A 51,753-nucleotide genomic window follows, 5' to 3' on the forward strand; every position below is an offset into this window, starting at 1 on the left:
GGCTCGGTGCGCAGGGCGGCGGGGTGGGCGCGGGTTACGGGAGTTTCACGAAGGGCGCCAGGAAGGCGCGGGCGCCCGGGGTGTCCAGGCGGTACGTCACGTTCGTCGCGTAGCACGGGGTGTCGCCGGTGATCGTGGTGGCGGCCAGGACGTTCCTGCCGCCGATCACCGCGAAGTTGGGGCCGCCCGAGTCGCCGTAGCAGGCACCGCCGTTGCCCTGCGGCGCGGTCATCGCCAGGCGTACCCAGGAGTCGTTGAGGGCGTCGAAGGTGACGGGCGCCTTCATCCGGACGCCACCGCCGGGGTGGGTCTGGCCACCGGGCCCGTTGACGGCCTCCTGGGTGCCGTATCCGGCGACGAACCAGTCGGTGGCGTTCAGGCCCTGGGGGCCGAGCGCGCCGAGCTGGTTCGCGGTGGGCAGGGTGGCCGGGGTGAAGGTCCAGCGGGCCTTGACCTTCGTCGCGGGCAGTTCGATCACCGAGATGTCGTGGGTGTCGGAGGCGGGCCCGGGGTAGTCGGGGTGGCTGTGGGCGGTGCCCTGGACGGCGACGGCCCTCGCCTGGGCGGCCGGGTCGCCGGGATACTTCTTGGCGGCGGCGTCGAGGCCGGCCTGCACGTCCTGGTCCAGCGACACGTAGAACTTCACGTTGTCGGGCCAGTCGGTGGTGCAGTGCGCGGCGGTCAGGAAGGTGTCCGCGTCGACCATGGTGCCGGAGCAGACCCAGTCGACCCGGTCCGGGGTCGCGGGATCGCCGTCGTTGTCCCAGGTGGCCACGAGCGCGCCGACCTCGGTGCGTTCGGGGGCGGGCGTCGCGTTGTACGAGTTGATGGCCGAGGACGGCAGCGCCGTGGCGAGCACGGCCGCACAGGCCGCCGCGGTGACGGCGGTGGCGCGTATCGCTGACAAAAGAACAGACCCTTCTGCAGGTGAGCTTGGGTGTTCTCCTGTGGGGGTGCGCCCAGTGAAACGCCTGGTGGCGGCCGCGACAAGAGGGGGCCCTGTGCTGAAGGGTTTTCCCTGTGTGTGCGGCGCCTTCGGGTCCGGGTTCAGGACTCGGTGAAGGCCTGGCGCACGATGTCGAGGTTGTACGCGTCGATCTCCACGCAGGTCAGCTCGGACCGGCCGAGCCACCGGGCGTCCTGATCCGGCTCGGGGAGGGTGATGCTCTCGGACAACGGCCTGACCAGGAAGTTCTCCTGCCAGTTCTTGATCTCGTGCCCCCGGTAGACACTGACGAAGGACGACTCGCCGACCTTGCGGACGACCTCGCCGAGCAGCCCGGTCTCTTCCTTCAGCTCGCGCAGGGCCCCGTCCTCAGGACTCTCCTCCGGCTCCAGCTTCCCGCAGGGAACGCCCCACACCCGCGGCAGGAACCGCTCCTTCTCGCTGCGGCGCACCAGAAGCACCCGCTGCTGATCGTCCATCACGACGGCGGCCGCCAGTCGCCTGTCGCCGGGGATGTCCATGGCCATGGTTCCTCGGTCCCTCGCCGGTGATGAGTCCAAAGGGTTTGATACCCGCGAAAGTGTCAACGGTAACAGGAACCCGCGGTCCGTCGCTGTGAGTCGGGTCGCCCCGCGGCCGTCACCGGCGGCTGAGCGCGTCCACTTCGCCGTACGACGGTGTGGGGCCCCGGGGAGCCCGGCCCGCCCTGATCTCCGCGACCGCCTCCAGGGCCGCGCCCAGCGCCCGCCGGTACGGCAGCGAACCGAGGCTCACGCGGAGCACGCCGAGGTCGGCGAGGTGGGGGAGGCTGGGGCCGGACGGCGAGTAGAGCACGTTGAGCGGTACGTCGAGGTGCTGGACCAGCGCGGCGATGTCCCCGGGGGCGGTGAGTCCGGGGACGAACACGCCGTCGGCGCCCGCCTGCCGGTAGGCGTCGATCCGGGCCGTCGTCTCCTCGCGGTCGCCGTCGCCCAGCCAGTAGGTGTCCGTCCGGGCATTGACGAAGAGGCCCGGGGCCGCCGCCTTGACCGCTGCGATCTTCGCGGCGTGCAGGCCGACGGGCCCCAGCCGGTCCTCCAGATTGATGCCGACGGCTCCGACCGCCGCGAGTTCCCGGGCGAACTCGCCCACCTCGTCCGGGTCCTCGCTGTAGCCGTCCTCCGCGTCGACGGAGAGCAGGTAGGGCTCCGAGCCGAGCATGAGGGCGAGCCGTAGCGTCTCGTCGCGGGTGGCCGCGGTCCCGTCGGGCAGGCCGGCGGCCGCGGCGACACCGAGACTCGTCGTGCCGATCGCGCGGAAACCCTGGGCCGCGAGGGCGGTGGCGGAGGCGTGGTCCCAGGCGTTGGGGAGGAGGAGGGGCTGGTCGGTGTGGTGCAGTTCGGTGAAGGGGCTCTCGGTCACACCGGCACGGTACGGCCGGGTCGCTTCGGTGCCGGCCGAAGTGTGCGGACCGAATTGTTCCGGTCGAAGTGTGCCGGCCGAAGTGTGCGGGCCGGTCACATGGGGCGGACCAGGGCCGCGACCAAAGCGGCGACCCCGCCCTGCACCGCGGACAGAACGGCGTCCTTCGCACCACCGGCGACAGCCCTGGCGAGTGCCTGGAACCGGCCCGGCTGAGCGTTGACGGCGGCCACGACCGCACCGGGGTCGGTCACGCTGCCATCCGCGGCGACCAGGCCGTTGCGTGTCAACTCGGCCACGAAGGAGCGAAGTTCGGCGACTGCGGCTTCCACTTCGGCACGGGACGGTCCGCCCGACTGCGTCACCGTCATGTTGTTGTGGTCGCCGACCTGCTTGTTCTGGTTCCCGTACACGAAGTCCGACATTGCGGCGTCCTCTCGAGGTACTCAGGTGTACATGCGATTTCCGCTTCCGACCTGCTTGCGCTGGTCACCCATCACGACATCCCCGTGCACTTGTACGGATGTCGCCTGGTCGGGCGGGTTCTCGATGGCTCCGACGATGACATTTCTGATGCGGTGGATCTCCGCGTAATCCGAGCCGGACAGCGCGGTGTATTGCGTGCCCGCCGTCTCGATCACCAGGGCGTAGTGGCGGCGCCTGATGAAGAGCCGGTAGAGGAGCACGACGAGCCAGTAGGCCACCACCACTCCCGCCACAGCGGAAAGAAGGGTGGCGAACCGACGCGCCATTTCCTCGATATCGGGATCGACGCCCGACGGGAGCCGCGGCGGAACCAGCACGGCCGCACCGACGACCACCCCGACGACGACCACGATGGCGGAGATCTGCCGCAGCGGATAGAGCGTCGCGTACTTGCCGCCCCACCTGACCCGCAGCGTCTGCACCCGGGAGATATTGGCCAGTGGATAGACCTCATGCCCGATCTGGACGACCCGCTTGCTGATGACGATGTGACCGACCCGCTCTTTCGCCATATCCGCACTCACTTTCCCGTGCGTATGCCGGCGAACGCACAAGGCCACCCACGCCTGTTGCTGGGCAGCATGAAGTTCCCCCGTCTACTGGAACAGCCGCCGGCGCACTCGACCGGCTGCTGCCCGGAATTCGATGGGCAGCAGTGTGCTCCCCTGATATCGGGCCAACAAGCCTTTTGGAAAAGGTCGGTGAGGGAGGGGCGCCAGGGGTGAAAAACGATTCCTGTATGTGATGCGCGGGCGTTGCCCGGCCGTCGCCTTCCTCAGGAACCGCGCCTCCCGATCAGCTCGGCCATCCCGTGCACGACCTCTGCGGGCAGCGCCGGATTCCGGGCGGCCCTCTCGGCGGTGGCCGGGTCGCGCAGCAGCCGGGCCAGGATCCGGACCGGCAGCCGGGGATGCCTGGTGGCGGCACTGCGCACGTCGTCGTGCGGGTCCTCGGTCAGCCGTGCCGCTGCCGCCGCCGACAGGCGCGGGTCGGTGGCGGCCCGGTGGCGCACCTCGCTGCTCGGGTCCCGGCTGAGCCGCTCCACCAGCTCGGGCGTGGACTCGGGGTCGTCCAGGGCGAGCCGGCGCATGCGCGGGTTCGGGTCGCCGGTGTGACGCAGCAGGTCCCGGCGGGGGAAGTTCGGGTGGCTGCGCGGCCGGTCGGGGCTGCTCAGGCTGCCGTCCCACCACTGCCACACCCGCATGAGCATGTCGGCGGGAGCGTCGTCGCAGGACTCGGCGAGGAAGAGCTGGACGACGCGGTCCTCATCCCGGGCGAGGCGGGCCACGACGTCCGGCGGCAGATGCCGGGCGCGGGCCACGCTTCTGCGGACCAGGGGGTGGGAGGAGACGGCGAGCCGACGCATGGCGTCGTGGTCGTCGTGGAGCGCGACGACCCAGTCGAGCTCGCGGTAGTGGATGCGGGGGTTGAAATCGATACGGATGCCCGCGCGTTGATCCTCCGTGAGGTCGGCGCGCTTGGACACCTCGAAGCGCACGCCGTCGTCGGGGTCGTCGCCGAGGAGGGCGACGAGGTCCGTGTCGAGGCGGGGGTTGCGGGCGAGGGCGCGTCGCTCGTCGAGCTCCCCGTGACCTGCCAGGTGTGCGGCGAGGTTCCGCTCCAGCCGGCAGCTCTCCAGCGCACGGGACTTGTGGTCCAGGCGCTCGTAGACCGAGCGGGGCATCGGGTGCTCACGGTGATGGAGCAGCAGGGCCGCCGTCCGCACCTTGCCGTCGGCGTCGGTCAGCAGCGCCTGGCGTGCCGGGGCGTCGAGATCCGGCCAGGCGGCGTGGCAGGCCGCGTACCGCACCCCGCTGTCGGGGTCGGCGGCCAGTGCGACCGCCGCGGAGACGGGCAGGCCCGTCAGGTGAGCGGCCTCGGCGCGGATGCGCGGGGACACGTCGGCGGCGAGCCGGCGGCAGGTGTCCTCGTCGAGGTCGGCCCGGCGTTCCGCGGCCAGCAGGGTGAAGATCCAGCGGCGGTGCTCGTCGTCCTGCTCGCCCAGGATCAGGCGGGTCCATTGTTCGCGGGTGATGTCCGGCTGGTACTCCGCCGCCATCGCCCGCAGTTTCCAGTCCGGGTGGGACAGCATCGCGTCAACGACCGGCGAAGGCAGAGGGCGGTACAGGGCGTGTCGGGACCTCTCCAGCAGCACAGGAAGCAGGTCCTGCGGGAGGGCCGGGTTGAGCGAGAGGCCGAGCACCCAGGCGTTCAGCAGCTTCTCCGTGGGCCGCGGCCCCTCGAACAGCGCCTTCCAGGCGGCCGTCTGTTCCTCGGGTGTCTCGTCGGCAGCCGCCCTCGCGGCCTCCTCCTGTCGCTCCCGCAGCCGGTCGACGGCGACGAGCCAGACCTCGTACTCCTCCGTCGTGGCCCCCACCAGGACGTCGCCGGCCGGCGACAGCGTGACGAACTCCGGCTGTCCGGGCCGCTCCCCCAGCACTCCGGCGAGGTCCCAGCCGTCGGTGAGCCGGACCCTGAACCAGCGCCCGGTGCGGTTGCCGGAGAAGTCGATGAGGAACGCCCCGTCCTCGTCGAAGATCCCCGCCGCACTGGCCAGCCGGTGCCACTGGGCGTTGACCTCGGTGACGAGGTCGGCCCGGTCCGCCGCCACGGCCACCGTCGGCCGGGTCTCCCACGCGACGACACGGCGCCGTGCGACGGCAGGCGGCGGCACCTCCTCGACCCGTCGGTCCCCCACGACGTCCAGCCCGGCCCGCCCCAGCAGTGCGATCAGCTCGTCTCTCCCACCCATGATCCTCATACTGCCCGAGACGGCTCAGCCCCCGGTGACGATCTCCACTCCGAAGTCGCCCAGCCGGGCCTCGACTTCGCGCCCGTCGCTCCAGCGCACGAGAAGCCCGCCCTTGTCGGTCGCCCGCACGGTCACGGACTCACCGAGCGGTGCGGGGTCCTGGTCGGCGGTGAGCCGGGCGAGAGCGACGAACAGCGTGTCGTCGTCGCCGGTGACGCCGGAGAGTTCGCGGTCCAGCCCGGCGACGGGTCGGATCTCGGCGCGCACTCCGTCCCGGCAGGCCCACCCGGTGACCCGCACCGGCGTCCCGGGCTCCGCGTCCGCGACCAGATGCGCCCGCACCTCCACGGCCCCGTGGGCGAGCACGAGGCTCGTCACCCGGGCGCCCCCGCCGGCCGTGTGCCGCGAGGCCGCCCAGCCGTCGCCCACGCCCAGCGGTTCGATGCCGGTGCGGCTCGGATCGCCGCCGACGATCACGCTGTTGTCGTACGACGGTGAAGGCTCCGTCGCCGTCGAGTAGGCGAGGCGGGTGTAGTAGGGGTCGTAGCGGACGTCCTCGCTGCCGTGGTTGTGGAGGCGGACCAGGCCGTCCGAACGCGTGGACTGCACAAGCCAGTTGGGGGCGGCGATCGGCGTGGTCGCGTCGGCGCGCTCGGCCGGCCCGGGTTCCTCCGTCGCCGTCCAGACCTCGTGCTCCGCCGGCAGGAGCAGCCCGAGGAAGCCCTTGCTCGCCCAGTACGGGGACGCCGGGCCCGAATAGCCCTGCAGGACCGCCTCGTCGGGGCCGTGCCAGCCGAGGGTCAGCAGACCCTTCGCGTCCACCGCGCCCCGCTCCAGGAAGTACTTCAGCGCGCCGGAGGCCAGCCGCCGCGTCTCCCCCGGCGCGAGCGGCGTACGGCCCGTCAGGGCGCCCAGCCACAGCGGTGCCGTCGTCGCGAACCGGTACGTCAGGGAGCGGCCCTGATGCATCGGGGCGCCGTCGCCGCCGAACAGGCGGGCGTAGTCGTCGAGATGCTGCTGGAGCCGACCCCCGTACAGCTCCAGCAGCCTCTCGTCCTGGGCCAGCCACGCGTGCAGCACCGGATACAGGTGCATGGCCCAGCCGTTGTAGTAGTCGAACTTCCGGCCGTCGCCGTCCGTGTACCAGCCGCCGCCGACGTACCAGTCCTCGATCCGCTCCAGGCCTCGGTCGATCGCTGTGCGGGACGCCTCGGTCTCGTACCCGGTCTCCTGGAGGAAGCCGCCCACCGTCACCGGGAACAGCTCCCAGTTGCAGGGCCAGGCCTCGGCGGTCAGGGCGTCCGCCAGCCAGGCCGCCGCCCGCTGCCGCACCGGGTCGTCCAGCCGGTCCCACAGCAGCGGCCGCGTCAGCCGCAGCGCGAGCGCGATCGACGCCGCCTCGACCAGCGGCTGGCTGCGGTCCTCGATGCGGGGCCAGACGCCCGCGACTCCGGCCGCGAGTCCGTCGGCGTACCGCTGAAGCGCCGTCGCGTCGCGGCGGAAGGCGGCCAGGAGCAGCGTACGGGCGTAGCCCTCCAGGCCGTCGGAGAGGCGGCCCGACCAGCTCGCACGGTCGCCGGGGAAGTGGTAGAGGGCACGGTCCTCGGTGGCGTACGGCTCGACCGCCGCGAGCAGGGCGTCGGCGGCCGCCTCCCAGTGGGCACGGGTGTAGCCGGTGTGCGGGCTGAGGGTGCGGTCGTCGGGGGGCAGTTGCATGGATGTCTTTCCTGCTCGCAATGGTTCTTTCCGGCTCGCGACGGTCGGGCCCGCCCGACCGGGAGGTCAGGCCTGGGGCGCCCCGGTTCCGGTCGGGGCGCCCCAGGGGCTCATGCGGTACTCATCCCACCCGAACCAGACCCTCCGGCACCAGATGCAGGGCGACGAATTCGTCGCGGACCAGCCCCGCGTACAGCGTCGCGCCGTGTACCGAGGTGTGGGTGTTGTCCCGCTTCTCGTTGTAGAGGTACAGCGTCTTGGAGGCCTCGACGCCCAGGGACTCCACCAGTTCCTTGGTCCTGGCCGTCAGGTCGATCAGGGGGACGCCCCGGTCGGCGGCGACCGAGCGGATCACCGCCGGGTGGTCCACGCCGAGTCCGTTCACGAGCAGGGCCGTGTTGTTGTCGAGCGTGCCGTCGGAGTTGAACCAGCGGCGCACGACGGGGGTCACCAGAACGGGCTTCCCGCCCTTCTCCCGCACGCCCGCGACCAGCGCCTCCAGATTCGCCCGGTACGTGGCCCCATCGGTCGTCTTGTCGTTGTGGGCGAGCTGGATCAGGACCAGGTCGCCGGGGCGGATCTGCGGCTGGACGGTCGCCCACAGGCGGGAGTCGGCGAGGTAGGTGACCGTGCTCTCGCCGGAGTCCGCGTAGTTGGCGACGGACAGGCCCTTGCAGAGGTACTGCGGGAGCTGCTGGCCCCAGCCGGAGTACGGGTCGCCCGGCTGGTCGCAGACCGTGGAGTCGCCGACCAGGAAGATCTGGCGGGCGTGCCGGGCCGGGGTGACCTCGATGCCGGCGAGCGCGGGGGCCGAACCGCCGAGGCGCAGGTCCAGGCCGGGGGTGCCGTCGGGGCCGGTGGGTTCGCCCTCGCGGGTGCGGACGTTCACGGTGAAGCTGCGGGCGACGCGCTCCCCCGCGGGGGCGGACGTCTCGGGGAGCAGGGAGCGCCGGGTCTCACCGCTGACGCTCGTGCTGGACGCGGCCTCGCCGCCGAGGAGGACCTTCACGTCGTACGTGCCGGGCGGGACGTCGAAGTGGCAGGCGGTGGCGGTGCAGTTCTCGATACCGAGGGGACGCCGACCGGCGTACGACTCGGACGCCTCGGACGCCTGGGCCGGTGCGGCGGCCAGGCCGGTACTCAGCGTCACCGCCGCCAGGACGGCGAGGTTGAAACGTCTCATGCGTCGGCTCCTCCACAGGACGACAAGGCCTGGCGCTGGACCGTACCGCGCCGGGCAAGCGCTTTCTAGTCCCTGTGCCGATTTCACAACGCTGCCAACTTCCTCGCGGCGAAAGCCCTTTCGCGAAATCGATTCAACTGTCACTCTCACTCACACCGCAACCCCACACGCCCCGAAGGAGGCACCCCCCATGTCCGGATCCGCGAACAGACCGGTCCGACGCCGCACCTTCGTCCTCGGCACCGCGGCCGCGGCGGGCACCGCGGCCCTGAGCGGCACGGCCTGCGCCGCGGCCTTCGGCTGGAGCGACGACGGGTCGAACTACGCCGTCGACACCGGCGCGGGCCTCGTCTTCAAGGTCAGCAAGACCAACGGCGACCTGACCTCACTGGTCTACCGCGGCACGGAGTACCAGGGCTACGGCGGCAAGAACTCGCACATCGAGTCCGGCCTCGGCACCTCCACCGTGTCCGTCAGGCAGTCGGGATCCACGATCCTGATCTCGGTCGCGTACGGCACACTGCGGCACTACTACGCGGCCCGCAGCGGCGAGAACAACATCTACCTGTGGACCAACAAGGCCGACGACTCGGTCTCGGCGACCCGCTACATCCTGCGCGTGAAGAAGGGCCTGTTCCTCAACGACGAGCCCGACTCCTACACCTACGCGCCCACCACCATCGAGGCCTCGGACGTCTTCCGGAAGTCCGACGGCCAGACCCGCTCGAAGCACTACTCCAGGCGCCGGGTGATGGACTACGACTACATCGGCTGGACGACCGGCGGCGTCGGCCTTTGGATCGTGCGCAGCAACCACGAGAAGGCCTCCGGCGGCCCCTTCTACCGCTCCCTCCTGCGCCACCAGAGCGCGGACGGCGGCGGCCTGTACGAGATCCTGTACTACGGCCAGAACCAGACCGAGGCCCAGCGCTTCGGCCTCCAGGGCCCGTACGTCATCGCCCTGACCGACGGTGGGGCGCCCTCCTCGTCGCTGTTCCCGGGCACGCTCACCACCTCGTGGGCGGACTCGCTCGGCATCTCCGGGTACGTCGGCGCGAGCGGGCGCGGACGGGTCGCCGGGGTCGGCATCTCCGGGCGGAACACGGCGTACCCGTACACCGTCGGGCTCGCCAACTCGGCTGCGCAGTACTGGGGTTCGGCGCGGTCGTCGGACGGCTGGTTCTCGATCGGGGGTGTGCTGCCGGGGACGTACACCCTCACCGTCTTCAAGGGCGAACTCGCCGTGTACACGGGGTCGGTGACGGTCACGGCCGGCGGTACGACCACCCTCAACACGATCGCGATCCCGTCCTCGAACGACCCCGGCAACGCCACCGCCATCTGGCGGATCGGCGACTGGAACGGCACGCCGAGCGGCTTCAAGAACGCCGACCTGATGACGTACGCGCACCCGTCCGACGTCCGGGCCGCCTCCTGGACCGGCAACGTCGTCATCGGCAACAACGAGACGGCGTCCTTCCCCTGCTACCTCTGGAAGGACGTCAACAGCGGGATCCTCGTGTACTTCAGGCTGACGGCGGCCCAGGCCGCGGCCGCGCACACCCTGCGGATCGGCGTGACGACGGCGTACGCCAACGGCCGCCCCCAGGTCACGGTCAACGACGCCTGGACGTCCGCGATCCCCTCCCCGCCCACCCAGCCGAACACCCGGTCGCTGACCAACGGTTCGTACCGGGGCAACAACCACACGTTCACGTACAGCGTGCCGGCGTCCGCCTGGAAGACGGACACCAGCCAGTACAACGTGCTCAGGATCGACGTGGTGAGCGGCTCGGGGACGACGGACTATCTCAGCGCGGGCACGGCGATCGACGCGATCGACCTGCTCGCCTGAGACACGGGCCGACACCGCGTCAGGTCCCGCGCGTCCACTGCTGGTTGGTTCCTCCGTTGCAGGTGTACGTGATGATCGCGGCGGAGTCGGCGGTGGACGCGCCGTTCACGTCCAGGCACTCACCGGTGGCGCGGGACTTGACGTTCACGTAGGAGCCGGTGGTGGTGAGCGACCACTGCTGGCCGGTCGCGGAGGTGTCGCAGTTCTCCTGGGTGACCGTGCTCGCGTTCTCCTGGACGCACAGGGAGCTGTGCCGGGTGACCAGCTGGTAGTAGCCGCTGCCGACGGACTTGAACCAGTACTTCTGGTTGGTGCCGCCGTTGCAGTCGTACTGCTTGATCTGGGCGCCCTGCCACTGCGACTGGCTGGTGACGTCGGCGCACTTGGCGGAGTGCCGTGCGACGAGAGTGTGGTACGTGGCGCTCGTTCCGCTGACCGTCCCGGTGGCCGTGTCGATGGTGACCTCCGGCGTCCAGGACATGGACATCGAGGTCGAGGAGGGGAAGGTGAGCGGCAGCCAGACGTAGCGGGAGTCGTTGACGGTGCCGCCGAAGGAGTTGCCCCAGCGGTCGCCCAGGTAGAGGTACGAGGTGGTCGACGTGCCCTGCACCGGGAGGACGTACGCGGTCTGCGAGCCGTACGCCGTGGAGTCGCCGATGTTCGTCATGGCCGTCCAGGGACCGGCGATGCTGGTGGCGGTGGCGTACTGCTGCTGGTTGGGGTTCCAGCCGGTCGCGCCCGAAGTCAGCATGAAGTAGACACCGCCCCGCTTGAACAGGGCCGGCGCCTCGCGGTGGCCGCCGTGCCAGGGGTCCGCGACCAGGGCGGCGATGCCGGTGTAGTCGCCGGTCAGGCGGTAGATGTGCAGGTCGTAGTTCTCACGGGCGGCGGAGGCCATGTAGCCGGTGCCGTCGGTGTCGACGAAGACCGTGATGTCGCGGGACATGTGCTGGCCGAGCGGGCGGAAACTGCCCTGCCAGGTGTAGGTGCCGTCCACGGTGTCGGAGACGGCGACGGCTGCGCGGGCCTCGCTGTAGTCGGTGCCGTTCTCCTTGTGCATCCACATGACGAACTTGCCGGTGGAGGCGTTGTACATGACCTTCGGGCGCTCGATGTTGGCGGTGGCCAGCTCGGCGGCCGACGACTGGGTCAGGACGTGGTTCCTGAACTCCCAGTTCTTCAGGTCGGTGGAGCGGTAGGCGTCCACGTACCGGAAGGTGTTGTCGGCGTTGCGGTGCTCGCCGAACCAGTAGTAGTAGGAGCCGACCTTGATGACGCCGCCGCCGTGGGCGTGGACGGGGTTGCCCGCGGTGTCGGTGAACTGGGTGCCGTTGGTGATGGTCCGGGGTGCGGCCATGGCGGGGCCGGCGGTGGCCAGGGCGCCGGCGACGGCCAGACAGAGGGCGAGCAGCACCGCGTACGCACGTCTCATCTCAGACACTCCCCTGCACGGTCGCTGCGGCCGTGTCGGCCACGGGTATGCCGAAGTCCGGGGTGCCGTCGGGGTTCCAGCCGAGCCTCTGGACGCGGGTGTGGCGGTTGGGGTCGTTCAGCGGGTCGCCGACGATCTCCTTGTACTGGCGGGCGTGATAGACGAGGACGTCGCTGCGGCCGTCCTCGGCGACGGTGAAGCAGTTGTGGCCGGGGCCGTACTGCCGGGTGGTGTCGTTGCTGGTGAAGACCGGGGTCGGGGACTTGGACCAGTTGGCCGGATCCATGAGGTTGGCGTCGGCGTCGACGGTCAGCATGCCGACGCAGTAGTGGTAGTCGGTGGCGGAGGCCGAGTACGTGAGGAAGATCCGGCCGTTGCGCTTGAGGGCGTACGGGCCCTCGTTGACCTTGAAGCCGACGCACTCCCAGTCGTACTCGGGTGTGGACAGCCGCACCTGCGGGCCCGTCAGGGTCCACGGGTTCTCCATCTCGGACAGGAACAGGCCGGTGTTGTTGTCCATGCCGGGCTCGTGCTGCGCCCAGCACAGATAGCGGGTGCCGCGGTGGGTGAAGGTGGTGGCGTCCAGGGAGAAGGTCTCCCAGGCCGTCTTGACCTGGCCCTTCTCCACCCAGGTGCCCTTGAAGGGGTCGGGGTGGGCGTTCTCCAGGACCCAGATGCGGATCCGCCACACGTCCTCGGTGGGCGCGGCGGCGAAGTAGATGTACCACTTGCCGCCGATGCGATGGAGTTCCGGAGCCCAGATGTGCGCGCCCATGTCGCCGGTCGAGTGGGCCCGCCAGACGACCGACTCGGGGGCCGTGGACAGGCCGTTCAGGGTGCGGGAGCGGCGCAGGATGATGCGGTCGTACTCGGGGGCGGTGGCCGTGAAGTAGTAGTGGCCGTCGATGTGACGGTGGATGTGGGGGTCGGCGCGCTGCTTCACGAGGGGGTTCACGTAGGGGGCTGCCTTCGGCGGGGCGGCGTGGGCGGCACCGGGGAGAGCGGGGACGGCGGCCAGGGCGCCGGCGGCTGCGGCACCCTTCAGCAGCAGCCTGCGGCTGGGGACTTCGGGCAGGTCGTCTTCGCGGCTCATACGGACTGCCTCTCGGGTTCTCAGAGGGGGGAAGTGTTCGACATCACGAACGTGATCTGCCATTACGAACGCCGAAAAGGTAAGGGTGTGCACTCTGGAGGTCAACGGGTTCGACGTGACGGGAGAGAGCGCTTTCCAAAGGACCGCGGTTTTCTGTTATCGGCGCCCTTCCCACCCGTCTCCGATGACGTGCACAGCCTTACCCACAAGACAGCAGCGGCCGCCGGCGCCCTCGCGGCGGTCGCCGCCCTCGCCGTCGCCGCTCCCCCCGCGGCCGCGGCCTCCCGCGATGTCACCGCCGACGTACTCGCGGACCGGGACGTGACACTGACCGGCGACGCGGTGATCGAGGTGCCTCCCGGTACGACGACGTACGACGGCGTCTTCCGCGGCGAGGGGACCCTCACCGTGCGCGGCAGCGGGACCCTGGTCCTGACCAAGGACAGCGACTTCACGCTGCCGAAGTCCCGGCAGCGGCAGAAGGTGAGCGTCCTCGGCGGCAACCACCCCTACGTCACCACGACCGACGCGGACCCGCCCGCGATCACGGTCGAGCGCGGGGCGACCCTGCAGTACGGCAACGGCGGTACCACCGGGCTGATCGGGCACTTCCCGTACAACACCCCGGCGTTCCGGCTGAACCAGGACAACATCCGGGTCGACGGCACCTTGCGGCTGTCGCTGACGAGCGCCTACAACCTGGGCACGATCAGCGGCTCGGGCCTGATCACGCAGCCGCGCTTCCTCTGGGGCAGCTGGGCCCTGTCGGGCACCCACTCCTTCTCCGGGGTGATCGACAACGGCACGCAGCTCAACGCCGGCGCGCCGGAGTTCGCCACCTCGCTGCCGAACATGCGCAAGGTCCTCAACCAGGGCACCTGGACCGTGGACACGCCTCTCGGCCAGACCGTCACCATGGGCATGGACTTCTACCAGCGCGAGTACGGCAGCGACATCAACGTCCAGTCCCGGCCGGGCAGCAAGGTCGTCCTCACGGGGCAGTACAGCTGGTCGGACCAGGGCGGCGACAGGAACCCCTCGCTCAGCGACCCGGCCCTCAACTGGACCCCGGCGCGCAAGAACGTCAACAAGCGCGGCACCAACATCAAGGGTGCCAACGTCCAGTGGGGCAACGGCACGACGAACAAGATCTTCATGCCCGGGACCGCCGAGACCGTCTACATCAACCTGCTGGCGGCACGGTCCCGTTCGCTGCTCACCTTCGACTACAACGGCCCGGTGACGCTGGGCGCCCCCATCGGCGGCGGGGTGTTCCACGACACCCTGTCCGCGCCCGGCGCCGGGGACATCGTCATCAAGGGGACGAAGGGCAATGACGTCACCTTCGCCGCCGTCCAGTACTACGACGGCTCGACGACCGTCGAGAAGGGCGCCGTGCTGCGGCTGGGCAGCGGCAGACCGGGGGGCGACGGCGGGCTGTACACCAAGGGCGGCCTGTGCAGGGTGGTCAACAACGGCTCCCTGGTGCTGAACAACGCGGGCAAGGCCCTGTCGCTGTCCCGGATCAGCGGCAGCGGGTCGCTCACTCAGGCGGGGGCGGCCACGGCGACCCTGACCGGGAGCGGGGTGACGTACACCGGCCCGACGACGGTAAAGGAGGGCACCCTCGCCCTGCGGGCCGGCGCGACGCTCGCCCGGAGCAAGGCGATCCGGCTCACCTCGGCGAAGTCGCGACTGGAGGTGGGCGCGTCGGGGCTGCGCGTGGGCGCGGGGAAGACGCTGACGGGCAAGGGCACCGTGCAGGGCGCGGTGACGAACGAAGGCGTGGTCGCGGGCGGGCTGACCGTCTCCGGCGACTACACGCAGGCGGCGAAGGGCGCACTGGTCCTGCGCGACGGCCCGTTGAAGGTGACGGGCGGGGTCCGCCTGGCCGGGGACCTGGATCTCGCGGCCGCCGCTGCCGCGACGAAGCCCGCCCGGAAGATCACCGTCCTGGACCACCGGGGGCGGGCGAGGACGACCGGCGCCTTCACCGGCTTGAAGGAGGGCGAGAAGCTTCAACTGGGCGACACCACGTACCGGATCAGCTACCGCGGCGGCGACGGCAACGACGTGGTCCTCACCACCGTCACCGCCACTCCCTCCCCTGACTCCGCCGGCCCCCGCACGGCAGCCGGCCCGGCCGCCGCACCGGGCACCCGCACCGCGAGCGGCGGCCTCGGCTGGTGGCCGTACGTGCTGGCCGCCGGGCTGCTCCTCGGGCTCGTGGTGCCGGCGAGGCGGCTCGGGCGGGGGCACGGGCGGCGACGGGCAGGGCGGCACGCGGCGCAGGGGTAGTCGGCGACCGCTCGGCGGCTGGGGGAAGCCGAGGCCGCCCAGCGGCCGGTGGCCTCCCTGGTGCGGGTGAGCACTTTCAGGACGGCGCTTCGGGTTGTGCGTGAGGGGTTCGAGGGTGGCCTGCCCGACCCCCAGGACGGCACGGGCCTCGTCATCCACGAGAGCGGTCTCAGGCATGCGGACCATCTGGATCCCGCCCACCTCTCCCGGCTGTCCCATATGCCGGACACCCGCCCGGCCTCGACTACCGTCGTCACCATGACCAGCACCATCACCCTCGCCGAAGCCCTCGCCGCCGGGACCGTCGTGCTCGACGGCGGCATGTCCAACCAGCTCGAGTCCGCCGGGCACGACCTGAGCGACGAGCTGTGGTCGGCGCGGCTGCTCGCCGAGCGGCCCGAGGCGATCACCGAGGCGCATCTCGCCTACTTCGAGGCCGGGGCGGACGTGGCGATCACGTCCAGCTACCAGGCCACGTTCGAGGGCTTCGCCAAGCGCGGGATCGGTCAGGAGCGGGCGGCCGAACTGCTCGCGCTGAGCGTGGAGTCGGCGCGCGAGGCGGCGCGGCGGGCACAGGCCGGGGGCGTCACGCGGCCCCTGTGGGTCGCCGCGTCGGTCGGGCCGTACGGGGCGATGCTGGCCGACGGCTCCGAGTACCGGGGGCGGTACGGGCTCAGCGTGGCGGAGCTGGAGCGCTTCCATCGGCCCCGCCTGGAGGTGCTCGCCGGGGCCCGGCCCGACGTGCTGGCGCTGGAGACCGTCCCGGACGCCGACGAGGCCGAGGCGCTGCTGCGGGCGGTGCGCGGGCTCGGTGTTCCGGCCTGGCTGTCGTACTCCGTCGCCGGTGACCGCACCCGCGCCGGGCAGCCGCTTCAGGAGGCGTTCGCCCTGGCCGCCGACGCCGACGAGGTGATCGCGGTCGGCGTCAACTGCTGCGCGCCGGAGGACGTCGAGGGCGCCATCGAGATCGCCGCGCGCGTCACGGGCAAGCCCGTCGTCGTCTACCCCAACAGCGGCGAGGCCTGGAACGCCGAGGCCCGTGCCTGGGAGGGACGTTCCACCTTCGCCGCCGACCAGGTGCGGGGGTGGCGGGAGTCCGGGGCACGGCTGATCGGGGGGTGCTGCCGGGTGGGGCCGGAGGCCATCGGCTCCATCGCGCGTGCGGTGGCGCAGGCGCGGTAGCCGCGGAAGCGGTGCCGGGCACGTCGGTTTCCGGTCACCGCCGGTAACGCTCGCCGCCGTACTCGAACGGTGATCGGTTACGCTGACCGCGCCGCCGCGTGGCGATCGCCGGCCGGCCCCTGGGGGTGCCGCGGATCGCCCGGCGAGAATCACCAGCACCTGCGTCAGGCAACGCGACGTGCCCGTCCGCCCGTCCTGTAGGACGCATGTGTCGCGAGCGCACGAAGGAGACAACGATGGCGGACCAAGCAGCGGACACCGGCGTCCTCGACCAGGACGACCCGCCGACGGATCCCTCCGGCGCAGCGCACGAGTCGGTTCCGGACCCGGACGAGGAGACCAGCAACGGCCGCCCGTCCGGGGAACCGACGTCGGAAACGGGACCGCCGGGGCCGGGGGAAGCGGCGGAAGCGCCGGAATCGGCGGAGCCGGCGGCCGAACGGGGCGAGCAGGCCGAGCCGGAGGCGTCGGACGAGCGGGACGAGCAAGCCGAACCGGACGCGCCGGAGACACCCCAGGAGCAGGGCCAGCAAGCCGAACCGGAAGAGCCGGAGGCATCGAACGAGTCCGACGACCAGGCCGAGCCGGAAGGGCTGGAGGCTTCGGACAAGCGGGACGACCAGGCCGAGCCGGAGGGGTCTGGAACACCGCAGGACCCAGACAACCAAGCCGAACCCGACGCGCCGGAGACACCGCAAGAGCAGGGCGAGCAAGCCGAGTCGGAAGAGCCGGAGGCGTCGGACGAGCCCGACGACCAGGCTGAGGCGAACGGGTCTGGAACACCGCAGGACCCAGACAACCAAGCCGAACCCGACGCGCCGGAGACACCGCAAGAACGGGACGAGCAAGCCGAGTCAGAACAGCCGGAGGCGTCGCAGGAGCGGGACGACCAGCCCGAGACCGAAGCCCCGGAGGCACCGGAAGCGCGGGACGCGGAAACCGAGTCCGACAGGCGGGAGACGCCGGAGGAGGCGCAGGAGCCGGGTCGGTCCGAGGGCGCGGGCGAGGAACCCGCTGAGAAACCAGGCGCGTTGAAGGACGCCGCCGACGGTGGGTCGGCTGAGGGGGCGGACGAGGCCGACGCGGGTGCCGATCGTGACGAAGCGCCGGCTCAGGACGCCGAGCCCCTCTCTGAGGAAGACCCTGACGAGGACGCCGAGGCGGCCCCGGAAGGTGACGGCGCGGCACCCGACAAGAACGCCGAAGCGGCTCCCGAAGACGACGAGGACGACGGCGCCGCAGCCGACGGGACGGCGGCGGCCTCCGAGGCGGCCGCCCCTGAGGCGTCCGAGAGCACCCGTACGGTCGCCTTGCGGACCTTGGAGGACGCGGCCGCCGGAGTCGACAAGACCATGGCGATCGACGTCGCCGACCTGCCGGCTGTCGAACCGTCCGCCCCCTCTCCGCTCGACCTCCTCGCGCAGCTCACCAACACCCCGCCGCCACCGGCAACTCCGGCCCGCACGATCCTCCGCAGGGTCAAGATCTGGTCCCCCCTCGTGGCGCTGCTCGCGCTGGTCGTGCTCGTCGTCCAACTGGTCCGTCCGCTGCCCGAACCGGTCCTCGCCCTCGACGCGGGCGCGTCGTCCTTCACCATCGGCGGCGGCACCTTCACCATGCCGTGGCCCGAGGAGGGGCAGGCCGCGGTGATGATCGCGGGCTCGGGCACCATCGGGACGTTCGGGAAGCAGAAGCCGGTCCCGACGGCCAGCGTCGCCAAGATCATGACGGCGTACGTCATCCTGCGGGACCACCCCATCGAGCGGGACGAGCCGGGCCCGAGCGTCACCGTCGACGCCCGGACCGTGGAGGAGGGCAAGGCCAAGGACGAGTCACGCATCGAGGGGCTGAAGGCCGGTCAGACGTTCAGCCTGCAGGACATGCTGAAGATGCTGATGATCCCGTCGGGCAACAACGTGGCCCGGCTGCTGGCCCGGTGGGACACGAAGACGGACGACGAGACCGCGTTCGTCCGGAAGATGAACGCGGCGGCGAAGTCGCTCGGTATGAAGAACACGACGTACACCGACCCCAGCGGTCTCGACAAGGGAACCGTCAGCACGGCCGTGGACCAGCTCAAACTGGCCGAGGCGGTCATGAAGTTCGAGTCGTTCCGCGCGGTCGTCGCGCTGCCCGACGCCGAGATCCCCGGGGCCACGCGCATCTTCAACAACAACAGCCTGCTGGGCGTGGCCGGGCTGAGCGTCAGGGGCATCAAGACCGGCTCCAACACCCCGGCCGGGGGAACGCTGTCCTGGGCCGCGTACAAGACGGTGGACGGGGAGGACCGGCTGGTCCTGGGCACGATGATGGACCAGCACGTCACGGGCCCGGACCCCAACGGCTCCAACAGCCTCCAGCTGGTGCTGGACAACAGCGAGAAGGTCATCAAGGCGGTCCGGGACGCGCTCACCTCGGCCACGGCGGTGAAGAAGGGGCAGGTCGTCGGGCACATCGACGACGGGCTCGGCGGCCGTACGCCGGTGGTGGCGACGAAGGACGTGCAGGTGGTCGGGGTGCCGGGGCAGAGGCTGAAGCTCACCTTCCGTGACGGGGACGCGTCCCTGGCCGGTGGGGCGAAGGCCGGGACCGTGGTCGGTGAGCTGACGGTGGGCAGTGGTGCGGGGGCACGGCACGTGCCGTTGGCGCTGCGGTCGGACCTTCGGGAGCCGTCGGTCGGGGCGAAGCTGACGCGGATCGGGTGAGGCGACCGGAGCCGGCGGCCTTCCGGTCAGGTCAGCGCGGCGGCGATCTGTTCCGTGGCCTCGGCGATCAGGGACTCGCTGGGGCGGGCCCCGCGTGAGGAGCGCTCGGACATGACGGCCATCACGAGGGGGGCGGAGCGGGGTGGCCACACGAGGGCGATGTCGTTGGCCCGGCCGTAGGTGCCGGTTCCGGTCTTGTCGGCGACCCGCCAGCCCTTGGGGAGACCGGCCCGGATGCGGTTGCCGCCGGTCGTGTTGCGCTCGAGGAGGTCGGTGAGCAGGGCCCGCTTGTCGGTGGCGAGCGCGTCGCCGAGGACAAGTGTGCGGTAGTCGGCGGCGATCGCCCGGGGCGTGGTGGTGTCGTCCGGGTCGCCTGGGCGGGACCGGTGGAGTTCGGGCTCGTAGTGGTCGAGGCGGCTGACGGTGTCGCCGAGGTCGCGCAGGTAGGCGGTCAGCCGCTGGGGGCCGCCGAGGTCGCGCAGCAGCAGGTTGGCGGCCGTGCCGTCGCTGTGCCGGATGGCGGCGTCGCAGAGCTGGCGGATCGTCATGCCCTTGGCCACGTTCTTCCGGGTGACCGGTGAGATGGAGTTGATGTCGCTCCACGCGTAGGTGACGCGCTCGTCCAGGTGCCGCAGCGGGTTGCGGTCGAGGACGGCGGCTACGGCGACCGTCTTGAACGTGGAGCAGAACGCGAAGCGTTCGTCCGCCCGGTGGGCGATCGTCGTGCCGGTACCGGTGTGCAGGGCGTACACGCCGAGCCGGGCGTCGTGTCTGCGTTCGAGCGCCCGGAGCGACGGCAGGTCCAGGGGCTTCGCGGCGGCGGAGGGCGAGGTGGACGAGCGAGCCGGTGCCCGGGACGCCAGGGCGGCCGAGCGGTCCTGTGAGCCACCGCACCCCGTCAGGGGCAGCAGGACGGCCGCGGTGAGGAGGGCGCGGCGGGACAGGCCGGTTTGCTCTGGGGTCATGCGGTTGTACCTGCTTTCGGAAGCCGAGTCCGTACCCTGCCGCGGCCGGTGCACAAGACGAGGGGGGTCGTCGCTGTTCTACGCGCCGGGGTCGGTGCAGTTCAACTCGGCCATCCTGCCGTGTGATTGACTCGCGCACCTGTGCGGGTGGGGCGGTCCGCGGAGCGGCTCAGTCCTGGGAGGGTACGGGCCGGGAGCTGCCGGCCGGTGTGCCGGCGGTCCGCTGGGCGTCCCGGGTCCGCGTCAGCAGGGACAGGCCCGCCAGGGCGGCGCCCGACATCAGGACGAGGTAGACGAGCCCGTGCCGGTAGCCGGTGGCGATGCCCGCCGGGTCCAGCGGTGTCCGGCGGGCGGCGACGCCGTGGAACACGATGCCGACGACGGAGAGCCCGACGGCGCCGGCCACCTGCTGGGCCGTGGCCAGCAGACCGCTGGCGGCGCCCGCCTGAGCGGGTTTCAGGTCGTCGAGGACCAGCGTGAGGAGAGGGGCCATCACCGCTCCCGTGCAGGCACCGTTGATGGCGAGCAGGACGGTCAGCACCGGGATGTTGACGGCAGTGGCCGCCGCGAGCACCAGGGGGAACTGGGCGGCGAAACCGGCCGTCCGGATCCACATCGCGGCCTTGAGCGGCCGTGTGGCGCCCCAGCGAGCCGTCAGGGCGGAGGAGGCCAGGCTCGCCGCGCAGAAGCCGACCATCAGCGGGCTGGACACCAGCCCGGACTCCAGGGGGCTGAGACCGCGCCCCTGCTGGAGCAGCAGGGCCAGGATGTACAGCGCCGAGGACATGGTGGCGTAGAAGGCGCACACGGTCAGCAGGCCGGTGCGCAGGGTGCCGGTGCGGAGCAGGCTGGGGGGCAGCAGCGTGTCGCGCCCGAGGGCCTCGGTGCGGCGTTCCCAGAGCCAGAATCCCGGCAGCAGCACCGCCGCCCCCAGGAGCATGAACAGGGTCCATCCCGGCCAGCCGGCCGAGCGGCCGACCGTCAGGGGAACCACCAGCAGCACCATGGCCACGGCGAACAGCAGGACCCCCGTGCGGTCGATCCGCAGGCCTCCTTGCCCGCCGGTCGCCGGCAGCAGGCGCGGGGCGAGGATCAGCGTCAGCACGCCGATCGGAAGGTTGACGAGGAAGGCCCACCGCCAGGACAGGCCCAGCCAGTCCAGGCTGATCAGCAGTCCGCCGATGAGCTGTCCCGTGGCCATCGCGCCGCCCGTCGCCAGGCCGTAGAGACGCATCGCCCGGGGGCGCACGGCCGGCGGGTAGTGGAGCTGGATCAGCGCCAGCACCTGCGGGAACAGGACGACGGCGGCGCCTCCCTGCAGCGCCCGTGCGCAGATCAGCCACCATACGTCCGGTGCGCTGCCGCACATCGCCGACGTCGCGGTGAACAGGGCGATCCCCACCACGAACGTCTTCTTGCGTCCCCAGTGGTCGCCGAGCCTGCCGCCGAGCACGACCAGACTGGCGTAGACGATGGCGTAGACGGCCACGACGAGTTCGATCTCGCCGCTGGTCGCGCGCAGGTCCTCGGTCATGGACGGGACGGCGACGTTGACGATGAAGAAGTCCAGGGTGGGCATGAAAGCGCCCACAAGCAGTACGGCGAGCACCGGCCGGCCCGCTATCCGAGGGTCAGGCGCAGGTGCGGCTCGACCAGGTGGGGCGCGAGCATGAAGCCGTAGTGTCCGAGGTCCGTCTCCATGATGTGCGCCTGGGCTCCGCGGATGCCGGCCGCCAACTCGCGCTGTGTCTCGGGGGGATACGCGCGGTCGGTGGAGAAGCCGACGACGTGCGTGTCGGCGGTGATCCTGGCGAGCGCGTCGTCGATGCTCCCCCTGCCCCGCGCGACCGTGGCGCGCAGAGCCGTCTCGGAGAGGACGACGTTGCAGTTCGCGTCGAAGCGTTCCCACACCTTGTCGCCCTGCGCGAGCACGTACTCGCGGAACTTCTCGTGGCAGCCGTCCGAGTCGTGGTACCAGGACTGTCCGCCGAACCGGTCCTGCCAGTAGCTCTCCGTGCCGTAGCGGATGTGGGCGAAGCTGCGGGCGAGGGAGACGCCGGTCCGGGGGCCGCAGCCCTCGGGCAGGTGGTAGAACTCGCCGCCGTGGAAGTGCGGGTCCCGCCGGATCAGCTCCAGTTCCACGTGCGTGTGGCCGGCCTGTTCGACGCGGGTGGCCGCCGCCACGGCGATGAGCAGGAGCCGGCCCACCCGGTCGGGGCGGGAGACCGCCCACTCCAGGGCCCGCGCGCCGCCGATGGACATGCCGATGACGGCGTGCCAGCGCTCGATGCCCAGCGCGTCGGCCAGTGCGGCCTCTGCGTTGACCTGGTCGATCACATCGAGCGCCGGGAACCGGGAGGCCCAGGGCCTGCCCTGCGCATCGAGGCTCGCGGGGCCGGTGCTGCCGTCGCAGCCGCCGAGGTTGTTGGCGACGATCACATGGAAACGGTCGGTGTCGACCGCCTTGCCGGGCCCTATCAGGGAGTCCCACCAGCCCTCCGCGGGGTGCCCCGGCCCCGCGGGTCCCGCCGCGTGGCTGGTCATGCTCAGCGGCGGCAGGATGAGCACCGCGTTGCCGCGGTCCGCGCCGAGGGTGCCCCAGGCCTCGTACGCCATGGTCACCGGCCCCAGGGTCTGTCCGGAGAGCAGCGCCAGCGGTTCCCCGGCCGGGTGGGTGGTGACGAACCGCCGGTTTCCCGGGGGGTCACCGGGCTGCCAGGCTCCGGTGTTGTTCAGACGCATGCGCGTTCCCTCCGTGGCTGGGCCCAGGGCATGGATGTGCGTGGGTCAGTGGTCGGCGTAGCGGCTGCGCAGCAGCTTCTTGTCGAACTTGTTGGTGGCGGTCTTCGTGATCTCGGGGACGAACTCGAAGCGGTCCGGCACCCACCACTTCGGCAGCCGGTCACGCAGGAAGGACCGCAGTTCCCCGGCGGTCGCGGTGGCGCCGGAGCGGGCCACCACCACGGCCAGCGGCCGTTCCTGCCACCTCGGGTCCGGCACGGCGACGACCGCGGCCTCCAGGACGCCGGGGTGGTCCATGAGCGCCGACTCGACCGCGATGGAGCTGATCCACTCACCGCCCGACTTGATCAGGTCCTTGCTGCGGTCGGTGATGCGGACATAGCCGTCCGGGTCGATGGTCGCGATGTCGCCGCTGCGCAGCCAGCCGTCGTGGAACTTCTCGGCGTTGGCTTCGTCGCCGGCGTTCTCGTAGCTCGTCGCTCCCCACAGGGATCTGACTTCGAGCTCTCCCTGGGTGACCCCGTCGTGCGGCAGCAGCCGGTCCTCGTCGTCGACCAGCCGTACCTCGACCCCGGGTACGGCCAGGCCCTGCGTGTGGTGCAGTTCCAGTTGCTTCTCGGGGGGCAGGGAGGTGAGGCCGCTGCGGATGTTCGTCAGGGCGACCGTCGCCATGTTCTCCGTCATGCCGAGCCCTTGTTGCATGGTCACGCCGCGGTCGGCGTACCGGTGCACCAGGCCCTGCGGAATCGCCGAGCCCCCGCAGACGATGCGTTCCAGGGAGGCGAAGACCTTGCTGGGCGGGTCCATCTCGTCCAGGGCGAGCCAGAAGGTGGGCACGCCGGCCGAGAGGGTGACCTGCTCCCGCTCCAGGGTCCGGGCGATGGCCTCGGGTTCCAGGTGCGGTCCGGTGAACACCAGGCCCGCTCCCGCCAGGGCGGCCGCGTAGGGCAGCCCCCAGGCGGTGGCGTGGAACAGCGGCGTCAGCGGGAAGATGACGTCGCGTTCGCGGACCGCGAAGGCGTCGGCCGCGCACATCGCGAGGGAGTGCAGGACGAGGGACCGGTGCGAGTGGGCGACGGCCTTGGGGTGGCCCGTGGTGCCGCCGGTGTAGCACAGGCAGGCGGTACGGTTCTCCGCCACGTCGCGCGGTTCGACGGGATCGGCCTCGGCCAGCAGCCGCTCGTAGGAGAGCGCGTCGGCGAACGCCGGGTGCACCTCGCCCCCGTCGGGGATCACGACGAAGTCGCGCACCGACCCGAGCCGGGGCAGCAACCGGGCCAGCTGCCCGGTGAGCGAGGCGTCGACGACCATCACGCGGGACTTCGCGTGGCTCACGACCCAGGCGATCTGCTCGTCGGAGAAGCGGACGTTGACCGGCACCAGCACGGCGCCCGCCATGGGTACGCCGAAGAACCACTCGAGGTGCCGGGTGCTGTTCCAGGCGAAGGTCGTCACCGCGGAGCCCTGGCCGACGCCGAGCCGTCCCAGGGCGTCGGCCAGCCGTCGGACGCGTTCCTGCAGTGCCGCCCAGGACGTGCCGCGGGGCTCTCCGGCGAGGTCGACCTCGCGGATCTCCTTGGCGGGTGCCACGGTGGCCGCCCGCCGCAGCAGCATGCCCACCGAGAGCCCGATTCCGCCCTGCCCGGTCATGACGCAAGCTGGACGAGGGTCATGCCGTCGTGGACGGTGAGCAGGGCGGCCCGCACCCTGGGGTCGTCGACGACGTGCTTGTTGAACTTGACGACGTCGTGCGCCCAGTTGGCGAACATGCGCTCCACCCATTCCTCGCCCGTCGCGGCGTCGTCGGCGGGCGGCAGCGAGCGCGGGTTGAGGACCTCGCCGCCCCACAGGGTGTTGTCGACGACCAGGAGACCGCGGGGCCGCAGCAGGCCGCGGGCGAGGATGGTCTCGAAGTAGGAGATGTAGTTCGGCTTGTCCGCGTCGAGGAAGATGAGGTCGAAGTCGCCGTCGACGTTCTGGAGAACGGTGAGGGCCTCGTCCAGTACGGGCTTGATCTTGTGGCCGTGCGGGCTGCGTTCGAACGCCCGGACGGCGACGTCCTGGGCCCGCTTGTCCGCGACGTAGCTGTCGATGGTGACGACCTCGCCGTCGTCCGGCAGGGCCGCGGCGATGGCGACGGTGCCGTGGCCGGTGAAAGTGCCCACCTCCAGCACCCGGTTCATACCGCCCGTGGTGATCAGCATCTGGAGGAAGGACGTCTGGATGTGCGCGGTCGATATGTCCGCCCACTCCGGGGTGGCCTGTGCGGTCTCTGCGGCGATGTCCCGCAGCTCGGAGGAGACGGGGGAGGAAAGGCGCTCCGCGTACTCGCGGATTCCGTCCCGGAAGATGGTGGGCTTCTTGAAGACGGCGTCGGTCCTGTGTTCCATGGCTTGTTCTCTCCTACGACGTGGGGGTGGCGTGCATCGTGACGTAGTTGGTCCCGATCCAGTCCCCGAACGTCGCGGTCTCGCCGTCGAGGGTGTCGACCTCGAGGCCGTAGCCGCGGGCCTTGGGGACGGAGAAGCTGAAGTCGGTGGAGGGGCGCAGGAAGAACACGCTGGAGGTGCGGGCGCTGCCCTCGCGCATGCCGGCTTCCGGGGACCTGACGTGGTGGCGGGGAGCGGGGACGGCGCCCTGGGTGACCAGGGGCGCGATGGCGCCGCACAGCACGACCACCGTGTTCGGGATGTGCGGCAGGTCCACCAGTTCCCCGCCGATCTCGGCCTGGAGGCTGACGAACCCGTTGGCGCACGGCGTCTGGTGGATCAGCGTGATGATGGACAGGTCGTAGTGCGGAGCCATGCGCCGCGGCTCGTGCTCGGCGGCGCGGTGCTCGGGGACCTCGGGGAAGTACCGCAGCCGCAGCACGGGGTCGCAGTCCAGCAGCGTGTCGATGTCCCGGCCGTCCGAGCCGTCGTACGTCCCGGTGGCCTCCAGGACGACCTGGGCGGTCTCCCGGGCGGCGGCGTAGAGGCCGACGAAGTAGTCCGTCCAGATCTCCTCGAAGCGCTGCGAGGGGAAGAGGTTGTCGGAGATCCCCATCGAGTACACCATCGAGTAATCGGTGTAGGTGCCCGTCTTGGTCACCTGGGCCGTGCTCTCGGCCTCCAGCGCGGAGTATCCCCGGCGCAGGGTCGGTATCTTCGTCGTCACGGCCGCCTTCTCCTCGGGCGTGCCGTGGGCGAAGAAGTCCATCGCCGTGTCGGTGGCGAGTTTGTGGTCCTCCTCGCCCACTCCGCAGTCGGTGAGGTAGAAGAAGCCCGCCTCGGTGACGCACCTGCGGAACTCTTCCTGGTCATCGCCTTTCTTCAGCGCGGTGAGGCTGAAAAGGGGCACTCGGGGCACCGCGGTGTCCGTCATGGTGGCCCGCTCCTTCCCGGATCAGTCGTAGAAAAGTACGGCGCGCATTTCCAGAGACGTTCGTAGATGTCCGATGCCGGGTCCCTTCTCGTCGTAGAACGCCGTGTGCGGGCACAGGCCGGCCACGTCGGTGAGTCCGGGGCGCTCGGTGCCGTCCGCGGCGAGCGCGAGGCTGCGGCTCGCGCTGTCGTAGATCTTGAACAGGAGGGCCTCGTCGGGTGTGAGCGAGCGCCAGTAGTGCCAGCGGTGGCGGGGGTTGTGCTTCACGGAGTAGTTCTCGCGGTCCTTGAGCCACTCCGGGAACTCCAGCCGGGTCGCGACGAGGTCGGCGGAGAGGTCCAGTGACCGGTAGTCGCACAGGGCGAGGGGGTAGTTGCGGACGGGCTCCAGCAGGGGCCGCCAGACGTTGACGATCTGGAACCTGCGGAAGCGGCGGCCCTCCACGCCGTGCCGGGCGGCGCGGGCCCGGGCGCCGTTCGGGCTCTGGTCGACGTGGACGCGCCGGTGCGGCGCCTGATGGGGCGTCGCGCCGGAGGGGGTGGCGTCCTGGCGTCGCACGGTGGCGTCGAAGAACTCCACCTTGGTGGCCCCGGTGACGGACGTCAGCAGCTCCGCCGTCTCCCGCCGGTACTGTTCGAGGGCCGGCGCGGACTTCTCCGCCAGGGCGCGCTGGTCGGCCCGTGTGGGAGCCGCGGCCCTCTCGAACCCCATGGTGTCGAGGGTCGGCCGTACGGCGCTGTCGCGCAGGTCCGTGACGGTCGTCTCGTGCGGGACCATACGGAAGTTGAGGACCACCTCGGGCGGCCGGGACAGGGCGTCGATGCACCAGTCGTCGTCCGGGGCGTCCGGGGTCAGCGGTGCGGCGTAGTGCAGGACGGTCGACACGGCGGACACGGCGGCGGGCTAGCCCTTCGCCGCCGTGCGGCGGAAGACGCCCCGGTCCAGCTGCGGGCTGGCGTTGGCGTACACCATGTCCATGGTCAGCACCTCGCGGAAGGACGCCAGGTACTGCTCCAGCAGGGCCGGGCTGTAGCGGTGCCAGTAGGGGATCATGTCCTCGATGACGAAGTAGTCGCCCTCGTGGAGCAGATGGTCGACCGCCCACCGCATCACGTTGAACGTGTCGGCGTGCGCGTCGTCGATGAACAGCAGCGGGTGGGCGACGTCGCCGAGCAGCTTCTCCAGCGTCCCGAGATCGGTGCAGTCGGCCTCGTGGAGGGCGATGTCCGTCATCTCGGTGGGGGGAATCTGGCAGCGGGAGAGGTCCTTGTCGATCCCGATGACCCGGCAGTCGATGCCCATGAGCCGGGTCAGGTCGCGGAACCAGACCAGGGAACCGCCGCTGTAGACGCCCAGTTCGACGACGGTGCGGGGGCGGAACTCCCACAGCAGGTCGTGCAGGGCCGCCTGGGCCTCGGGGTCCTTGAGCAGGCGCAGGCCGCGCCACTGATAGCGGGCGAAGTCCGGGTAACCCAGGTCGCGCGGCGCCTGCGCCCACCGGTCGAGCGGCCAGTCACGCGGCCGGTCGGTCAGGACCGGGGGGCGGTAGGCCGGGTCGTCGCCCAGGCCTCGGAATGCGTTCAGATCCAGGAAGTTCTCGCGAGAGTAGTCGTTCAATGAGCTCTCCCCTGAGTTTGCGCCGCATTTCGGCTCCGCAAGGCTAACCAGCTCTACTCTTGGCCTTCTCTTGGGGCTCTCTCGGGGGCCTCTCCGCAGAATTCCAATGAGGCTCGAAAAGGGCTGGCAGAAAACGCGTCAGGAAATGGAAGATATCTACTGTCGGGTGTTTTCCCAGCGGAGAAGGGAACGATGACCATTGGACGTGATAGGCGCCGGATATGGCCGCACCGGTACGTTGTCGATGCAGGCGGCACTCCAGAGGCTCGGGTTCGACCCCTGTCACCACATGACCGAGGTGATAACGAACCCCCGGCAGATGCCGCTGTGGCAGGAGGCGCTCGCCGGTGACCCGGTGGATGTACGGCGGGTGTTCGAGGGGTACCGGGCGACGGTGGACTTCCCCGGCTGCGTCTTCTGGCGCGAACTGATGGAGGCGTGGCCCGAGGCGAAGGTGGTGCTGACGGTGCGGGATCCGCACCGCTGGTACGCGAGCGCCCGGAAGACCATCTTCTCCCGGCACATGCAGCAGCCGACGGACCCCGATCCGGACGCCGCCGCGTTCGGCCGTTTCATGACCGAGGAGCTGCGCCCGCGCATGCTCGACGTGGGCGGCGACCGGCCGTTGAACGAGATGGACGAGCAGGAGGCCGTCGCCGCCTTCAACCGGCACATCGCCGAGGTGAAGGCCACCGTGCCGGCCGACCGGCTGCTGGTCTTCCAGGTGAGCGAGGGCTGGGAGCCGCTCTGCCAGTTCCTCGGAGTGCCGGTCCCCGACGAGGAGTTCCCGCACGTCAACGAGGCCGACGGCTTCCACGAGCGGGCCAGGGAGCTCTTCGAGGAGCGGCGGCGGGCGCTCGCCGCGTCGGGCAGCTGACAGGGCGTGGGGCCCCCGCCCCCCCCGGGGCGGGGGGGCCCCCCCCGCGGGGGCCGGGGGGGGCGCGGGGGGGGGGGGGGGGGGGGGGCCCCCCCGGGGGGGGGGGGCCGGGGTTGGTGTGCGGGGGGTGGGGGGGGCCCGCCCGGCGGGCCGCCCCCCCCCGCGCGGCGCCCCCCCCCCCCCCCCCCGCTTCGGTCTCAGGTCTGGCCGTTCTTCGCGATCAGCGCGTGGAAGCCCTGCTGGAGGTAGTCGCCGTACTTGATCGGCGGGTTGAGTTCCTTTCCGGTGTCCTCCGGACTGAACGGCTCCATCACCGTCGTGTGCCCGGCGTGCAGGAAGAACGGCAGGGACAGGCGCTCCGCGTTGATGAACTTCACGCGGTGGTTCGGCGCGGGGAAGTAGTCGTTGGTGAGGTACCCCATGTACGTACCGCAGTTCACCAGGAAGTTGTCCCCGGACGTCGGCAGGTCCTGCCAGCCGTTCACCGTCTCGACCTGGAGGTTCTGCACCTCGGTCTGGAACAGGACGGTGATCATCGACACGTCCAGGTGGTCCTCGAAGCTCAGCTCGGTGCCGTCCGGGCCCGTCTTGACCGGCGGATAGTCCTCCAGGTACGGGTAGCGGATCATCGATACGGCGGACAGCGTGTCGTCCTCCGCCAGCGGGGCGTCGAAGAAGTCCTCCGGCTTGCCCAGGGCCAGCGCGAAGCCCCGCATCAGCACCTTGGAGAGCCGGAACATGTCCCGGTAGTACTGCTCGCAGAACGGCCGGAACCGCTCGTGCCGCTTCTCGTCCGGCCAGATGTTCACCTCGTGCATCGGCGTCCCCGACTTGATCATCGGGTGGTCCTCGCTGAACGACGGGTTCAGATAGCACCAGGACTCCACCGCCTTCTTGCCCTTGACGGCCATGTAATAGCCGTTGCGGACATGCGGGTTGGCCTTGTTGTACGCGTTGATCGCGAGGTCGTACTTCTCCTCGTCGGTCATGGTCCGGTGGAACTCGTTGACCACGTCCTGGAGCAGCTGGACGTCGATGCCGTGGTGGGAGGCGTAGAAGAACCCCGACCCCCGGCAGGCCTTGTTGATCTCCTGCGCGACGCGCGTCTTGTCGTCCGCTTCGCCGCCGAAGAGCGGCGAGATGTCGATCGTCGGCACGTGCGCCGACGGCATCAGGATGGGCATGGCAATCCTCCGTTTCGTCAGGCGTCCCGCAGCGACGCCGAGATCCGCTCGCACATGTCGGTGACCAGGCGCTCGTTGCGTACCCACGAGTGATGGGTCTCGCCGCGCAGCGGACGGACCTCGATCGACTCGGCCGGCAGGAGGGTGTCCAGAGCGTTGTACGGGGTCCCGCGGTAGTACTCGAACAGCCGGTGCTGCTGCTCGTCGCGGACGATCTCGTTCGGCTGCTCCGCCTTGAACATCACCAGTCTGCCGAGCCGGTCGGCCAGCCGGTCGAGGTCCTCGCGGCTCGGCGTGTAGTGGTAGTTGATGGGATCGAGGAGGTCCTCGACCCCGGGGAGGCCGATCTCGGCCGTCGCATGACGCATGTTGAAGTACGAGTCGATGACGAACAGGTTGTCGATCTTCTCCCCCGCGCGGGCCAGCTGCGCCGCCGTCTCCAGGGCCACGATCCCGCCGAAGCTCCAGCCGAGCAGGCTGTACGGTCCGGCCGGCTGCACCGTGCGTATGTGGTCGAGGTAGTAGCGGGCGACGGCCTCGAAGGACTCCATGGGTGTGTGCAGGTGCACGTTGTTGAACAGCACCAGCCGGTGTCCGGGCAGCCGTTGCGCGAGGTTGCTCAGGTAGCTCTCGGCCCCGCCCTCGCCGGGCGGGAACACGAAGAGGGTGTGCTCGGCGTGCTCGTCGTCGACGAGGATGTACGGCTCGAAGGCGTCGCCGGTGACCACGGGCCGACCGGGCTGCGCGCGGCCCGCCCCGGAGCGGGTGACGGTCGCCGTGTGGGCGGCCAGCCGCTCCAGCCAGGTGCGCAGTTCACCGGCGAACCGCCGGGTGGTGGCCTCGTCCAGCCGGCTGTCGACGACGGTGACCAGACGGTCGCCGGCGCACCGCATGGTCACGTCGACGCCGAACTGGTCCGCTCCCCGGTTGCGGTCGGAGAGGTGGCTGCCCGACATGGCCGAGTCGAGCTGCCAGCCCGTCCGCCGGTCCGGCGCCTGCTCTCCCCCGTCGGTGAACCGGCCGAGGTAGTTGAAGCTGACCGGGGCGAGCGGCGCGCGCTCGCTGCCGTACCGGCCGAAGAGGGCCCCGTAGCCGATGCCGTGGTGCGGCACCCGGCGGCAGGCCTCCTTGGCTCCGAGCACGCTGCGCCCCAGGTCCTCGGGGTCGGCCTCCAGGGCCAGCGGGTACATCGTCGTGAACCAGCCGACCGTGTCCCGCACGTCGGGCGCGCCCGCGAACCGTTCGCGGCCGTGGCCCTCGACCGTGACATGGTTGGTGGCCCGGCCGGTGACCGCCCTCAGGGCCAGCCCCGTCGCCGTCAGCAGCAGCTCGTGCAGGGTGGTGTCGTACGCCCAGTGGCTCTCGGTGAGCAGGGTCCGGGTGTCCGGCACGCTCAGCGCGAACTCCTCACGCAGCGTGGGCGCGCCCGCCACGGCCGACAGCTCGCCCCGCGCCGCGGCCAGTCCGTCCTGGACGTGTTCCCACAGGCGGCGCTCGTCCTCCTCGGGGACGTAGCGGCGCAGCGCCTCGCCCCACTGGCGGTAGCTGCTGGTCTTCTTCTCCAACTCGCCGCCGTGGTAAAGGATCTCCAGGTCCTGGGCGAGGATGTGCCAGCTGACGGAGTCGACGATCAGGTGGTGCAGGGCGAACCAGACGCGTGCGGTGCCGTCCTCGAACCCGTGCAGGTAGGCGGCGCAGGCGGTCGGGCCGTGCGCCAGGTCGAAGCCGCTCTGCAGTCGGGCGAGTTGTTCGCGGATCTCCTCGGGCCGCAGGCCGCTCACGTCGAGTTCGTGCAGGGCGACGTCCGGGGTGCCCTCGGCGTAGGACTGGGTGACCTGGGTGGCCTCGGCCGCGTCGCCGTCGAAGCCGCTGTAGCGCAGGCGGAACGCGTCGTGGTGGTCGACCAGTCGTGCCAGGGCCCCGCGCAGCCTCGCCGTGTCGAGCGGTGGCGTCCGCACGGCGAAGTTGTGGTTCCAGTGGCCGCGGTCGGCGAGCGGCTTGGCGAAGAACCACTCCTGGACGGGCAGCAGCGGACAGGGGCCGCTCAGCCGTCCCTGCTCCGGCTCCTCCTGCCCCTCCCCCGGCGTGCCGTCCGCGTCGGCCGCCCTGGACAGGACGTTGTCGACGAGCTGCCGCACGGTCGGGAAGTCGAAGACGTCCTTGACGCCGATCCTGCGGCCGACCTCCCGCTGGACCTGGCTCGCCAGGTGCAGGGCGCTGATGCTGTCGCCGCCCGAGCGGAAGAAGTCGTCGTCGATGCCGACGGTGCCGCCCGGCAGCTGCGCGCTCCACAGCCGGCACAAGCGGGCTTCGACACGGCTGCGGGGTGCCGCGTAGACGGCTCGCCGGGCCGCGAAGTCCGGCGCGGGCAGCGCCTTGGTGTCGAGCTTGCCGTTGACGGTCGTCGGCAGCCGGTCCAGGCGGACCAGCGTCGACGGCACCATGCCCGGCATCAGCCGGGCACGCAGGCCGGCGAAGATCGCGTCCTCGTCCACGGGCGCGTCACGGTCGGCCACGTAGTAGCCGACGAGCCGCCTGCCGTCGGGTGAGCGCTCGTCCCCGGCGGCGACGACCGCGCACTCCCGCACCTGCGGGCAGCCGGCGAGGACCGTCTCGACCTCGCCCAGTTCGATGCGCAGGCCGTTGATCTTGACCTGGGCGTCGTTGCGGCCGACGTACCGGATCTCGCCGTCGTGGGCGCGGCGGACCAGGTCACCGGTGCGGTACAGCACCTCGTGCCGGCCGGCCCGGCGGTCGTCCTCCGTCAGGAACGGGTTCGGCAGGAACCGCTCCCCCGTCAACTCGGGCTGGTTGAGGTAGCCGTCCGTGACGCACGCGCCGGCCACGTACAGCTCGCCCACCGCGCCCGGCGGCAGCAGCCGCAGGCCCTCGCCGAGCACGTACAGCCGAGTGTTGTCGAGCGGCTGCCCGAGGGCGTTCGCGTAGGGGTCGCCGGGCCCGAAGCGGCGGACGGTGTTGTAGACGGCGGTCTCCGTGGTGCCGTAGGCGTTGAACAGCGGGCCGGAGAACCCTCCGCGGATCTTGTCGAAGTGGCGCTCGTGGAACGCCTCACCGGCGACCAGCACACACCGCAGGTGCGTCAGGCGGGCCAGGTCGAGCTGGGTGATCTGCGTCGGTGTGCCGCTCAGGTACGTCAGTCCGGCACGGTTCGCGTAGTCGTAGAAACCGTCGTCCTCGGCCGGCGGGGACGGCGGCACGACCAGGGTGTGGCCGCCGAGGACGGACAGCACCAGCTGCTCGACGGAGAAGTCGAACACGTAGTTGGCGAGGAACAGCACGCCTTCGCGAGTGGTGCCGGGGCCGCCGAAGTAGCGGCCGGCGAGCTGCTCGCGGAAGCTGTCCACGGCGCGGTGCGGCACCAGCACCGCCTTGGGCCGGCCGGTCGTGCCCGAGGTGTAGATGGCGTACGCCAGGTCGCCGGGCGATACCTCGGTGACCGGGTTCTCGGTGGAGCGGTAGCCCATCGGCAGCCGGTCCGCCTCCACCAGCACCGGCCGTGCGGCGGCGGGCAGGGCGCGCAGCCGGCCGGCGTGGGCGTACTCCGTGACCACGAGCCGCGCCCGCGTGTCCTGGAGCATGAACTCGATCCGGTCCTCGGGGTAACCCGGGTCGATCGGGACGTACGCCGCCCCGGCCTTCCACACCGCCAGGATCGCGGTGACCATCAGGTCGCTCTTGTCCAGCACCAGGGCGACCAGATCGTTCGGTCGCAGCTGCACGACGGAGCGCAGATAGTGCGCCAACTGGTTCGCCCGCTCGTTGAGTTGACGGTACGTCAGCTCGGTGTCGCCGTACACCAGCGCGGTCCGGTCGGGGAAGGCTGCGGCCGTCTCCTCGAACACGGCGTGCAGTGTCCGGGCGGGCTCGGTGGCGCCGGACGGCGAGCCGGCGGCGGCCAGCAGCCGGCTCCGGCCCTCCTCGTCCACGCCGGTGACCTCGGTCAGCCGGCCCCGCTCGCCCGCGGCGGCGAGCCGGGTGAACTCGCGCAGGACGTGCTGGAAGGCGGCGACGAAGCCCTCGGCGCTCGCGTCCTCGAACAGGGCGGCGGCGTATGTCAGGTTGCCCGCCAGTCCGCCGCCGTCCGGGGTCTCGGTGAGGGTGGCCGACAGGTCGAACTTGGTGGCCGTCCAGCCCCCGGCGTCCGGCTTGTGGGCGGTCGGCACCGGAGTCCCGTCGGTCACCGGGGTGGTGTCGGGACGGTCGGTGACGTTCTGCAGGGTGAAGTTGACCTGGAGGACGGGGTGGCGGCTCGGGTCCTTGTCCACGTCGAGTTCCTTGACGAGCTGCTCGAACGGCAGCTCGCCGTGCACCTGCGCCGCGACGACGTGCTCGCCGACGGAGCGGACGTAGTCCACCAGCGTCGCCCGCTCGTCGACCCGGACCCGCAGGGCGAGCAGGTTCGCGAAGAAGCCGACCGTGCGGTCGAACTCGGGGCGCCCGCGGTTGGCGGAGGGGGTGCCCACCACGAAGTCGTGCTGTCCGGTGTGCAGGGACAGCATCAGGCACCAGGCGCCGAGCAGCACGCTGTACAGGCTCACCCGCGCCGACCGGGCCAGCGCCCGCAGCGCCTGCACGGTCTCGTCGTCCAGCGCGAACTCGATCTCCCGGCCGCGGTAGTCGAACCGGGCGGGACGCGGGTGGTCGAGGGGCAGTTGGACGGTCTCGAACCCGGCCAGTGCCTGAGTCCAGAACTCGGTGAGCTCCGACAGCCGGCGACCGGTCAGGTACTGCCGCTGCCACACGGCGAAGTCCGCGTAGGTGCCGCGCACCGTGCCGAGGTCCGCGGCGGGCACGCCGCGCAGCAAGGCCGCCAGCTCCTGCCGGAAGACATTCCACGACCAGCCGTCGAAGCAGGTGTGGTGCAGGACGAGGCTCAGGTAGAGGCCGTCGGGGTCCGTGGCGAGTTCGAACAGGTCGGCCCGCAGGGGCAGTTCCTCGTGCAGGCGGAAGACATGGCTCTCGCAGTGGACGAGCCGCTCGTCCAGCTCGGCGGTCGTGCCGACCTTGTGCACGGCCGCGTGGAACAGGGCCTGTGCGGCGTCCTCCGGGAGTGTGTACTGTCGGCGGACTCCGTCCTGGTCCGTCCTGAGCAGGGTGCGCAGGGCGGGGTGGCGGCGCAGCAGCGTACGCAGGGCCTGGTCCACCGTGTCCCGCGACACCGTGTCGTGCGTGGGGATCCGCAGCGCGAACGGGATGTTGTAGGCGGCGGTGCCGCCCTCGAACTCGTCGATGAACAGCAGGCGTTCCTGCGCGAGGGACACCGGAGGGCGGCCGGCCAGGGTCGCGGCGCGTCCGGCCGTCTGCTCGGCGCTCTCGATGTTGCCGGTGTCCTCGGGGTTCCCGGCGTTCGTCTGCGCCGCCATGTCCCGGATGTGCTGCGCCTGTGCGCCGAGGGACGTGTGCTGCAGCACGGTGCGGACCCCGAGGCCGCGGCCGAAGCCGCTGGTGATGGCCTGGGCGAGCGCCATCGCCCGGATGCTGTCGCCGCCGAGCGCGAAGAAGTCGTCGTGCACGCCGATGCGGTCCGGGGCGATGCCGAGCACCGTGGCCCAGATGCCGCACAGCTTGACCTCGACGTCGCCGGAGGGGGCGACGTACTCGGTGCCCTCACCCGCCGCGAAGTCCGTCTCGGGGAGCCGCCGTGTGTCCAGCTTGCCGCTGGGGGTCACGGGGATGTCCGTGATCCGCAGGATGCGCGCGGGCACGATGGCCTCGGGCAGCTTCCTGCGCATCCACTCCTTCACGTCCTGCTCGTCGTGCTCGCGGTCGCCGATGTAGAAGCCGACGAGGTACTTCTGCGCCGCCGCGAAGCCGGACCCCTGGTGCTCACGGGCGATCACCAGCGACCTGGTCACGCCGGGATACGACGACAGGACCGCCTCGACCTCGCCGAGTTCGACGCGCTGGCCACGGATCTTGACCTGGAGATCGGTGCGGCCCAGGCACTCCAGCTCTCCGTTCGGCAGCCATCGCACCAGGTCGCCCGTCTTGTACAGGCGCGCGTTGCGCCCGGCCGCACGCTCCTCGGGCGTCTGGAACGGGTTGTCGATGAACCGCTCCGCGGTCAGCTCCGCGCGGTTGAGATAGCCCCGGGTGACGCCGACGTCGCCGATGTACAACTCGCCCATGCCGCCGACCGGAACCCGCTTCATCGACTTGTTGAGCACATAGGCCGTGGTGTTCGCCACCGGGTGGCCGATGCTCTTGGTCGAACGGCGCTCGTCGACGGCCGGGTACGGGCGTTTGTGGCTGGTGATCGAGATCTCCGTCGGACCGTACCCGTTGATGACGGTGCCCGGGAACGTCCCGCGGATCTTGTTGAACACCGGCTCGGTGAAGTCCTCGCCGATCGCGTCGATGCGGGTCAGGGACGTCGTCGTCGAGTAGTCGTACAGCGACAGCACCGACGGCGTTCCGGAGAGGTAGGTGACCTTCTCGTCGTTGATGTACTGGTACAGGCGCTCGGCGTCCGTGCGCATCGTGTCGTCGAGGACGACCAGTTTCTGCCCGTTGAGCAGCGCGTCGGTCATCTGCTCGACGAAGTGGTCGAAGACGTAGTTGGAGAACGACAGCAGCGCCTCGTCGCCCTCGCTCTTGTCCAGCGCGAACAGTTTCGCCAGCGACACCTGGAGGTTGACGACGCCCCGGTGCTCGACCAGGACGGCCTTGGGGTTGCCGGTGGTGCCGGAGGTGTAGATGGCATAGGCGAGATCGGTGCTCGTGACCTCGGTGACCGGGTTCTCCGACGAGCGGTAGCCCATCGGCAGCCGGTCCGCCTCCACCACCGGCAGGCCCTGAGCCGCCGGCAGCGCGCGCAGCCGCTCCGCATGGGCCTCGTTGGTCACCACCAGCCGTGCGCCGGTGTCCTGGAGCATGAACGCGATCCGGTCGTCGGGATAGCCCGGGTCGATCGGCACATACGCCGCCCCGGTCTTCCACACCGCCAGGATCGCGGTGATCATCAGCTCGCTCTTGTCCACCACCAGGCCGACCAGGTCGTCCGGCCGCAGCTGGACCACCGACCGCAGATAGTGCGCCAACTGGTTGGCCCGCTCATTGAGCTGACGGTACGTCAGCCGGGTGTCGCGGTAGACCACCGCGATCTCGTCCGGCCAGGCCGCGGCCTGCTCCTCGAAGATGCCGTGCAGGGTCTTGCCGGCCGGAAAGTCGGCCTGCGTGCGGTTCCAGGCGTCGAAGCGCTCGACCATCGCCGGCGAGACGAGTTCCAGGGCGTCGACGGGCCGGGTGATGTCCTGCGCCACCTGGGAGAACAGGGTGTGGGTGACATCGAGCAGGGTGTCGATCGTGGCGTCGTCGAAGAGTTCGCCCGCGTACCACAGGGTGACCGTCAGCTCGTCGCCCTCCTCGCGGGCCACGACGGCCAGCGGGTAGTCGACCTTGTCGGCGTCGTACGCCTTCTCGAAGCGGAGGAGTTCGTCGTGCTCCTCGGCCTCCTCCAGCAGCCGCGGGTAGTTCTCCAGCACCAGCAGCGTGTCGAACAGCCGGCGCTTCATCCCGCCGGTCTGCAGCCGGCCGAGCTCGACGGTGCTGCGGCCGTTCATGGTGTTCACGGCGGACTGGATGCCCGCGATGGCCTCGCCGACGCTGCGGCCCGTCTGCTCGTCGTGGTCGACGACCAGGGGCAGGGTGTTGATGTACAGGCCCACCGAGTTCTCGATGCCGTCGACGGGCAGGTTGCGGCCGGAGACGATCGTGCCCACCACGGTGGTGTTCCCGCCGCCGATCGCGTACAGCACCTTGTGCCACACGAACTGCAGCACCGAGTGCAGGGTGACCGAGTGGCCGGCGCACAGCGACTTCAGCGTGGCGGTCAGGTCCGCGCCGAGGCCGAGCTTCCTCGTTCGGTGCTCGCGGACGTGGTCGTAGTCGCTGAGGTCGACCTGGTAGCGGATGTCCTCCTTGAGCAGCCCGTCGAAGTCGCCGCGCTCGTCGACGCGTTCGATCTGCCGCAGCCAGTGGTCGACGTGCTCGTCGCGGTGTTCCTCCCAGTGCCGCTGGGCCGCCGCATAGGCGTGGTCCACGTCCGGCTCGATCGCGGCGCCGCGCACCAGGGCGAGGTATACGCGGTGCACCTCGTCGTGCAGGACCGGCAGGCTCCAGCCGTCCAGGACGAGGTGGTGGCAGCTGAAGATCAGCGAGTACAGGTCCGCGCGCTGCCGGATCAGATAGACCCGGAACATCCGGCCCTCGGCCGGCTCGTACGGCTCGGCCCGGTCGCATTCCTGCAACTCCCTGATACGGGCGTCCTGTTCGGCGTCGTCGGTCACGTCGGCCAGGTCGACGAACCGCCAGTCGAGGGGCCGGTCGTCGGGATCGACGATCTGGAAGGGCTCCTCGGCCCACTCGAAGCGCAGCCGCAGCGCGGGGTACTTGTGCTGCGCGTGCTCCCAGGCCTGCCGCATCAGGTCGGGGCGGATCGGACATCGGTAGCGGTGCACCGACTGCATGACGTAGGCGTCGTCGCCGTTCCTGCGCTTCAGGGCGTGGTACAGCAGACCCTGCTGCAGGCCGTTCGCGCGCAGGCGTAGGGGTTCGCCGTCGGCCGCTGCCGGTTCGTCGGTTGCGGCCGGTTCGTGGGCCGCCGCAGGTTCTCCGGGCGCGCCGGACTCCGGCTCGTACGACGTGTCCCGCTGCCGGTCCAGGTGGTCGGCCAGTTCGGTCAGGGTCCGTGAGGTGAACACGTCCTCGACACCGACGAAGACGCCGAGCCGCTGCCGCACGCGGGCGATGAGCAGGATGCAGGAGATGCTCTGGCCGCCGAGCCGGAAGAAGTCGTCCGTGTCGCCGATGCGCGCGGCCGGCAGGCCGAGGACCTCGGCCCAGATCTCGCGCAGCTGCTCCAGGACGCCAACCGCCGGGCCGGCCCCGGTGGCGGGCGCCGGCGTCGTGCCCGAGCGGACGAGGTCCACCTCGGGCAGGGCCCGCCAGTCCACCTTGCCGTTGACGTTGACCGGGATGCCGTCGAGGGGCACCATGCGCGCCGGGACCATGATCCGGATGAGCCGCTCCTCCAGGAAGGCCAGCAGCTCCTCCTCGGTCACCTCCGCCGACGGCTCGGTCGTGTAGTACCCGACCAGATGGCGGTCACCGGATCCGCCCGCCCCTTCGCGGGCCACCACGGTGCACTTGCGCACGCCGGGATACTCCGTCGCCTGCGCCTCGATCTCGCCCGGCTCCACGCGGACGCCGTTCAGCTTGAGCTGGAAGTCGCTGCGGCCCATGAACTCGACCTCGCCGGACGGCAGGACGCGGGCCAGGTCACCGGTCCGGTAGAGGCGGGCGTTGCGGCCCAGCAGCTTCTCCTGCGCCGACTGGTACGGGTTCGGCGTGAACCGCTCGGCCGTGAGGTCGTCGCGGTTGAGGTAGCCCGGGGCGATGCCGTTGCCGCCGATGTACAGCTCTCCGATGGCGCCGATGGGCAGTTGCTTGAGGTTCTGGCTCAGCACGTACCACTTCACGTTGCGCAGCGGCCGGCCGATGCTGCGGTCCGGGCGCTCCGTCACGCCCGGCCCGAACTCCTTGACGGCGGTGACGAAGGCCGCCTCGGTGAAGGCGTACTCGTTGATGACCTGGCCGGCGAACCGCTCGCGCAGCTGCCGCAGCCCGGCCGCCGTGAGCTCCTCGCCGACGAGCAGCAGCTTCTTCAGGCTCGTGCAGCGCCGCAGGTCGAAGTGCTGGAGCACCGATCCGGTGGCGTTGAGATACGTGACCCCGTGCTGCTCGATGTACGCGGGGAACCGGTCCGGGTCGAGCCTGATCTCCTCCGGGACGATCACCAGCGTCTGGGAGTTGATGAGCGCGATCAGGGTCTGGCGCAGGTGTGGTTCGAAGACGTACGACGCGAAGAGCGCGACCCGTTCCTCGCCGGGCCGGCGCATGTCGTAGCGCTCGGACAGGTCGGTGATGCTGTTGACGACGCTGTCGTGGTACTTGGGGACCCCCTTCGGCACGCCCGTGGTGCCGGAGGTGTAGGTGACGTAGGCGAGGTCGCCGCTGCTCAGGGACAGCCGCGGCTTCTCCGCCGCGCCCGGGGCGCCGTCCTGCTGGGCGAGCACGGTCTCGATCTCGATGACGCGCACCCCGGCGTGCCCGGCCCCGAGGATCTCCCTGAGCCGGGCCGCGTGGTGGCGGTTGGTGACGATGCCGGTCAGGCCGGTGTCACCGACGATGAAGCGGACCCGTTCGGCCGGGTAGGCGGGGTCGATCGGCACGTAGGCCGCACCGGACTTCCACAGTCCGAGGGTGGCCACGACGCCCAGGTCGCTCTTGTCGAGGTACATCCCGACCAGTTGCTGCGGCCGCACCCCCATGGCGGGCCCGAGCAGCCAGTGCGCGAACCGGTTGGCGCGCTCGTCGACCTGGCGGTAGGTCAGCCGGGTGTCGCCGAAGACCACGGCCTCCCGGTCCGGCGACCTGCGCACGGCGTCCTCGAACAGGTCGCCCAGCCGCTTGCCCTCCGGGAAGTCGCCGTCGGTGGCGTTCCACTTGTGCAGTTGCTGGCGCTGGTCCTCCGACACGAGGTCCACGTCGGCGACGCGCTGGGCGGGACGGCCGAGGAACTGACCGAGCACCTCGCGTACGACGTCGAGCACACCGGCGATGGTCCGGTCCTCGAACAGCTCGTCCGCGTAGGCCACGGTCCACTGCAGGTGGCCGTCCGCCTCGACGTCCCGGACGACCACCAGCAGCGGGGACGGCGGCAGGTCGGCCAGGGCCACGTCCCGGTCCGCGAGCACGAGCAGCGCGTCGAACAGACCGCGTCCGAGGACCTCGTCACCGGAGACGTACGCGTCCTTGCGGCGCACGTCCTCGCCGAGTGCGCGCACCGCCTCGCGGCAGGTGAGCCGGGCCTGCTCGACATGGTCGACGATGACCGGAAGCACCCGGGCCCGCGCTGCGCCCTCGCCGTCCGTGGCGTCGACGAGGGCCGCCACCGTCCGGTTTCCATGGCCGTACGCGCGCATGACCGCGTGCAGCGCGGCCAGCGCGAACGCGGCGACCGACACACCGCCGTCCTCGCTGAGCGCGGTCCTCAGCGCGGTGTAGTCCGGTCCCCCGATGCGCAGGTCCTGCCGCTTCGTCGCCCGGACGGCGGGGTCGTCGTCCCGCACCGCGATCTTGTTGCGCCACTCGTCCTTGAGGAGCATCTCCAGATCGCAACGCTCGCTCGATACTGCTGCAATGCGGGCAGACCAGTCCGCGGCAGTCGTCGGGTACGGTGCTGACTTCATACGTAGGCTCTCCGTCGTACAGGATCTGTGCGACGCACGGCGGTGGCCGGGGCCGCCGCAGGGCCGCGAAGGTCAGAGAACGTGTCGGGGCCGGGGCCTGTCCGGCCGGATCAGGCCGGCTGCAGCGCCCGGAGGCTGTGAGCCAGTGCCGCGAGAGCCTGGTCGATCTCGCTCTCGCTGATCGTCAGCGGCGGGCGGAAGCGGAGGCTGCGTTCGCCGCACGGCAGGGCGATGACGTGGTGGTCGCGGTACATCCGGCGCAGGACGTCGTCGCGGAGGCGGGCTTCGGGCAGGGTGATCGCGCACATCAGGCCGCGGCCGCGGGCGTTGCTCACCAGGGCCGGGTACTCGGTGGCCAGGGCTTCGAGGCCGTCGCGGAGGTACTTGCCGCGCTGTACGACGGTGTCGAGCAGCTGGGTGCTCTCGATGGTCTCAAGGATCCGGGTGGCCCGGACCATGTCGGCGAGGTTGCCGCCCCAGGTGGAGCTGATCCGGGAGGAGACGGCGAAGACGTTCTCCGCGACCTCGTCGATACGGCCGCCGCCCATCACACCGCACACCTGCGTCTTCTTGCCGAACGCCACCAGGTCGGGCCGCAGGCCCAGTTGCTGGTAGGCCCAGGGGGTGCCGGTGATGCCGCCGCCGCTCTGGACCTCGTCGAGCACGAACAGGGCGTCGTGCTCGTGGCAGAGCCGCTGCATCGCCTGGAGGAAGCCGGCGCCGAGGTGGTTGTCCCCGCCCTCGCCCTGGATCGGCTCGGCGATGAAGCAGGCGATCATGCCGTCCGCGGCGCGGAAGGCTGCCTCGGCGGCCTGAAGGGTCCGCTGTTCTGCCTCCCGGTTGGAGCGCGCGTGCGCGCCGGCCGGATGCCGCAGCGCGGGGGTGGGGAGCCGGGGCCAGTCGAACTTGGGGAAGCGGGCGGTCTTCGCCGGGTCGGTGTTCGTCAGCGACATGGTGTAGCCGCTGCGGCCGTGGAACGACCGCTCCAGGTGCAGCACCTGAAGCCGGTTCACGCCCTCCTCGTCGAGGCCGAGCCGCTGAGCCTTCCAGTCGAAGGCTGCCTTGAGGGCGTTCTCGACGGCCAGCGCCCCGCCGTCCACGAAGAACAGGTGCGGCAGCAGCGGGTCGCCGAACACGCGGGCGAACGTCTCGACGAACCGGGCGTACGGGACCGTGTAGATGTCCGGGTTGGACGGCTTGTTGACGGCTGCCGCGGCGAGTTCCCGCATGAACTCGGGATCGTCGGTAATGCAGCGCGGATTGATACCGAGCGGCGCCGACGCGAAGAAGGAAAAAAGGTCGAGATAGCGGTCCCCGGTCACGGCGTCGACCAACTGGGTGCCGTGACTCGCGGACAGGTCGAGAACCATTTCATAGCCGTCGACGAGCACATGACGCCGAAGCGTGCGGTGCACGTCCCGAGCGTTCGGATTTTCCGTTTCCAAGAGGCTTGAGTCCGGACAACGTTCCTGTTCACCCATGTGCGAAGACTCCTGTAGTGAACCGGATATTCTGGACCGCCCATGCTATGCGGCCGCCCTCTTGAGCCCCTCTCCCAGCTCTCTCGCATTTCTCTCGGCAAGAGTTTCGGCACTTTCCGGGGAATTCTCATTTCGCGGGCGCAGGGCAGCTGCTATTGTCCGACGCGTCGATCAAATTCCGGCGGTACCGATATTCTCCGAGTGCGCGGGAGATCACGACATGGCCTTTGCCGACTGGGCTGACGCCCGCGGCCGCATGATGCTCGACCCCACCGTCGTCAACCTCAACACCGGCTCCGCCGGACCGCTGCCGCGCAGCACCTTCGAACGCGTCACCGAGTTGCGCACCCGCCTCGCCCGCGCGCCGATGGACTTCCTGCTGCGCGAACTCCCCCCACTGCTGTGGCAGGCACGCGCACACCTGGCCGGCTTCCTGGGCGGCGACCCGCGCCGGCTGGTGCTCACGACCAACGTCACCGGGGCCGTCAACCTGGTGGCGTCGTCGCTGACCCTCGACGCGCCCGGCGAGATCCTGCTCACCGACCACGAGTACACACCGATGCGCTGGTGCTGGGAGCGGGCGGCCCGGCGGCTGGGCCTGACGATCAGGACGTTCCGGGTGCCGACGATGCCCGCCGATCCCGGGGAGATCGTCGAGGCCGCCGTCGCCGCGATGACCCCGCGGACGCGGCTGCTGTCGTTCAGTCACGTCCTGTCGACGACCGGACTGGTGCTGCCCGCCCGGGAGTTGTGCGAGCAGGCCCGCCGCCGCGGGATCGTCACCGTGATCGACGGCGCCCACGCCCCCGCGTTCCTCGACCTGGACCTGGCGGACCTCCCCTGCGACTTCTACGCGGGCAGCGGCCACAAGTGGCTCCTCGCCCCGACCGGGGTCGGGTTCCTGCACATCGGTCCCGGGCAGGAGGACAGCCTGGAGCCGACGCAGGTGAGCTGGGCGTATCACCCCCCGGCGGGGAGCGGCCCGCCGGACGAGCCCGACCGGTTCGGCAGTACGCCGCGGCTGCGCAGGCTCGAGTGCGAGGGCACCCGCGACCTCTGCCCCTGGCTGGCCGTGCCGGAGTCGGTCGACTTCCAGGCGCGGCTCGGCCACGACCGGATCCGCTCCCGCAGACGCGAGCTGACGGGCCACGCCCGCCGGCGCCTGACCGACTGGCAGGGGCTGGAACCCGCGACGCCCGAGGATCCGGCCCTGTCCGGCGGCATGGTGGCGTTCCGGCTTCCGGCGGCGGCGAGCGCGGACGAACTGCGCAGGGCGCTCCGGGAGCGCTTCCGGATCGAGGCGGCGGTGGCCGACGGGGCGGATCGGCCGCTGCTGCGGATATCGGCGAACTTCTACACCACCGAAGCCGAGATCGAGTACTTGGCGGACGCGCTGAAGGAGCTGATGGCTTCCCCTTCTTCCCCCCGCGTCGTCGACCACCGCGTCACGTAAGGAGAGTTGAGTGCAGATGGACACGACGGTCCCCACCTTCAGCCTGACGGACCTCCAGGCCGGGCTGCATCAGGACGAGTTCCGCCGCTGTCTGGCGGAGAAGGGAGTCTTCTACCTGTCGGACAGCGGGCTGTCGGAGGCCGACCAGAAGTCCTCCAAGGACGTCGCCGTCGACTTCTTCGACCACGGCACCCAGGAGCAGAAGCGGGCCGTCACCGCCAAGGACCCGACCATCCGGCGCGGGTTCACGGGGCTGGAGTCGGAGAGCACGGCGAAGATCACCAACAGCGGCTCGTACACCGACTACTCCATGTGCTACTCGATGGGGACCTCCGGCAACCTCTTCCCCACGCCCGACTTCGAACGCATATGGACCGGCTACTTCGACCGCATGTACGACGCCTCCCGGGAGGTGGCGCGGCAGGTCCTGAAGACGACCGGTACCGAACCGGACGGCGGGGTCGAGGGCTTCGTCAACTGCGAGCCGGTGCTGAGGTTCCGGTACTTCCCGGAGGTTCCCGCGCACCGCAGCGCCGAGGAGGAACCCCTGCGGATGGCGCCGCACTACGACCTGTCCACGGTGACGCTGATCCAGCAGACACCGTGCCCCAACGGTTTCGTGAGCCTCCAAGTCGAGGTCGGCGGCACCTTCGTGGACCTGCCGGCCAAGCCCGACCTGGTTCTCGTGTTCTGCGGAGCCGTCGCGACCCTCGCGACCGGCGGCCGGGTGAAGGCCCCGCGGCACCATGTCGCCGCGCCGCGCCGGGACCAGATCGCCGGCAGCAGCCGTACGTCCAGCGTCTTCTTCCTGCGCCCGAACGCGGACTTCGCCTTCTCGGTCCCCCTGGCCCGGAGGTGCGGATTCGACATCAGCCTCGACGGTGACACCGCCACCTTCCAGGACTGGATCGCGGGCAACTACGTCAACCTCCGTACGAAGACCAAGGCGTAGAGGCGGCCATGAGCACAGTGTCGGTCACCGGCACCCACGAGATCCGCGCGCGGGCACAGGCCGCTCTGAACCGCTGCGGCGTCGAACTCGCCGCGTTCAAGGGCGACGCCCTCACCGCCCGTACGCCGGTCACGGGTGCCGGCCTGTTCGGTCTGCGCGCCGACGGCCCGGCGGACGTCGACCGGGCCGTCGACGCCGCGCACACCGCGTTCCTCACCTGGCGGACCACCCCGGCACCGGTGCGCGGCGCGCTCGTCGGACGGCTCGGCGAGCTGCTCACCGAGCACAAGCAGGACCTCGCCGACCTGGTCACCGTCGAGGCCGGCAAGATCCGCTCCGAGGCGCTCGGCGAAGTGCAGGAGATGATCGACATCTGCGACTTCGCGGTGGGCCTGTCCCGGCAGCTCTACGGCCGCACCATGCCCTCCGAGCGCCCCGGCCACCGGCTGATGGAGACCTGGCACCCGCTGGGCGTGGTCGGGGTGATCACCGCCTTCAACTTCCCCGTGGCGGTGTGGGCATGGAACGCGGCGGTGGCGCTGGTGTGCGGCGACACCGTGGTGTGGAAACCGTCCGAACTCACCCCGCTCACCGCCCTGGCCTGCGCCGCCCTCCTCGACCGCGCCGCCGCGGAGACCGGCGCTCCGGCGCACCTGAACCAGGTCGTCCTCGGTGCGGCCGGGATCGGCGAACGGCTCGTCGACTCCCCGGCCGTGGCCCTGATCAGCGCGACCGGTTCGACGCGGATGGGCCGCACCGTGGGCCCCCGCGTCGCGGCCCGGTTCGGCCGCAGCCTCCTGGAGCTCGGCGGGAACAACGCCGCCGTGGTCGCCCCGTCGGCGGACCTCGACCTCACCGTCAACGCCACCGTGTTCGCCGCCGCGGGCACGGCGGGCCAGCGGTGCACCACACTGCGCCGGCTGATCGTGCACGAGGAGGTCGCCGACGCCCTCGTCGAACGGCTCGCCCGGGCCTACGGCCGGCTCCCGGTCGGCGACCCGTTCCAGGACACCACCCTGGTCGGGCCCCTGGTGAACGAGGCTGCGTACGCCAGGATGCGTGCGTCCCTCGACCGGGCCGGTGCGGACGGCGGCACCCTGCTCGCCGGCGGTGAGCGACACCTGTCCGGGGCGGCCCCGGACGCGTACTACGTCCGGCCCGCCCTCGTCCGGATGCCGGGCCAGAGCGACGTGGTGCGCGAGGAGACCTTCGCGCCCCTGCTGTACGTCCTCACCTACCGCGATCTCGACGAGGCCATCCGGCTGAACAACGAGGTGCCGCAGGGGCTGTCGTCCGGCATCTTCACGAGCGACCAGCGGGAGGCGGAGCGGTATCTGGCCGCCGACGGCGCGGACTGCGGCATCGTCAACGTCAACATCGGCACCTCGGGTGCGGAGATCGGCGGCGCCTTCGGCGGCGAGAAGGAGACCGGCGGCGGCCGCGAGTCCGGCTCCGACGCCTGGCGCGCCTACATGCGCCGCGCCACCAACACGGTGAACTACTCCGGTCGGGTGGCGCTGGCGCAGGGCGTCGACTTCACTCCCTAGCCGGCCCGGGTCAGGCCGATGTGCCGACCCTGAGGAACTGTTCGTCCTGGCGGAGGATGGCCTGCATCATCTTGGTCATCCTCGCGCCAGGGTTGATCCCGATGTGCTCCCGCAGCTGCCGTTTGGCCCGGTGGAAGACCTGGATCGCGTCGGCCTGGCGGCCCTCGGCGTAGTACGCCTTCATGAGGCTGACGTAGAGGTCCTCGCGGAGGGGATCACGGTCGACCAGTTCCGACAGCCGGGCGATCGCCTCACTGTAGTGTCCGAGGCCCACGTCGATCAGAGCGCGCAGTTCGACCGCCGCCGTCCGCTCCTCTTCCAGGGCCTCCCCCTTCAGCCGTAGCCGGCCGGAGGTGACGTCGGCGAACGCGGGTCCCTTCCACAGGGCGAGCGCGGCGTCGAGCCGCTCGGACGCGTCCTTGTGCTGTCCGCCCGCGTGCAGCTCCCGGACCGTGCGCACCATGTCCCGGAAGACGAAGAGGTCGATGGCCTGCGCGGGGACCCGCAGCTCGTAGCCACTGTCGTGCGAGCCGACCGCGTCCCGTGACAGCCCCGCCTTCTCCAGGGCCGTACGGACCATCCAGGCCGAGGTCTGCAGCTGTCCCGAGACCGTCAGGGGCGGCTCCCCGTCCCAGGATTCCTCGCTGATCACGTCCTTGGAGATGACCTGCCCGGGCCGTAGGGCCAGACAGGACAGGAAACGCTTCTGCCGTTGCCCGGGTATCGGCAGCGGCATGGCGTTCTTCACGAGAGTCACGGGGCCGAGGAGCCGGATCGTCACGCTGTTGCGAGTGGTCATGTCGAATACCCCCTGTGGATGGTCCACGTCCTCGCCCGAGAGGAGTGGACATGGCATGGATGCCAGTGGTGACACTGCGTCGGATCGGGGCGGAGCCGTCACTGGAGTGTGGTCGTGACCAGGCGCCGGCCTTCTTCGGAAGACCGGCTCACCGAGACGAACTCCTCGGCCGCTTCACATGAGTTCCGATGGCGTTCTGCTGTTCAGGTGGCTCTACTGCTGCTCGGGTGGCTTACCGCTGTTCAGGGGTGAGTCAGTTCAGCCTCACCCCACCAGGCTCTTCAGGAACTTCGCCGCGATCGGCCCGGCGTCGGAACCACCCGAACCGCCGTCCTCCAGGAGGACCGACCAGGCGAGGTTCCGGTCGCCCTGGAAGCCGATCATCCAGGCGTGCGTGCGCGGCGGGGTCTCGGAGCCGAACTCCGCCGTGCCCGTCTTGGCGTGCGGTTCGCCGGGGATGCCCTTCAGGGCCCAGCCGGCGCCTTCGGTCACGGTCGCGCGCATCATCTGGCGCAGCGCGGCGACGACACCGGAGTCGAGCCGGGAGGGGGCCTCGTACTTCTTCTTCACGGCGCCGGGCACCAGGACGGGCTGCCGGAAGACGCCCGCCTTCGCGGTCGCCGCGACCGACGCCATCACCAGGGGGGACGCCTGCACCCTGGCCTGCCCGATGGTCGAGGCGGACTTTTCGTTGTCGCTGGTCGCGACCGGGACGCTGCCGTCGTACGTCGTGGTGCCCACGTCCCAGGCGCCCCCGATGCCGAAGGCCTCCGCGGTGTCGTGCAGGGCGGAGGAGGACAGCTTGGCGCGGGAGTTGACGAAGAAGGTGTTGCAGGAGTGGGCGAAGTTGTCCTTGAACGTCGATCCGGCCGGCAGCACGAACTGGTCCTGGTTCTCGAAGCGCTGGCCGTTGACCCGGGTGAACTTGGGGCAGTCCCCGGGGTCCGAGGGCCTCATCCCCTGCTTCAACAGGGCGGCGGCGGTCACCACCTTGAAGGTGGAGCCGGGCGGGTAACGGCCCTCCAGCGCGCGGTTCATGCCGGAGGGCATGTTGGCGGCGGCCAGGATGTGCCCGTTGGAGGGGTCGATCGCGACGATCGCCGCGTTCTTCTTCACTCCGGCCAGGGCTTCGGCGGCCGCCTCCTGCACCTCCGGGTCGATGGTCGTGCGCACCGGCTCGCCCGGGCTCGCCTTGGTGCCGGTGAGCTTCTTCACCACCTGACCGGACTGGCGGTCCACGACCACGACCGACTTCATCGGGCCCGGCCCGCCGGTGAGCTGCTTGTCGTAGCGGGCCTGGAGGCCCGACATGCCCTTGCCGGTCCTGTCGTCGACCATGCCCACGAGGGAGGCGGACTCCAGATCGTCGCCGTTGGTGTCGAGGATGGGCGCGCGGTCCCGCGTCTTGAGGGCGAGCGTCTGCCCCGGAACCATCTCCGGGTGGACCGTTTCGGTGTGGAATTCGACCTTCCATTTACCGTCGGCCTTACGGACGTCGGCCTTCGAATCCCAGGAATAGTCTCCCGCTCCCGGAAGCGTCATCTTCACCGTGAACGGAACTTCTACTTCCCCTTCGGCCTTCTTCTCGCCGTCGCCGGCACTGATCTCGGTCTTGGACGGATCGAGGTTCGTCATGACGGATTTGATCAGCGACTCGGCATTGCTCGGACTGTCCGTCAGCCGGCCCGCCCGGGGGGCGTCGGCCGCCCGCCACGCGTCCAGGAACTTCTGCAGCTCAGCCGTCGCGTCCACCACCTGCGGATCGTCCGACCCTTCGTCGGCAATCAGGCTCGAGTAACCCCAATAACCGACGCCGACGGTCACGGCCAGCGCGACGACCGTCGAAACGACGGTCCGGCCGCGGGAACGACGCCTGCGGGACTGGGGGTAATCGCTGTAGCTGCCGGAATGGGTCATGCAGCTCAGATTAGGCGGGGGTGCCCGCCTGTCGTTCACCGCCATGCGGCATTCAGGACAGCCCCGGTGTGAAAGAGCTGGTACGGCTGATCCGAACGGAGACTGCGGGGATGCGCAGGTAAAGAGACATCAAAGGTGGACATCGTTACAAGATCTCCACGCCGAACACAGGGGGTCGATGCCGCACGAACCGGACGTTTTTCCGTGACCATTGGACTAGAGCACTGAAAGAACCCGAGCCGAAGCGGCTGCCTTTACGGAGCAAACTGGCTGAATCGAAACGGCCTGGCCGGGCGCGACCGGAAAATTTCTTGAACCATTCCGGGCGCCCGGTTTTCCAGGGGCTTACAGGGAATCGAAGAGGAGGACTCAGTTCTTCAGCACGGCCTCCATCACGTCCCGCGCGATGGGGGCGGCCAGACTGCCGCCGGAGATGTCCTCACGCGAGATGTCCATGTCGGTCGGGTCGATGAAGACGGCCACGGCGACGGACTCGCCGTCGGGCTTCACGCCGTAGGAGACGAACCAGCCGTAGGGAACCTGATCGCGCACATTGACGCCGCGCTGGGCCGTTCCGGTCTTGCCGCCCACCGTGATGCCGTCGATGAGGGCCCGCTTGGCGCTTCCCTCCCTGGCGGTGTGCTCCATCATCTCCCGGACCTTCTCGGCCGTGGACTCGGAGACGGCCTGGCTCATGACCTTCGGCTCGTGCTTCTCCAGCGCGTTCAGATCGGGGGACCGCAACTCGTCGACGAGGTAGGGCTGCATCACCTTGCCGTCGTTGACCAGCGCGGCCGTCACCATGGCCATCTGCATCGGCGTGCTGGTGAGGCTGCCCTGGCCCATGCCGGTCAGCGCGGTACCGGGCTTGTCCAGGTTCTCGGGGTAGAGGCTCTTGGTGGCCCGCAGGTCCCCGAAGTCGGACGAGTAGACGTCCTCGTTGAACCCGAACTTCTCGGCCGTCTCCCGCATCTTGTCCGCGCCCACCTTCACGGCCGCGTCGAGGAAGACGTTGTTGCAGGAGTGCTGCATGGCCGTCTTCATCGACGCCTTGTTGCAGACGCCGTCCCCGGCCTCGCTGCTGATCCTGTTGGTCGACTGCGGCAGCTGGTACGGCGACGCCGCGTCCGAGGCGGCGTCGACGTCCGTCACCACGCCGTGCTCCAGCGCCGCCGCGGCGGTGAGGATCTTGAAGGTCGAGCCGGGCGGGAAGGTCTCGCGCAGCGCGCGATTGGCCAGTGGCTTGCTCTTGTCGGCGCTGAGCGCCTTGAACCGGTCGCTCTCCTTGAGGGAGTTGCCGGCGAACGACGCGGGGTCGTAGGACGGGGCCGAGACGAGGGCGAGCACCTTGCCCGTCCTCGGGTCCAGGGCCACGACCGAGCCACGGGCGCCGAGGTCCGTGAGGCCCTTGTATCCGGCCTTCTGCGCCTTGGGGTCGATCGTCGTGATGACGTCTCCGCCGCGCCGTTCCTTTCCGGTGACGACGTCCGTGAAGCGCTCGAACGCCAGCCGGTCGTCCTGACCGCTGAGCACGCTGTCGTACGTGTTCTCCAGAAACGTCATTCCCGTGGCCTGGGAGGCGTATCCGGTGACGGGCGCGTACATGGGGCCGTTCTTGTACGTGCGCTGGAACTTGAGATCCGATCCGTCCACCGCCTTGGAACCCGTGACCGGGCTCGCACCGACGATGATGTCACCGCGAGGTGTCGCGTACTGGTTGATCAGGACCCGGCGATTGTCGTCGTCGGTGGCGAGTGCGTCCGCCTCCATGTACTGGAGCCAGTTGGCCCGGATCAGCAGCGCGAGCATCAACAGCCCGCAGAAGATGGCGATGCGCCTCAGCGGCTTGTTCACGCGGCCGCACCTCCAGCGGCGATCGGCTGGTGCGCTCGTAACAGCGGTATTCGGGTAGGGGTCGAAGTGCAATGAACCATGGCTGCACCATAGTTGAGCGCGTTGCCGTGTCCTCGGAGAACCACCGGGACAAGCCGACGATCACGACGGCGAGCGCGGATCCGGCGCCTCGAAGTGACTTGATAGTGAGCTACGGACGGCTGTCGGAGTCGCTTAGGCTCGGCCCCGAAGCGACCCTTTGTCCCAAGGCGAGAAATCTCCCGAAGCCGCCAACGCATCTCCCTTTTCCGGCGCACGTGCAAACGCCAGGAGAGTTCGGCTCGGTCGCTGTGGCACGTGACGCGGTGGGATGCCTGGGCGAGCTCCCGATCACGGCACAGCAATCACGGCACAGCAAAGGGATCACGCGTGACCAACATCCCCGAGACGGGCCGGACGCCGCGCGTCCGGATCCGGCTCGTCGTCATCCAAGTCCTCGTCCTTTCCTTACTCGGCACCCTCGGCGGACGCCTGTGGCACTTACAGATCCGCGAAGGGGACGCCAATGCCAAGAAGGCCTCCGGCAATCTCGTCCAGAAGGTCGTGCAGCCGGCGGTGCGCGGCTCGATCCTGGACGCGCGGGGTGTGGCTCTGGCGGACAACGAGACGCGGCTCGTCGTGTCCGCCTCCCGCACCGATCT

32 protein-coding genes and 1 pseudogene are annotated in these 51,753 nt (G+C 70.4%); 9 read left to right on the plus strand and 24 right to left on the minus strand.

Going from position 1 to position 51,753, the window contains the following annotated elements; translation table 11 throughout:
- Window positions 1–34: 34 nt before the first annotated feature.
- The 8 genes from ACIBU0_RS26310 to ACIBU0_RS26345 form a co-directional block, all read right to left on the minus strand.
- Window positions 35–907 carry a trypsin-like serine protease gene (locus ACIBU0_RS26310; protein ID WP_398822663.1) on the minus strand — a complete coding sequence of 291 codons (873 nt, stop codon included), beginning with the start codon at window positions 905–907 and terminating at the stop codon, window positions 35–37.
- A 140-nt stretch (window positions 908–1,047) separates the two neighbouring features.
- Window positions 1,048–1,473: an NUDIX hydrolase gene (locus ACIBU0_RS26315; RefSeq protein WP_398822666.1), complete on the minus strand. Its 426-nt coding sequence runs from the start codon at window positions 1,471–1,473 to the stop codon at window positions 1,048–1,050.
- Window positions 1,474–1,585: 112 nt separating this feature from the next.
- Window positions 1,586–2,347 carry an isocitrate lyase/phosphoenolpyruvate mutase family protein gene (locus tag ACIBU0_RS26320; RefSeq protein WP_398822669.1) on the minus strand — a complete coding sequence of 254 codons (762 nt, stop codon included), beginning with the start codon at window positions 2,345–2,347 and terminating at the stop codon, window positions 1,586–1,588.
- Between the two features lie 95 nt (window positions 2,348–2,442).
- Entirely contained in the window at window positions 2,443–2,772 is a 330-nt protein-coding gene (locus ACIBU0_RS26325) for a hypothetical protein (protein WP_398822672.1), read from the minus strand.
- A 21-nt stretch (window positions 2,773–2,793) separates the two neighbouring features.
- Window positions 2,794–3,357, minus strand: coding sequence for a DUF6232 family protein (locus ACIBU0_RS26330; RefSeq protein ID WP_398822675.1), 564 nt, complete (start codon window positions 3,355–3,357; stop codon window positions 2,794–2,796).
- 251 nt (window positions 3,358–3,608) lie between these two features.
- Window positions 3,609–5,585, minus strand: coding sequence for a PE-PGRS family protein (locus tag ACIBU0_RS26335; protein WP_398822678.1), 1,977 nt, complete (start codon window positions 5,583–5,585; stop codon window positions 3,609–3,611).
- 24 nt (window positions 5,586–5,609) lie between these two features.
- Window positions 5,610–7,301, minus strand: coding sequence for a DUF2264 domain-containing protein (locus ACIBU0_RS26340; RefSeq protein WP_398822681.1), 1,692 nt, complete (start codon window positions 7,299–7,301; stop codon window positions 5,610–5,612).
- A 121-nt stretch (window positions 7,302–7,422) separates the two neighbouring features.
- Window positions 7,423–8,484 carry a rhamnogalacturonan acetylesterase gene (locus ACIBU0_RS26345; RefSeq protein ID WP_398822683.1) on the minus strand — a complete coding sequence of 354 codons (1,062 nt, stop codon included), beginning with the start codon at window positions 8,482–8,484 and terminating at the stop codon, window positions 7,423–7,425.
- Window positions 8,485–8,674: 190 nt separating this feature from the next.
- On the opposite strand from ACIBU0_RS26345, the gene ACIBU0_RS26350 reads away from it, so the two are divergent.
- The gene (locus ACIBU0_RS26350; RefSeq protein WP_398822686.1) at window positions 8,675–10,339 is read left to right on the plus strand and encodes a rhamnogalacturonan lyase B N-terminal domain-containing protein; all 1,665 of its coding nucleotides are present in this window, start codon (window positions 8,675–8,677) and stop codon (window positions 10,337–10,339) included.
- Window positions 10,340–10,358: 19 nt separating this feature from the next.
- Here ACIBU0_RS26350 and ACIBU0_RS26355 read toward each other — a convergent pair whose 3' ends face one another.
- Both ACIBU0_RS26355 and ACIBU0_RS26360 read right to left on the minus strand, forming a co-directional pair.
- Window positions 10,359–11,771, minus strand: a complete 1,413-nt coding sequence (locus tag ACIBU0_RS26355; protein ID WP_398822689.1) for an RICIN domain-containing protein — start codon at window positions 11,769–11,771, stop codon at window positions 10,359–10,361.
- A 1-nt stretch (window position 11,772) separates the two neighbouring features.
- The gene (locus ACIBU0_RS26360; protein WP_398822692.1) at window positions 11,773–12,864 is read right to left on the minus strand and encodes a family 43 glycosylhydrolase; all 1,092 of its coding nucleotides are present in this window, start codon (window positions 12,862–12,864) and stop codon (window positions 11,773–11,775) included.
- Window positions 12,865–13,053: 189 nt separating this feature from the next.
- Here ACIBU0_RS26360 and ACIBU0_RS26365 point away from each other — a divergent pair, with 189 nt between their 5' ends.
- From ACIBU0_RS26365 to ACIBU0_RS26375, 3 genes are all read left to right on the plus strand, one after another.
- Window positions 13,054–15,162, plus strand: a complete 2,109-nt coding sequence (locus tag ACIBU0_RS26365) for an autotransporter (RefSeq protein ID WP_398822695.1) — start codon at window positions 13,054–13,056, stop codon at window positions 15,160–15,162.
- A 258-nt stretch (window positions 15,163–15,420) separates the two neighbouring features.
- Window positions 15,421–16,344: a homocysteine S-methyltransferase gene (gene mmuM, locus ACIBU0_RS26370; RefSeq protein WP_398822806.1), complete on the plus strand. Its 924-nt coding sequence runs from the start codon at window positions 15,421–15,423 to the stop codon at window positions 16,342–16,344.
- A 236-nt stretch (window positions 16,345–16,580) separates the two neighbouring features.
- Window positions 16,581–19,049 (plus strand): serine hydrolase, encoded by a 2,469-nt coding sequence (locus ACIBU0_RS26375; protein WP_398822698.1) that lies wholly within the window; start codon window positions 16,581–16,583, stop codon window positions 19,047–19,049.
- Window positions 19,050–19,075: 26 nt separating this feature from the next.
- Here the strand turns inward: ACIBU0_RS26375 and bla are convergent, their stop codons facing one another.
- The 8 genes from bla to ACIBU0_RS26415 all read right to left on the minus strand — a co-directional run bounded on the left by bla (window position 19,076) and on the right by ACIBU0_RS26415 (window position 27,736).
- Window positions 19,076–20,014, minus strand: a complete 939-nt coding sequence (gene bla / locus ACIBU0_RS26380; protein ID WP_398822701.1) for a class A beta-lactamase — start codon at window positions 20,012–20,014, stop codon at window positions 19,076–19,078.
- 169 nt (window positions 20,015–20,183) lie between these two features.
- Entirely contained in the window at window positions 20,184–21,623 is a 1,440-nt protein-coding gene (locus ACIBU0_RS26385; protein WP_398822704.1) for an MFS transporter, read from the minus strand.
- Window positions 21,624–21,634: 11 nt separating this feature from the next.
- Window positions 21,635–22,756 carry a homoserine O-acetyltransferase gene (locus tag ACIBU0_RS26390; protein WP_398822707.1) on the minus strand — a complete coding sequence of 374 codons (1,122 nt, stop codon included), beginning with the start codon at window positions 22,754–22,756 and terminating at the stop codon, window positions 21,635–21,637.
- Window positions 22,757–22,801: 45 nt separating this feature from the next.
- Window positions 22,802–24,406, minus strand: a complete 1,605-nt coding sequence (locus ACIBU0_RS26395) for a long-chain-fatty-acid--CoA ligase (protein WP_398822710.1) — start codon at window positions 24,404–24,406, stop codon at window positions 22,802–22,804.
- Entirely contained in the window at window positions 24,403–25,146 is a 744-nt protein-coding gene (locus tag ACIBU0_RS26400) for an O-methyltransferase (RefSeq protein ID WP_398822713.1), read from the minus strand. Before ACIBU0_RS26400 ends, ACIBU0_RS26395 begins: the two co-directional genes overlap by 4 nt.
- A gap of 13 nt (window positions 25,147–25,159) precedes the next feature.
- The gene (locus ACIBU0_RS26405; RefSeq protein ID WP_398822716.1) at window positions 25,160–26,119 is read right to left on the minus strand and encodes a 2OG-Fe(II) oxygenase family protein; all 960 of its coding nucleotides are present in this window, start codon (window positions 26,117–26,119) and stop codon (window positions 25,160–25,162) included.
- A gap of 21 nt (window positions 26,120–26,140) precedes the next feature.
- Window positions 26,141–27,013: a CmcJ/NvfI family oxidoreductase gene (locus tag ACIBU0_RS26410; RefSeq protein WP_398822719.1), complete on the minus strand. Its 873-nt coding sequence runs from the start codon at window positions 27,011–27,013 to the stop codon at window positions 26,141–26,143.
- Between the two features lie 9 nt (window positions 27,014–27,022).
- Window positions 27,023–27,736 (minus strand): CmcI family methyltransferase, encoded by a 714-nt coding sequence (locus ACIBU0_RS26415; RefSeq protein ID WP_398822722.1) that lies wholly within the window; start codon window positions 27,734–27,736, stop codon window positions 27,023–27,025.
- A gap of 205 nt (window positions 27,737–27,941) precedes the next feature.
- Between ACIBU0_RS26415 and ACIBU0_RS26420 the strand changes: the two genes are divergently transcribed.
- Window positions 27,942–28,613: a sulfotransferase family protein gene (locus tag ACIBU0_RS26420; RefSeq protein WP_398822809.1), complete on the plus strand. Its 672-nt coding sequence runs from the start codon at window positions 27,942–27,944 to the stop codon at window positions 28,611–28,613.
- 197 nt (window positions 28,614–28,810) lie between these two features.
- Here ACIBU0_RS26420 and ACIBU0_RS26425 read toward each other — a convergent pair whose 3' ends face one another.
- The 3 genes from ACIBU0_RS26425 to lat all read right to left on the minus strand — a co-directional run bounded on the left by ACIBU0_RS26425 (window position 28,811) and on the right by lat (window position 42,551).
- Complete coding sequence (locus ACIBU0_RS26425) at window positions 28,811–29,797, minus strand: 2OG-Fe(II) oxygenase family protein (RefSeq protein WP_398822725.1); 987 nt, start codon at window positions 29,795–29,797, stop codon at window positions 28,811–28,813.
- 17 nt (window positions 29,798–29,814) lie between these two features.
- Window positions 29,815–40,986 carry an amino acid adenylation domain-containing protein gene (locus ACIBU0_RS26430; protein WP_398822728.1) on the minus strand — a complete coding sequence of 3,724 codons (11,172 nt, stop codon included), beginning with the start codon at window positions 40,984–40,986 and terminating at the stop codon, window positions 29,815–29,817.
- A gap of 194 nt (window positions 40,987–41,180) precedes the next feature.
- Complete coding sequence (gene lat / locus ACIBU0_RS26435; RefSeq protein WP_398822731.1) at window positions 41,181–42,551, minus strand: L-lysine 6-transaminase; 1,371 nt, start codon at window positions 42,549–42,551, stop codon at window positions 41,181–41,183.
- A gap of 220 nt (window positions 42,552–42,771) precedes the next feature.
- Between lat and ACIBU0_RS26440 the strand changes: the two genes are divergently transcribed.
- From ACIBU0_RS26440 to ACIBU0_RS26450, 3 genes are read left to right on the plus strand one after another with little or no spacing between them, the layout of a single operon-like run.
- Window positions 42,772–44,004: an aminotransferase class V-fold PLP-dependent enzyme gene (locus tag ACIBU0_RS26440; RefSeq protein WP_398822734.1), complete on the plus strand. Its 1,233-nt coding sequence runs from the start codon at window positions 42,772–42,774 to the stop codon at window positions 44,002–44,004.
- A 16-nt stretch (window positions 44,005–44,020) separates the two neighbouring features.
- The gene (locus ACIBU0_RS26445; RefSeq protein WP_398822737.1) at window positions 44,021–44,956 is read left to right on the plus strand and encodes a 2OG-Fe(II) oxygenase family protein; all 936 of its coding nucleotides are present in this window, start codon (window positions 44,021–44,023) and stop codon (window positions 44,954–44,956) included.
- 8 nt (window positions 44,957–44,964) lie between these two features.
- Window positions 44,965–46,503 (plus strand): aldehyde dehydrogenase family protein, encoded by a 1,539-nt coding sequence (locus tag ACIBU0_RS26450; RefSeq protein WP_398822741.1) that lies wholly within the window; start codon window positions 44,965–44,967, stop codon window positions 46,501–46,503.
- A 10-nt stretch (window positions 46,504–46,513) separates the two neighbouring features.
- Here ACIBU0_RS26450 and ACIBU0_RS26455 read toward each other — a convergent pair whose 3' ends face one another.
- From ACIBU0_RS26455 to ACIBU0_RS26465, 3 genes are all read right to left on the minus strand, one after another.
- Window positions 46,514–47,302 (minus strand): BTAD domain-containing putative transcriptional regulator, encoded by a 789-nt coding sequence (locus ACIBU0_RS26455; protein WP_398822744.1) that lies wholly within the window; start codon window positions 47,300–47,302, stop codon window positions 46,514–46,516.
- 264 nt (window positions 47,303–47,566) lie between these two features.
- Window positions 47,567–49,219 carry a penicillin-binding transpeptidase domain-containing protein gene (locus ACIBU0_RS26460; RefSeq protein ID WP_398822747.1) on the minus strand — a complete coding sequence of 551 codons (1,653 nt, stop codon included), beginning with the start codon at window positions 49,217–49,219 and terminating at the stop codon, window positions 47,567–47,569.
- 369 nt (window positions 49,220–49,588) lie between these two features.
- The gene (locus ACIBU0_RS26465) at window positions 49,589–51,073 is read right to left on the minus strand and encodes a peptidoglycan D,D-transpeptidase FtsI family protein (RefSeq protein ID WP_398822750.1); all 1,485 of its coding nucleotides are present in this window, start codon (window positions 51,071–51,073) and stop codon (window positions 49,589–49,591) included.
- A gap of 408 nt (window positions 51,074–51,481) precedes the next feature.
- Here ACIBU0_RS26465 and ACIBU0_RS26470 point away from each other — a divergent pair.
- Window positions 51,482–51,753: pseudogene (locus ACIBU0_RS26470) on the plus strand (penicillin-binding protein 2); the annotation flags it as partial.

The organism is Streptomyces sp. NPDC049627, assembly GCF_044465645.1.
GTDB lineage: Bacteria > Actinomycetota > Actinomycetes > Streptomycetales > Streptomycetaceae > Streptomyces.

Excerpts from the sequence above, each read along its gene's own strand:
- ACIBU0_RS26460 (WP_398822747.1), bottom strand. The coding sequence starts at position 49,219 with ATGACCCATTCCGGCAGCTACAGCGATTACCCCCAGTCCCGCAGGCGT.
- ACIBU0_RS26455 (WP_398822744.1), bottom strand. The coding sequence starts at position 47,302 with ATGACCACTCGCAACAGCGTGACGATCCGGCTCCTCGGCCCCGTGACT.
- ACIBU0_RS26315 (WP_398822666.1), bottom strand. The coding sequence starts at position 1,473 with ATGGCCATGGACATCCCCGGCGACAGGCGACTGGCGGCCGCCGTCGTG.
- ACIBU0_RS26360 (WP_398822692.1), bottom strand. The coding sequence starts at position 12,864 with ATGAGCCGCGAAGACGACCTGCCCGAAGTCCCCAGCCGCAGGCTGCTG.
- ACIBU0_RS26350 (WP_398822686.1), top strand. The coding sequence starts at position 8,675 with ATGTCCGGATCCGCGAACAGACCGGTCCGACGCCGCACCTTCGTCCTC.
- ACIBU0_RS26405 (WP_398822716.1), bottom strand. The coding sequence starts at position 26,119 with ATGACGGACACCGCGGTGCCCCGAGTGCCCCTTTTCAGCCTCACCGCG.
- ACIBU0_RS26325 (WP_398822672.1), bottom strand. The coding sequence starts at position 2,772 with ATGTCGGACTTCGTGTACGGGAACCAGAACAAGCAGGTCGGCGACCAC.
- lat (WP_398822731.1), bottom strand. The coding sequence starts at position 42,551 with ATGGGTGAACAGGAACGTTGTCCGGACTCAAGCCTCTTGGAAACGGAA.
- ACIBU0_RS26400 (WP_398822713.1), bottom strand. The coding sequence starts at position 25,146 with ATGGAACACAGGACCGACGCCGTCTTCAAGAAGCCCACCATCTTCCGG.
- ACIBU0_RS26335 (WP_398822678.1), bottom strand. The coding sequence starts at position 5,585 with ATGGGTGGGAGAGACGAGCTGATCGCACTGCTGGGGCGGGCCGGGCTG.
- ACIBU0_RS26395 (WP_398822710.1), bottom strand. The coding sequence starts at position 24,406 with ATGACCGGGCAGGGCGGAATCGGGCTCTCGGTGGGCATGCTGCTGCGG.
- ACIBU0_RS26430 (WP_398822728.1), bottom strand. The coding sequence starts at position 40,986 with ATGCTCCTCAAGGACGAGTGGCGCAACAAGATCGCGGTGCGGGACGAC.
- ACIBU0_RS26340 (WP_398822681.1), bottom strand. The coding sequence starts at position 7,301 with ATGCAACTGCCCCCCGACGACCGCACCCTCAGCCCGCACACCGGCTAC.
- ACIBU0_RS26425 (WP_398822725.1), bottom strand. The coding sequence starts at position 29,797 with ATGCCCATCCTGATGCCGTCGGCGCACGTGCCGACGATCGACATCTCG.
- ACIBU0_RS26375 (WP_398822698.1), top strand. The coding sequence starts at position 16,581 with ATGGCGGACCAAGCAGCGGACACCGGCGTCCTCGACCAGGACGACCCG.
- ACIBU0_RS26355 (WP_398822689.1), bottom strand. The coding sequence starts at position 11,771 with ATGAGACGTGCGTACGCGGTGCTGCTCGCCCTCTGTCTGGCCGTCGCC.
- mmuM (WP_398822806.1), top strand. The coding sequence starts at position 15,421 with ATGACCAGCACCATCACCCTCGCCGAAGCCCTCGCCGCCGGGACCGTC.
- ACIBU0_RS26345 (WP_398822683.1), bottom strand. The coding sequence starts at position 8,484 with ATGAGACGTTTCAACCTCGCCGTCCTGGCGGCGGTGACGCTGAGTACC.
- ACIBU0_RS26445 (WP_398822737.1), top strand. The coding sequence starts at position 44,021 with ATGGACACGACGGTCCCCACCTTCAGCCTGACGGACCTCCAGGCCGGG.
- ACIBU0_RS26390 (WP_398822707.1), bottom strand. The coding sequence starts at position 22,756 with ATGCGTCTGAACAACACCGGAGCCTGGCAGCCCGGTGACCCCCCGGGA.
- bla (WP_398822701.1), bottom strand. The coding sequence starts at position 20,014 with ATGACCCCAGAGCAAACCGGCCTGTCCCGCCGCGCCCTCCTCACCGCG.
- ACIBU0_RS26450 (WP_398822741.1), top strand. The coding sequence starts at position 44,965 with ATGAGCACAGTGTCGGTCACCGGCACCCACGAGATCCGCGCGCGGGCA.
- ACIBU0_RS26440 (WP_398822734.1), top strand. The coding sequence starts at position 42,772 with ATGGCCTTTGCCGACTGGGCTGACGCCCGCGGCCGCATGATGCTCGAC.